Source organism: Paracoccus sp. J39 (genome assembly GCF_000518925.1).
GTDB lineage: Bacteria > Pseudomonadota > Alphaproteobacteria > Rhodobacterales > Rhodobacteraceae > Paracoccus.
Map to the genome: position 1 here is coordinate 113,740 of NZ_JAEN01000004.1, position 53,768 is coordinate 167,507.

At 69.2% G+C, this 53,768-nt stretch carries 58 protein-coding genes and 2 tRNA genes (1 of these 60 running past the window's edge); 31 read left to right on the forward strand and 29 right to left on the reverse strand.

What is annotated here, in order from left to right; genetic code table 11:
* The first annotated feature begins 6 nt into the window (after nt 1–6).
* On the forward strand, nt 7–1,551 hold the full coding sequence (locus tag L632_RS0105435) for a DegQ family serine endoprotease (RefSeq protein ID WP_028711381.1): 1,545 nt from the start codon (nt 7–9) through the stop codon (nt 1,549–1,551).
* A gap of 74 nt (nt 1,552–1,625) precedes the next feature.
* Here the strand turns inward: L632_RS0105435 and L632_RS0105440 are convergent, their stop codons facing one another.
* Nucleotides 1,626–2,357 (reverse strand): invasion associated locus B family protein, encoded by a 732-nt coding sequence (locus L632_RS0105440; RefSeq protein WP_232220953.1) that lies wholly within the window; start codon nt 2,355–2,357, stop codon nt 1,626–1,628.
* 495 nt (nt 2,358–2,852) lie between these two features.
* Between L632_RS0105440 and L632_RS0105445 the strand changes: the two genes are divergently transcribed.
* Nucleotides 2,853–4,436, forward strand: coding sequence for a helicase HerA-like domain-containing protein (locus L632_RS0105445; protein ID WP_028711379.1), 1,584 nt, complete (start codon nt 2,853–2,855; stop codon nt 4,434–4,436).
* Here the strand turns inward: L632_RS0105445 and L632_RS0105450 are convergent.
* The gene (locus L632_RS0105450) at nt 4,423–4,758 is read right to left on the reverse strand and encodes a DUF6477 family protein (RefSeq protein ID WP_028711378.1); all 336 of its coding nucleotides are present in this window, start codon (nt 4,756–4,758) and stop codon (nt 4,423–4,425) included. The two genes, L632_RS0105445 and L632_RS0105450, sit on opposite strands and share 14 nt — an antisense overlap.
* A 212-nt stretch (nt 4,759–4,970) precedes the next feature.
* Here L632_RS0105450 and L632_RS0105455 point away from each other — a divergent pair, with 212 nt between their 5' ends.
* Nucleotides 4,971–6,191, forward strand: coding sequence for a DUF6456 domain-containing protein (locus tag L632_RS0105455; protein WP_028716453.1), 1,221 nt, complete (start codon nt 4,971–4,973; stop codon nt 6,189–6,191).
* A 72-nt stretch (nt 6,192–6,263) separates the two neighbouring features.
* On the opposite strand, the gene L632_RS0105460 is transcribed toward L632_RS0105455, so the two are convergent.
* Nucleotides 6,264–6,812, reverse strand: coding sequence for a peroxiredoxin (locus L632_RS0105460; protein WP_028711376.1), 549 nt, complete (start codon nt 6,810–6,812; stop codon nt 6,264–6,266).
* A gap of 141 nt (nt 6,813–6,953) precedes the next feature.
* On the opposite strand from L632_RS0105460, the gene lipA reads away from it, so the two are divergent.
* Nucleotides 6,954–7,901 (forward strand): lipoyl synthase, encoded by a 948-nt coding sequence (lipA, locus tag L632_RS0105465; protein ID WP_028711375.1) that lies wholly within the window; start codon nt 6,954–6,956, stop codon nt 7,899–7,901.
* Nucleotides 7,902–7,947: 46 nt separating this feature from the next.
* Nucleotides 7,948–8,031: transfer RNA gene (locus L632_RS0105470), tRNA-Leu, on the forward strand.
* A 374-nt stretch (nt 8,032–8,405) separates the two neighbouring features.
* On the opposite strand, the gene L632_RS0105475 is transcribed toward L632_RS0105470, so the two are convergent.
* The 5 genes from L632_RS0105475 to L632_RS22125 all read right to left on the reverse strand — a co-directional run bounded on the left by L632_RS0105475 (nt 8,406) and on the right by L632_RS22125 (nt 12,671).
* A tRNA-Val gene (locus L632_RS0105475) sits at nt 8,406–8,480 on the reverse strand.
* Between the two features lie 56 nt (nt 8,481–8,536).
* Entirely contained in the window at nt 8,537–8,830 is a 294-nt protein-coding gene (locus L632_RS0105480; protein WP_028711358.1) for an HU family DNA-binding protein, read from the reverse strand.
* 70 nt (nt 8,831–8,900) lie between these two features.
* Entirely contained in the window at nt 8,901–11,318 is a 2,418-nt protein-coding gene (gene lon, locus L632_RS0105485; protein ID WP_028711357.1) for an endopeptidase La, read from the reverse strand.
* A gap of 206 nt (nt 11,319–11,524) precedes the next feature.
* On the reverse strand, nt 11,525–11,725 hold the full coding sequence (locus L632_RS0105490) for a CsbD family protein (RefSeq protein WP_028711356.1): 201 nt from the start codon (nt 11,723–11,725) through the stop codon (nt 11,525–11,527).
* A gap of 97 nt (nt 11,726–11,822) precedes the next feature.
* Entirely contained in the window at nt 11,823–12,671 is an 849-nt protein-coding gene (locus L632_RS22125; RefSeq protein ID WP_051476384.1) for a glycosyltransferase, read from the reverse strand.
* Between the two features lie 588 nt (nt 12,672–13,259).
* Here L632_RS22125 and L632_RS0105500 point away from each other — a divergent pair.
* Nucleotides 13,260–14,486 carry a hypothetical protein gene (locus tag L632_RS0105500; RefSeq protein ID WP_084648064.1) on the forward strand — a complete coding sequence of 409 codons (1,227 nt, stop codon included), beginning with the start codon at nt 13,260–13,262 and terminating at the stop codon, nt 14,484–14,486.
* 64 nt (nt 14,487–14,550) lie between these two features.
* Here L632_RS0105500 and ileS read toward each other — a convergent pair whose 3' ends face one another.
* On the reverse strand, nt 14,551–17,481 hold the full coding sequence (gene ileS / locus L632_RS0105505) for an isoleucine--tRNA ligase (protein WP_028716455.1): 2,931 nt from the start codon (nt 17,479–17,481) through the stop codon (nt 14,551–14,553).
* A 302-nt stretch (nt 17,482–17,783) separates the two neighbouring features.
* On the opposite strand from ileS, the gene L632_RS0105510 reads away from it, so the two are divergent.
* From L632_RS0105510 to L632_RS0105525, 4 genes are read left to right on the forward strand one after another with little or no spacing between them, the layout of a single operon-like run.
* Entirely contained in the window at nt 17,784–17,978 is a 195-nt protein-coding gene (locus L632_RS0105510; protein ID WP_156929400.1) for a hypothetical protein, read from the forward strand.
* On the forward strand, nt 17,957–18,142 hold the full coding sequence (locus L632_RS24250) for a hypothetical protein (RefSeq protein ID WP_036713643.1): 186 nt from the start codon (nt 17,957–17,959) through the stop codon (nt 18,140–18,142). Before L632_RS0105510 ends, L632_RS24250 begins: the two co-directional genes overlap by 22 nt.
* A gap of 40 nt (nt 18,143–18,182) precedes the next feature.
* A complete protein-coding gene (locus L632_RS0105520; RefSeq protein ID WP_028716456.1) occupies nt 18,183–18,584 on the forward strand; it encodes a group III truncated hemoglobin in 402 nt (133 codons plus the stop codon).
* A gap of 47 nt (nt 18,585–18,631) precedes the next feature.
* Entirely contained in the window at nt 18,632–18,955 is a 324-nt protein-coding gene (locus L632_RS0105525) for a VOC family protein (RefSeq protein ID WP_028716457.1), read from the forward strand.
* On the opposite strand, the gene L632_RS0105530 is transcribed toward L632_RS0105525, so the two are convergent.
* The 6 genes from L632_RS0105530 to L632_RS0105555 form a co-directional block, all read right to left on the reverse strand.
* A complete protein-coding gene (locus tag L632_RS0105530) occupies nt 18,952–19,584 on the reverse strand; it encodes a trimeric intracellular cation channel family protein (RefSeq protein ID WP_028711350.1) in 633 nt (210 codons plus the stop codon). The two genes, L632_RS0105525 and L632_RS0105530, sit on opposite strands and share 4 nt — an antisense overlap.
* Nucleotides 19,581–20,048: a ribonuclease HI gene (gene rnhA / locus L632_RS0105535; protein WP_028711349.1), complete on the reverse strand. Its 468-nt coding sequence runs from the start codon at nt 20,046–20,048 to the stop codon at nt 19,581–19,583. The genes L632_RS0105530 and rnhA overlap by 4 nt, the downstream gene beginning before the upstream one ends.
* Complete coding sequence (locus tag L632_RS0105540) at nt 20,045–20,650, reverse strand: glutathione S-transferase family protein (protein WP_028711348.1); 606 nt, start codon at nt 20,648–20,650, stop codon at nt 20,045–20,047. Before L632_RS0105540 ends, rnhA begins: the two co-directional genes overlap by 4 nt.
* Nucleotides 20,651–20,728: 78 nt before the next feature.
* Nucleotides 20,729–21,679, reverse strand: a complete 951-nt coding sequence (gene ispH / locus L632_RS0105545) for a 4-hydroxy-3-methylbut-2-enyl diphosphate reductase (RefSeq protein WP_028711347.1) — start codon at nt 21,677–21,679, stop codon at nt 20,729–20,731.
* Between the two features lie 39 nt (nt 21,680–21,718).
* Complete coding sequence (locus L632_RS0105550) at nt 21,719–22,282, reverse strand: adenine phosphoribosyltransferase (protein ID WP_051476385.1); 564 nt, start codon at nt 22,280–22,282, stop codon at nt 21,719–21,721.
* Nucleotides 22,282–22,878, reverse strand: coding sequence for a flavin reductase family protein (locus L632_RS0105555; protein WP_028711345.1), 597 nt, complete (start codon nt 22,876–22,878; stop codon nt 22,282–22,284). The genes L632_RS0105550 and L632_RS0105555 overlap by 1 nt, the downstream gene beginning before the upstream one ends.
* Nucleotides 22,879–23,088: 210 nt before the next feature.
* On the opposite strand from L632_RS0105555, the gene L632_RS22130 reads away from it, so the two are divergent.
* Nucleotides 23,089–23,661, forward strand: coding sequence for a GNAT family N-acetyltransferase (locus L632_RS22130; protein ID WP_051416113.1), 573 nt, complete (start codon nt 23,089–23,091; stop codon nt 23,659–23,661).
* On the opposite strand, the gene L632_RS0105565 is transcribed toward L632_RS22130, so the two are convergent.
* The gene (locus tag L632_RS0105565; RefSeq protein ID WP_028711344.1) at nt 23,649–24,164 is read right to left on the reverse strand and encodes an Ivy family c-type lysozyme inhibitor; all 516 of its coding nucleotides are present in this window, start codon (nt 24,162–24,164) and stop codon (nt 23,649–23,651) included. The two genes, L632_RS22130 and L632_RS0105565, sit on opposite strands and share 13 nt — an antisense overlap.
* 176 nt (nt 24,165–24,340) lie before the next feature.
* On the opposite strand from L632_RS0105565, the gene L632_RS0105570 reads away from it, so the two are divergent.
* Entirely contained in the window at nt 24,341–25,162 is an 822-nt protein-coding gene (locus L632_RS0105570; RefSeq protein ID WP_036697438.1) for an EcsC family protein, read from the forward strand.
* On the opposite strand, the gene L632_RS0105575 is transcribed toward L632_RS0105570, so the two are convergent.
* A complete protein-coding gene (locus L632_RS0105575; protein ID WP_028716459.1) occupies nt 25,159–26,694 on the reverse strand; it encodes an ATP-dependent RecD-like DNA helicase in 1,536 nt (511 codons plus the stop codon). The genes L632_RS0105570 and L632_RS0105575 overlap by 4 nt on opposite strands.
* Nucleotides 26,695–26,836: 142 nt before the next feature.
* Nucleotides 26,837–27,310: an Lrp/AsnC family transcriptional regulator gene (locus L632_RS0105580; RefSeq protein ID WP_051416112.1), complete on the reverse strand. Its 474-nt coding sequence runs from the start codon at nt 27,308–27,310 to the stop codon at nt 26,837–26,839.
* Nucleotides 27,311–27,380: 70 nt separating this feature from the next.
* On the opposite strand from L632_RS0105580, the gene L632_RS0105585 reads away from it, so the two are divergent.
* Nucleotides 27,381–27,971: a LysE family translocator gene (locus tag L632_RS0105585; RefSeq protein WP_028711340.1), complete on the forward strand. Its 591-nt coding sequence runs from the start codon at nt 27,381–27,383 to the stop codon at nt 27,969–27,971.
* Here L632_RS0105585 and L632_RS0105590 read toward each other — a convergent pair.
* Entirely contained in the window at nt 27,958–28,836 is an 879-nt protein-coding gene (locus L632_RS0105590) for an EamA family transporter (RefSeq protein WP_028711339.1), read from the reverse strand. The genes L632_RS0105585 and L632_RS0105590 overlap by 14 nt on opposite strands.
* Nucleotides 28,837–28,852: 16 nt before the next feature.
* Entirely contained in the window at nt 28,853–29,881 is a 1,029-nt protein-coding gene (gene hemE / locus L632_RS0105595; RefSeq protein WP_028711338.1) for a uroporphyrinogen decarboxylase, read from the reverse strand.
* A 76-nt stretch (nt 29,882–29,957) separates the two neighbouring features.
* Here hemE and hemC point away from each other — a divergent pair, with 76 nt between their 5' ends.
* A complete protein-coding gene (hemC, locus tag L632_RS0105600) occupies nt 29,958–30,899 on the forward strand; it encodes a hydroxymethylbilane synthase (protein ID WP_028716460.1) in 942 nt (313 codons plus the stop codon).
* Here the strand turns inward: hemC and cbiB are convergent.
* The gene (cbiB, locus tag L632_RS0105605) at nt 30,896–31,837 is read right to left on the reverse strand and encodes an adenosylcobinamide-phosphate synthase CbiB (protein WP_028711336.1); all 942 of its coding nucleotides are present in this window, start codon (nt 31,835–31,837) and stop codon (nt 30,896–30,898) included. The genes hemC and cbiB overlap by 4 nt on opposite strands.
* Nucleotides 31,834–32,400 (reverse strand): histidine phosphatase family protein, encoded by a 567-nt coding sequence (locus L632_RS0105610; RefSeq protein ID WP_028711335.1) that lies wholly within the window; start codon nt 32,398–32,400, stop codon nt 31,834–31,836. Before L632_RS0105610 ends, cbiB begins: the two co-directional genes overlap by 4 nt.
* Nucleotides 32,401–32,576: 176 nt before the next feature.
* Here L632_RS0105610 and L632_RS0105615 point away from each other — a divergent pair, with 176 nt between their 5' ends.
* From L632_RS0105615 to L632_RS0105625, 3 genes are read left to right on the forward strand one after another with little or no spacing between them, the layout of a single operon-like run.
* Nucleotides 32,577–33,737, forward strand: coding sequence for an isovaleryl-CoA dehydrogenase (locus L632_RS0105615; RefSeq protein ID WP_028716461.1), 1,161 nt, complete (start codon nt 32,577–32,579; stop codon nt 33,735–33,737).
* On the forward strand, nt 33,737–34,249 hold the full coding sequence (locus tag L632_RS0105620) for a lysozyme inhibitor LprI family protein (protein ID WP_028711333.1): 513 nt from the start codon (nt 33,737–33,739) through the stop codon (nt 34,247–34,249). Before L632_RS0105615 ends, L632_RS0105620 begins: the two co-directional genes overlap by 1 nt.
* A complete protein-coding gene (locus L632_RS0105625) occupies nt 34,246–34,731 on the forward strand; it encodes a lysozyme inhibitor LprI family protein (RefSeq protein WP_028711332.1) in 486 nt (161 codons plus the stop codon). Before L632_RS0105620 ends, L632_RS0105625 begins: the two co-directional genes overlap by 4 nt.
* Before the next feature lie 50 nt (nt 34,732–34,781).
* Here the strand turns inward: L632_RS0105625 and L632_RS0105630 are convergent, their stop codons facing one another.
* On the reverse strand, nt 34,782–35,393 hold the full coding sequence (locus L632_RS0105630) for an OmpW family protein (RefSeq protein ID WP_084637748.1): 612 nt from the start codon (nt 35,391–35,393) through the stop codon (nt 34,782–34,784).
* Nucleotides 35,394–35,538: 145 nt separating this feature from the next.
* Between L632_RS0105630 and L632_RS0105635 the strand changes: the two genes are divergently transcribed.
* The 7 genes from L632_RS0105635 to L632_RS22135 all read left to right on the forward strand — a co-directional run bounded on the left by L632_RS0105635 (nt 35,539) and on the right by L632_RS22135 (nt 43,415).
* Nucleotides 35,539–37,143, forward strand: coding sequence for a carboxyl transferase domain-containing protein (locus tag L632_RS0105635; RefSeq protein ID WP_028711330.1), 1,605 nt, complete (start codon nt 35,539–35,541; stop codon nt 37,141–37,143).
* A gap of 5 nt (nt 37,144–37,148) precedes the next feature.
* Complete coding sequence (locus tag L632_RS0105640; protein ID WP_028711329.1) at nt 37,149–37,658, forward strand: O-acetyl-ADP-ribose deacetylase; 510 nt, start codon at nt 37,149–37,151, stop codon at nt 37,656–37,658.
* A gap of 79 nt (nt 37,659–37,737) precedes the next feature.
* On the forward strand, nt 37,738–39,666 hold the full coding sequence (locus tag L632_RS0105645; RefSeq protein WP_028716462.1) for a biotin carboxylase N-terminal domain-containing protein: 1,929 nt from the start codon (nt 37,738–37,740) through the stop codon (nt 39,664–39,666).
* Nucleotides 39,663–40,316: a glutathione S-transferase family protein gene (locus tag L632_RS0105650; RefSeq protein WP_028711327.1), complete on the forward strand. Its 654-nt coding sequence runs from the start codon at nt 39,663–39,665 to the stop codon at nt 40,314–40,316. Before L632_RS0105645 ends, L632_RS0105650 begins: the two co-directional genes overlap by 4 nt.
* On the forward strand, nt 40,303–41,157 hold the full coding sequence (locus L632_RS0105655) for a hydroxymethylglutaryl-CoA lyase (protein WP_028711326.1): 855 nt from the start codon (nt 40,303–40,305) through the stop codon (nt 41,155–41,157). Before L632_RS0105650 ends, L632_RS0105655 begins: the two co-directional genes overlap by 14 nt.
* Nucleotides 41,154–41,939, forward strand: coding sequence for a crotonase/enoyl-CoA hydratase family protein (locus L632_RS0105660; protein WP_028711325.1), 786 nt, complete (start codon nt 41,154–41,156; stop codon nt 41,937–41,939). The genes L632_RS0105655 and L632_RS0105660 overlap by 4 nt, the downstream gene beginning before the upstream one ends.
* Before the next feature lie 279 nt (nt 41,940–42,218).
* A complete protein-coding gene (locus L632_RS22135; protein ID WP_028711324.1) occupies nt 42,219–43,415 on the forward strand; it encodes an MFS transporter in 1,197 nt (398 codons plus the stop codon).
* On the opposite strand, the gene L632_RS0105670 is transcribed toward L632_RS22135, so the two are convergent.
* On the reverse strand, nt 43,326–44,093 hold the full coding sequence (locus L632_RS0105670; protein ID WP_028716463.1) for a DUF599 domain-containing protein: 768 nt from the start codon (nt 44,091–44,093) through the stop codon (nt 43,326–43,328). The genes L632_RS22135 and L632_RS0105670 overlap by 90 nt on opposite strands.
* A gap of 92 nt (nt 44,094–44,185) precedes the next feature.
* Here L632_RS0105670 and L632_RS0105675 point away from each other — a divergent pair, with 92 nt between their 5' ends.
* Nucleotides 44,186–44,428 (forward strand): YdcH family protein, encoded by a 243-nt coding sequence (locus tag L632_RS0105675; RefSeq protein WP_028716464.1) that lies wholly within the window; start codon nt 44,186–44,188, stop codon nt 44,426–44,428.
* Between the two features lie 217 nt (nt 44,429–44,645).
* Entirely contained in the window at nt 44,646–45,092 is a 447-nt protein-coding gene (locus tag L632_RS0105680; RefSeq protein ID WP_028711321.1) for an Hsp20 family protein, read from the forward strand.
* 187 nt (nt 45,093–45,279) lie between these two features.
* On the opposite strand, the gene recR is transcribed toward L632_RS0105680, so the two are convergent.
* The 4 genes from recR to L632_RS0105700 are packed head-to-tail and all read right to left on the reverse strand — an operon-like array spanning nt 45,280 to nt 48,371.
* On the reverse strand, nt 45,280–45,882 hold the full coding sequence (gene recR, locus L632_RS0105685) for a recombination mediator RecR (RefSeq protein WP_028716465.1): 603 nt from the start codon (nt 45,880–45,882) through the stop codon (nt 45,280–45,282).
* 3 nt (nt 45,883–45,885) lie between these two features.
* A complete protein-coding gene (locus tag L632_RS0105690; protein WP_028716466.1) occupies nt 45,886–46,227 on the reverse strand; it encodes a YbaB/EbfC family nucleoid-associated protein in 342 nt (113 codons plus the stop codon).
* 3 nt (nt 46,228–46,230) lie between these two features.
* Nucleotides 46,231–48,015, reverse strand: coding sequence for a DNA polymerase III subunit gamma/tau (locus L632_RS0105695; RefSeq protein WP_028716467.1), 1,785 nt, complete (start codon nt 48,013–48,015; stop codon nt 46,231–46,233).
* 59 nt (nt 48,016–48,074) lie between these two features.
* On the reverse strand, nt 48,075–48,371 hold the full coding sequence (locus L632_RS0105700; RefSeq protein WP_028711317.1) for a DUF2218 domain-containing protein: 297 nt from the start codon (nt 48,369–48,371) through the stop codon (nt 48,075–48,077).
* A 108-nt stretch (nt 48,372–48,479) separates the two neighbouring features.
* Here L632_RS0105700 and L632_RS0105705 point away from each other — a divergent pair, with 108 nt between their 5' ends.
* The 5 genes from L632_RS0105705 (at nt 48,480) to L632_RS24255 (ending at nt 52,358) form a co-directional block, all read left to right on the forward strand.
* Nucleotides 48,480–49,442, forward strand: a complete 963-nt coding sequence (locus tag L632_RS0105705) for a serine hydrolase (protein WP_028711316.1) — start codon at nt 48,480–48,482, stop codon at nt 49,440–49,442.
* 124 nt (nt 49,443–49,566) lie between these two features.
* Nucleotides 49,567–51,387, forward strand: a complete 1,821-nt coding sequence (locus tag L632_RS0105710; RefSeq protein ID WP_028716468.1) for an ABC-F family ATP-binding cassette domain-containing protein — start codon at nt 49,567–49,569, stop codon at nt 51,385–51,387.
* Between the two features lie 203 nt (nt 51,388–51,590).
* The gene (locus L632_RS0105715) at nt 51,591–51,797 is read left to right on the forward strand and encodes a cold-shock protein (protein WP_028711314.1); all 207 of its coding nucleotides are present in this window, start codon (nt 51,591–51,593) and stop codon (nt 51,795–51,797) included.
* A gap of 67 nt (nt 51,798–51,864) precedes the next feature.
* Nucleotides 51,865–52,074 carry a hypothetical protein gene (locus L632_RS0105720; RefSeq protein WP_028711313.1) on the forward strand — a complete coding sequence of 70 codons (210 nt, stop codon included), beginning with the start codon at nt 51,865–51,867 and terminating at the stop codon, nt 52,072–52,074.
* 134 nt (nt 52,075–52,208) lie between these two features.
* Complete coding sequence (locus L632_RS24255) at nt 52,209–52,358, forward strand: hypothetical protein (RefSeq protein WP_156929399.1); 150 nt, start codon at nt 52,209–52,211, stop codon at nt 52,356–52,358.
* Between the two features lie 620 nt (nt 52,359–52,978).
* Here L632_RS24255 and groL read toward each other — a convergent pair.
* Nucleotides 52,979–53,768: the end of a chaperonin GroEL gene (groL, locus tag L632_RS0105730; protein WP_028711312.1), read on the reverse strand. The gene runs 848 nt beyond the window's last position; only the last 790 of its 1,638 coding nucleotides appear in the window; the start codon falls outside the window, past its right edge; it ends in the stop codon at nt 52,979–52,981.

Consider the following 53,768-nt stretch of genomic DNA (forward strand, 5'->3'; position numbering starts at 1 on the left):
ATCCAGATGAACAGACCTTCGTCCCGCCATCTTCTGACCGCTTCGGGTCTTGCGCTGCTGCTGGCGCTGTCGCCCGCCATCGCGCAAGAGCCGGGGGCGCCCGCGGCCCAGTCCGCGCAGGAGGCGGCGAACAACAACCAGCCGCTGACCGCGCCCGAAAGCCAGGCCCGCCAGCAGCGGGTCATGCCGGAAAGCTTTGCCGATCTGGTCGAGCAGGTCAGCCCGGCGGTCGTGAACATCACCACCACCTCGACGGTCTCGACGCCTCTGGCCCGCGGGCCGCAGCTGCCCGAGGGCAGCCCGTTCAGCGACCTGTTCCGCGAATTCGGCTTTCCCGGCTTCCCCCCCGGCGAGGACAACCCCTTCCAGCGCGGGCCGCAGCGCGAGCAGCGCTCGAACGCGCTGGGTTCGGGCTTCGTCGTCTCGCCCGAGGGGCTGATCGTGACCAACAATCACGTCATCGACGGCGCCGACGAGATCGAGGTCGAATTCTTCTCGGGCCAGCGGCTGCCGGCCAAGGTGATCGGCAAGGACGACAAGACCGATGTCGCCGTGCTCAAGGTGGAAAGCCCCGAGCCCTTGCCCTTCGTCAAGTTCGGCGACAGCGACCAGGCGCGGGTGGGCGACTGGGTGCTGGCGCTCGGCAACCCGCTGGGGCAGGGCTTCTCGGCCTCGACCGGGATCGTCTCGGCCCGCAACCGGGCGCTGTCGGGCACCTATGACGATTTCATCCAGACCGATGCGGCGATCAACCGGGGCAATTCCGGCGGGCCGCTCTTCAACATGGACGGCGAGGTGATCGGGGTGAACACCGCGATCCTGTCGCCGAATGGCGGCTCGATCGGCATCGGCTTCTCGATGGCCTCGAACGTGGTCAGCAAGGTGGTCGAGCAGCTCGAGGCCTTTGGCGAGACGCGGCGCGGCTGGCTGGGCGTCAAGATCCAGCCGGTGACCGACGACATCGCCGAATCGCTGGGCCTGGCCGATGCCCGGGGCGCCATGGTCACCGATGTGCCGGCCGGTCCTGCCGCCGATGCCGGGATGAGGGCCGGCGACGTGATCACCAGCTTCGCCGGCGGCGAGGTCAAGGACCCGCGCGACCTGGTGCGCCGGGTGGCCGACGCGCCGGTGGGCGAGGCGGTCGATGTCGTGGTGCAGCGCGACGGCAAGCCGGTCGAGCTGCAGGTGACGCTGGGCCGGCGCGAGCTGGCCGAGGGCACCGGCAGCGGCAAGGTGGACAGCGCCGAAGAGACCGCGAGCGACCTGATGGGCATGACACTGGCGCCGCTGACGCCGGAGATCGCAGGCGAGCTTGGGGTGTCGCGCGACATGCAGGGGCTGGTGGTGCAATCGGTCGATCCGGCCGGCGCCGCCTCGGACAAGGGCCTGGTTGCCGGCGACGTGATCACCGAGGCGGGCCAGCAGCCGGTGGCCACGCTGGCCGATCTGGAGGCGCGCATCAAGGAGGCGCGCGAGGCCGGGCGCAAGTCCATCCTGGTCATGGTGCGCCGCGCCGGCGAGCCGCGCTTCGTCGCCCTGCCGGTCGAATGAGCGCATGAAAAAGGGCCGGGAGTGACCCGGCCCGATGCGAAGGGGGCGCCGACGGTGCCCCTTGCCGTTTCGGCTTACTGCTGCTGGGGCGCTTCGGCAGGCGCCTCGGCCGGGGCCTCAGCCGGTGCGGCGGCGAGGTTCTTGTTCGCCTCGACCAGCGCGTTCATGCCGGCGGTAAAGCCCTTGAGCGACAGGTCCAGCTTGACCAGCTGCTCTTTCGGCGCGCCGAAGGGCAGGACCGAGACGGTGGCCTTGTTGCCCTTTTTCAGCGGGCCCAGCTCGGTATCCGCCAGGCCGATGCGCGAGATGCAGCCGACCGGCGCGCAGAGCATGAAAGGATAGCGCGATTCCTTGGCGGCATCGACCTGCAGGCCCAGCCCGGCCTGAAGGTCGGTTTCCAGCGGCGCGATGAAGGTGATGACGGCCTGAACGTTGCCGCTCATCGGGATCACCGAGGCCTCGGCCACCGGCGAATCGTTCTGGTCCTTGAGCAGCTGGTAAAGCTCGCAGGGATCGTTGCCCTCCTGCGTCTTCATGCAGCGCAGGGTCCAGTCGCCATGCGTCGATCTGGCATAGGGCTGACCGACCTGCGTCTCGCCCTCGGCGGCGGCTTCCGGCGCAGCTTCAGCTTCGGCGGCGGCCGGTGCCTCGGCTTCCGGGGTGGCAGGGGCGGGCGCTTCGGCCGCGGGGGCTTCGGCGGCTGGCTGGGCCGGGGTCTCGGTGCTCGCGTCTTGCGCCATCACGCTGGTGGTGCCCGCCAGGGTGAAGAGGGCGGCGATCAGTGCCGCGGACGTCCTGTTGACCATGTTCTCTTCCTTTGGTCCATGCATCGGCCCCGGTCCTAACATGCGCATGCCGGCTTGTCAGGGCGGATCGCATCGCACGCCGTCACCTTTGCGTTGGAAGATGCGCGGCGAGGCTTAGGGTCGCGCGGAACGGCGGGGGCGATGCCGGAGAAGCGAGGGACCCGGAGCGTAAGACAGCCGCCCCGGGTCCCCATGCTTACCTTCCCTGCCGGACTGGCCGGTCATCATTGCGCCGAAGGCTAGAGCCAGCGGGGGAAGCCGTCAACTGTCCTAAACGTCAATGATGACATCGGCGCGACAAGGCCGTGAACTGGGCAGATCGCAGGCATCCGCGGCGAAAAAATGCCGCGCCCGAAGGCGCGGCAGTCCAACAGGGAGGAAGCCGGCCATCCGCCGATGCGGGGTCCGGCAAGGAACAGACTGGCACAAAATCGTTACGGTTGTATTGTCCTTTCGTCCCAAGCCCGCGCTTTTTTGCCGATCCGAGGAGGAAAAATGACAGAAATCGTCGATCTTGACGCCGGAACGGTCTTCGTGGGCGGAGGCGGCGCGGATTACGCGGTGCCGCAGCAGCTGCTGCTGAAATACGCCAACCGCCACGGGCTGATCGCCGGAGCGACGGGGACCGGCAAGACGGTGACCTTGCAGACGCTGGCCGAATCGTTCTCGCGCGCCGGGGTGCCGGTCTTCATGGCCGATGTGAAGGGCGACCTGGCCGGCATCGCCAAGCCGGGCCTGGCCGAGGGCAAGCTGCACGAGAGCTTTCTCAGGCGCGCCGAGCAGATCGGCGTCGCCCTGGACTACCAGGCCTTTCCCGTCACCTTCTGGGACATCTGGGGCCAGCGCGGCCACCCGGTCCGCACCACCCCGGCCGAGATGGGGCCGCTGCTGCTGTCGCGGCTGATGGGGCTGAGCGATGCGCAGGAGGGGGTGATGAACATCGCCTTCCGCGTCGCCGACGAGGAGGGGCTGGCGCTGCTGGATCTCAAGGACCTGCAGGCCATGCTGGTCTGGGTCGGGCAGAACGCCAAGGACCTGTCGCTGAAATACGGCAATGTCTCGACCGCCTCGGTCGGCGCCATCCAGCGCGCGCTCATGGTGCTGGAGAACGAGGGCGGCGGCTTGCTGTTCGGCGAGCCGGCGCTGGAACTTGCGGACATGATGCGGCTGGACGCCTCGGGCAAGGGGATGATCAACATCCTCTCGGCCGAGAAACTGATGAACGCGCCGCGCCTTTACGCGACCTTCCTGCTTTGGCTGATGGCCGAGCTGTTCGAGCAGCTGCCCGAGGTCGGCGACCCGGACAAGCCGAAGATCGCCTTTTTCTTCGACGAAGCGCATCTGTTGTTCGACGACGCGCCGCCGGCGCTGGTGGACAAGATCGAGCAGGTGGCGCGGCTGATCCGGTCCAAGGGCGTCAGCCTGTGGTTCATCAGCCAGAACCCGGCCGACCTGCCGGAATCGGTGCTGGGCCAGTTGGGCAACCGGGTGCAGCACGCGCTGCGCGCCTTTACCGCCAAGGACCAGAAGGCGCTGCGGCTGGCGGCGCAGAACTATCGCGCGAATCCGGATTTCGACACGGCCGAGGCGATCCAGGCCGTCGGCACCGGCGAGGCGGTGACCTCGCTTCTGGAGGCCAAGGGCGTGCCGGGCATCGTGCAGCGCACGCTGATTCGCCCGCCGCTGTCGCAACTCGGTCCGATCCCGGATACCGAGCGCGCGGCGATCAACGCCGCCTCGCCCATGGCGTTGAAATACGGCACGCCGCTCGACCGGGAATCGGCGGCCGAGATCCTGGCCAAGCGCGCCGAGGCCGCGGCCGCGAGCGCCAGCACCGGGCCGGGGGCAGGGGCCGGAGGCTTGGACGACGACCTCTGGAAGATGGACCGCGAGCATGCCCGCGGCCGTCGCTACGATCCCGCCGCCCGGCTCCCGGCCGAGCCCAAGCCGCGCGCCCGCCGCTCGAACAGCGATTCGATTGCCACGACCTTCGGCAAGAGCCTGGCCCGGCAGCTGGGCACCAAGACCGGGCAGGCGCTGGTGCGCGGCGTTCTGGGCTCGCTGTTCAGGGGCAAGTAAGCGGCGCCGGGCAGGTCGCGGCCCCGGCGGCTTCGGCCGTCTCGGCCAGGATCGCGATCAGCAGCATGATGTGGCGATGCATGTCATAGCCGGCCTGGCCCTGGCGCCGGGCCGCGTCCAGGCGCTCTTCTTCGGCGCGCAGCCGGGCAAGGGCCGAGCCGGCGGCGGGCAGAGCCTCGCATTTCAGTACCCGGCGCAGGTCGCGCTTGCGGCTCCAGCCCTGAAGGCCCGCCCGCGCGGCCCGCACCAGCAGGCGCGGGCGGCGCAGATGCGGCTGGGCCGGGCGCGGCTGGAAGGCGATCACATTGCTCATCATCGTCATGGCGATTTTCCCCGTCGGCTGGTTCCGGGGGGATTATCTGCAACCTGAACGTGTGTTGCGCCGCAGGGCCGAGTTGCGCGCGCCGCGGCAAGGAATCTTTAGGAATTCTTAGCAAATACTGCCGCATCTCGACCTGATCCCGTTCCGGTGGACAGGGGCGGGAAACAACCCATGGGCGAGCATTTCCCCGCTCGTCTGCAGGAAGCGAAGGAATGACCATGACGATTTTGACGGGAGATTTCGCCCCGGACGCCTTGATTGCCGCCCTGCCCGCCGGCATCGACGCCACGGCCTGCAATCCGCCCGATCCCCAGCCCGATCCCCAGCCCGGCCCGCAGTCCGACCCGCAGCCCGAGGACAGCGACCTGAAGCTTTACCTGCGCCATGTCGAGGGCGGCGAGTCGATCCGCGCCCTGGCGCGCGAGACGGGCTGCCATGCCTCCACCATCCTGCGCCGCATCCGCCGCTTCGAAGCGCGCCGCGACGATCCGCTGGTCGATCGCGCGGTGGAACGCGCCGCGGGCAATCGCAAGAGCCACGCCCTGGTCGCGCCGGGGCAGACGGGCATGAAGCAGATCACCCGCATCCTGCGCCGGCTGGCCGAGCCGGGGGCGCAGCTGGTCGTGGCCGAGGGCATGGACAAGGCCATCGTCGTGCGCGACGACATCCGCACCGCCATCCTGGACCGCGAGCTGGCCGAGCATATGGCGATCCGCGCCTGGGTGCAGCTTGTCGGGCAGGGGCGGGTCAGCCGCTATGCCATCTCGGCGCAGGGACGCGAGGCGCTGCGGGCGATGCTGGCCGCCCGGCGCAGCAATGCCCTGCCGCGGGGCGAGGATTTCGTCATGGCCGATCCGGTCGGTCCCGGCCCGGGCGCCCCCCAGCCGGGGGGATGCGCCGAAGCCCCCGCCGGCTTCACCCATGCCGACCGCCACCGCACTTGGGAAGAGCGCGAGATCACCGATCCCGAGGACGGCCGCCGCCGCCGCGCCCGCGTCAACATCGCCGAAAGCCCGCTCTTGATGCTGGCCCGGCGGCGCGAGCCGGACGGCCGTCCCTTCCTCGCGCCCGAACTGGTCGCGGCCGGCGAACGCCTGCGCGAGGATTTCGAGCTGGCGCAGATGGGCCCGCGCATCACCCAGAACTGGGACCGGTTCCTGACCGCCGGCGTGGATGTCTCGCGCGTCTCGGCCGCCCATGGCGGCGGTTCGGAAGGGGCGCGCAACCGCGTCGCTGCCGCGCTGCGCGAGCTGGGCCCGGGCATGGGCGATATGTGCCTGCGGGTCTGCTGCTTTCTCGAAGGCATCGAGATGACCGAGCGACGGCTGGGCTGGTCGGCCCGTTCGGGCAAGATCGTGCTGCGCCTTGGCCTGATGCGGCTGGAACGCCACTACCGCGAGACCTATGGCTCGGGCGCGCCGCTGATCGGATAGCCGATCCGGTCAGGGCCATGAAAAAGGGCGCCGCGGCGGCGCCCTTTCGCGTTTGCGGCCTGCGGTTCCCGATCAGGCCGCGGCCTTGGCGGGATTGGCGCGCAGCCAGTCCAGAACCGCTTCCGGGGCGCTGGCGCCATAGGGGTCCTCGGGGCAGTCATCCATGCGGCCGGGCTCCTCGAACCAGGCCTCGACGCGGCCGTCGTTGACGATGGCGGCATAGCGCCAGCTGCGGGCGCCGAAGCCCAGATTGTCCTTGCGCACCAGCATGCCGACCTTTTCGGTGAACTCGCCCGAACCGTCCGGGATCACCCCGACATGCTGCAGATTCTGGGACTTCGCCCATTGGTTCATCACGAAACTGTCGTTCACCGACAGGCAGTAGATGGCGTCGATGCCCAGCTCGGTCATCTCGGCGGCGGCCTTCTCGAAGCCCGGCAGCTGATAGGTCGAGCAGGTGGGCGTGAAGGCGCCGGGCAGCGAGAACAGCACCGCGCGCTTGCCCCTGAAATAGTCGGCCGTGGTCATGTCCTGCCAGCGATAGGGGTTCGGCCCCGCGATCGATTCGTCGCGGACACGGGTCCGGAAGGTCACGTCGGGAAGCAGATCGCCTTGTTTCATCCTTGGTCCTTTCCTCATCCACTCCTCCCTCGTTTCGATGCTGCGTCGCGGCATCGAAGCGTCATACATGCACCCCGCATTGGCGTTGATCAAGACCGGGAAAACCCTTAAGTTCGGCTGACCCCAGCAAAGGATGCCGAAATGGCGGATATGCCCCCGGTTCTGCGCCACCCCGAAAAGGCCCACCGTCCCGACCAGCCCCAGCCGAAAAAGCCGGACTGGATTCGCGTCAAGGCGCCGACCAGCCAGGGATACAAGGACACCCGCGACATCCTGCGCACCAACCGCCTCTCGACCGTCTGCGAAGAGGCCGGCTGCCCCAATGTCGGCGAATGCTGGAGCCAGGGCCACGCCACCATGATGATCATGGGCGAGATCTGCACCCGCGGCTGTTCCTTCTGCAACGTGATGACCGGCAAGCCCAACGCGCTCGACGCGTTCGAGCCGGGCCGCGTCGCCCATGCCGTGCAGAAGCTGGGGCTGAAGCATGTCGTCATCACCTCGGTGGACCGCGACGACCTCGATGACGGCGGGGCCGAGCATTTCGCCCAGACCATCCGCGCGATCCGCCACCGCTCGCCCGCCTCGACCATCGAGGTGCTGACGCCCGACTTCCTCAAGTCGAAGCCCGGCGCGCTGGAGATCGTGGTCGAGGCGCGGCCCGACGTATTCAACCACAATCTCGAAACGGTGCCCGGCCTTTATCCCACGGTCCGCCCCGGCGCGCGCTATTTCCACAGCCTGCGGCTCTTGCAGCGGGTGAAAGAGCTGGATCCCGGCATGTTCACCAAGTCGGGCATCATGGTGGGCCTGGGCGAGGATCGCCAGGGCGTGCTGCAGGTCATGGACGACATGCGCGCCGCCGATGTGGATTTCATCACCATCGGGCAATATCTGCAGCCGACGTCCAAGCATCACCGCGTGGACCGCTTTGTCACCCCCGAGGAGTTCAAGGGCTACGAAAAAGCTGCCTATGGCAAGGGATTCCTGATGGTCTCGGCGACGCCGCTGACGCGTTCGTCCTATCATGCCGGCGACGATTTCGCCCGGCTGCGCGACGCCCGCTTGGCCAAGCTGGGCCGGGCCTGAAGGGGCTTGCAAAAGCCGGCATTGCGCCTTAGGCGAATGACGGAAGGCCCGAGTGGCGGAATGGTAGACGCAGCGGATTCAAAATCCGCCGCCGCAAGGCATGTCGGTTCGAGTCCGACCTCGGGTACCAGTTTTCGCAAGAAATCGATATTTCCGCAGATTCATCGCGGATCCGCCGGCGACGCAGCGCGCCGGCTTGCACCGCTTGAAACGCCCGGTTCGCCACGACAACCCGACAAATGGCAGTGGCGGAGGCCGGGGCAGAAAAGCAGGCCCAAGCAGGTCAACCAACCTTGGCTGGCTGGTCGAGGCGCGATGCCACGCAGCGGCCGGGGGCGCAGGATAGGCGCATGATCCTGCTAGGCTCGGCTGCGCGTGTTCCGGCACCGGCAACCTTGACACGGCGGACGGCCGACCACTGCAAGGGGCAGGGGGCTACAGGGTGGGAAGGATACGAAAAAGGCGCTTGGCGGTCCTCGGACCGGCCAGGCGCCTTTGGAATGATGGTGGGCGATAACGGATTTGAACCGCTGACATCTTCGATGTGAACGAAGCGCTCTACCGCTGAGCTAATCGCCCGATGCGCGCTAGATAGCCGCTGCCGGCACGGGCCGCAAGAGGCTTCGGGCGAAAAATCACGCCTCGCCCGAAGCGCGGCGGCGCAGGCGCAGCGTGATGACCTCGCCGCCCGAACTGTCGCATCGCCGGCTGATCCGGGCGCGGCCAAGCGGCGGCAGAGCCAGCGTCATGCCCGAGGCGATGGCCTCGCCCAGCTCGGCCAACGTCGCCTCGACGACCGTCTTGACCTCGCTGCTGCGCAGGCCGGTCCGGCGCGCCACCTGGGCCAGCAACTGCCGCTTTTGCAGGACCTTCGCCGCCTCCGGGTCGGCGAATCCTTCTCTTTCCGGTTTTCCCTCCGATCTTGCCATGAGCGAACTCCTTTCTGCTGGAGCCCCGGTCAAGAAAAAACCGCGCGGGAAGGCCCGCGCGGTTCCGGTTTCAGTGGGCGACCGCCGCGCCGCCACTGCCCTGTTCCCGGGTGGCGGCAAGGCGGTTGGCCTCGGCTGCCTCCTCGGCGGCCTCGTCCCATTCCACGGGCTCGGGCATCCGCACCAGCGCGTGCTGCAGCACCTCGCGCACATGGCTGACCGGGATGATCTTCAGCCCTTCCTTCACATTGGCCGGGATCTCGGCCAGGTCCTTCTCGTTATCGGCCGGGATCAGCACCGTCTTGATGCCGCCGCGCAGCGCCGCCAGCAGCTTTTCCTTAAGCCCACCGATGGCCAGGACGTTGCCGCGCAAGGTGACCTCGCCGGTCATGGCGACGTCCTTGCGGACAGGGATCTGCGTCAGCACCGAGACGATCGAGGTGACCATGGCGATACCCGCCGAGGGACCGTCCTTGGGCGTCGCGCCTTCCGGGACGTGGACATGGATGTCCACCGTCTCGAATTTCGGCGGCTTGACCCCCAGTTCGGGGCTGATCGAGCGGACGAAGGAAGATGCGGCGTCGATCGATTCCTTCATCACCTCGCCCAGTTTCCCGGTCGTCTTCATGCGGCCCTTGCCGGGCAGCTTCAGCGCCTCGATCTGCAGCAGGTCGCCGCCGACCTGCGTCCAGGCCAGGCCCGTCACCACGCCGATCTGGTCGTCCTTTTCGGCCAGGCCATAGCGATGGCGGCGCACGCCCAGGTATTCCTCGGCCTTCTCGGGCGTCACCTCGACCGACTTGACCTTGCCCTTCAGGATCTCGGTCACCGCCTTGCGGGCCAGCTTGGCGATCTCGCGTTCCAGCGACCGCACGCCCGCCTCGCGGGTGTAGTAGCGGATCACATGGGTCAGCGCCTCGTCGGTCACCGAGAATTCGCCCTTGCGCAACCCGTTCGCCTTGATCTGCTTGGGCAGCAGGTGCTGGCGCGCGATCTCGCGCTTTTCGTCCTCGGTATAGCCGGCCAGCGGGATGATCTCCATCCGGTCGAGCAGGGGGCCCGGCATGTTGTAGCTGTTGGCCGTGGTCACGAACATCACGTTGGACAGGTCGTATTCCACCTCAAGATAGTGGTCCACGAAAGTCGCGTTCTGTTCCGGGTCCAGCACCTCGAGCATGGCCGAGGCCGGGTCGCCGCGGAAATCCTGGCCCATCTTGTCGATCTCGTCGAGCAGGATGAGCGGATTCGTGGTCTTGGCCTTCTTCAGCGCCTGGATGATCTTGCCGGGCATCGAGCCGATATAGGTCCGGCGGTGGCCGCGGATCTCGGATTCGTCGCGCACCCCGCCAAGGCTGATGCGGATGAACTCGCGCCCCGTGGCGCGCGCCACCGAACGGCCCAGCGAGGTCTTGCCGACGCCCGGAGGGCCGACGAGGCACAGGATCGGCCCCTTCAGCTTGGTCGAGCGGTTCTGCACCGCCAGGTATTCGACGATCCGCTCCTTGACCTTTTCCAGACCGTAATGGTCCGCGTCCAGCACCCCCTCGGCCTTGCCGAGATCCTTGCGGATGCGCGACTTGACGCCCCAGGGCAGCGACAGCAGCCAGTCGAGATAGTTGCGGCTGACCGTGGCCTCGGCCGACATCGGCGACATCGACTTCAGCTTCTTCAGCTCGGCCTCGGCCTTTTCGCGGGCCTCCTTGCTGAACTTGGTCGCGGCGATCTTCTCTTCCAGCTCGGTGATCTCGTTCGAGCCGTCCTCGCCATCGCCCAGCTCCTTCTGAATGGCCTTCATCTGCTCATTCAGGTAATATTCGCGCTGGGTCTTCTCCATCTGCGTCTTGACGCGGGACTTGATCTTCTTCTCGACCTGCAGCACCGACATCTCGCCCTGCATCAGGCCATAGACCTTCTCCAGCCGCTCGGCGGTCACCAGGGTTTCCAGCAGTTCCTGCTTCTTGTCCAGCGCGATGCCCAGATGGCCGCTGACCAGATCGGCCAGGCGGGCGGAATCGCGGGCCTCGGCTACGGCCGAGACGACCTCCTCGGGGATGTTCTTGCGCACCTTAACGTAACGCTCGAATTCCTCGGCGACGGCGCGGGTCAGCGCGGTCAGCGTGTCCTGATCCCCGGGTTCCTCGGCCAGAATTTCGCAACCCGCCTCGAAATAGGCGTCGTTCGGCACGAAATGGGTGATGCGCACGCGCTCGCGGCCCTCGACCAGCACCTTCACGGTGCCGTCGGGCAACTTCAGCAACTGCAGCACATTGGCCAGCACGCCGGTGCGGAAGATCCCCTCGGCGGCGGGCTCGTCGACCGCGGCATCCTTCTGCGCCGCGAGAAGGATCGGGCGGTCCTGTTCCATCACGGCCTCGAGCGCCCGCACCGATTTCTCGCGCCCGACGAACAGCGGCACGATCATGTGCGGAAACACCACGATGTCCCGCAAGGGCAGGACCGGATGGGTGGTTTGGGCGAATTCGTTCATGGAATCAGTCCTTTCTCGCCAAGAGGCGCAACCCCTAAGGCAGGCAGTCTGCGCCCCCTGCTGGCTGACAAGATAGGAAGCCGCCGCAGGAGGTTCAATGGGCGATTGGTTCGCATTTTGTTCCTGAACTGCGACGGGCCCGGCATGGCAAAGGCCCCCGGCGCGGACCGGGGGCCTGGCGGTCTTCCGACCTGGGCGGGATCGGCTCAGACCCTGTCGCGGAAGAAGCTGTCGATTTGCTCGTCGGCCTGTTCCTTGGTCCAGCCGTATTTCTCCTGCAGCTTGCCGACCAGCCTGTCCTTCTTGCCGTCGACCTCGGTCAGCTCGTCATCGGTCAGGTCGCCCCATTTCTCTTTCACGCTGCCCTTGAGCTGGTTCCATTTGCCTTCGACGATATCCCAATTCATCGCGCGCTCCTTTCGCTGGATGGCGTTTGCGGTATGGGAATTGAACCCATGTTTCCGCGCAAGGTTCCCGAGCGGGCGCGCAAAAGCCGGGGCCGGATCAGTCCCGACCGGCCTGCAGCGCCATCAGCTCCGCCAGATCCGCCTGATCCAGAAAGGGAAAATGCCGCGCGAGCTGGGCGCGGAAATCCGCCTCGGCCATGGCCGTCACGCCGCTGCCCGGCGTGGGGGCGACGATGCGCGAATCGTGGCCCTGGAATTTCAGCTGCAGCGAACCGAAGGGCCCGTGATCGACCAGGGCCGGAAATCGCCGCATCAAGGCGTAATGACCGAAGGCGAAGATGCTGCGCGCGGGCTGGGACAGGCGCGCGGCGGCGCCCGCGGCGTGAAAGGGCCGGACGAATTCGCAATATTGCGGCGCCGCGCCGGCGTAATGCGCCACCAGCAGCGCCCGGGGCAGGGGAAAGGCGAAGGGGCCATAGTCCCGCATCGCCCGGGCGGCGCGGGCGAGATGCGCGATGTAATCGGCACAGAGGCAATCGTCGTCGTCCAGCCGGAACTGCACCGCCGGCCCGTCGCCCTGCGCCAGCCCGGTCAGCAGCGGCGCCAGGGCGCTGCCCACGTCCCCCGCCTCGGAAAAGACCAGCCGGACCTGCGGCACCGTCGCGCAGAGCGCCCGCAGGCGTTCCTGCCAGGGCCGGGGCATGGCGGCCGAGCTCAGCACGACGAAGCGGAAATCCGGCTCGGTCTGCGCCCGCAGCGAGGCCAGCGTCAGCCGCTCGAAGCTCTGGAAGCGAAAGCGCAGCCGGGCATCGTCATAAAGCAGGTCGCGGCTGCGGCGCATGGCTTCGGCCTCTTCCTCCGAACCGGGCCGGGTGCGGAGATAGGCGCTCCAGTCCCCGCGGCCCAGAAAGGAAAAGCGGCAGATGCCGACGATCGGCGCGACCATGAAACCCCCAGCGGACGGCGGCATCCGGCGCCGCCTTCGGGTGATCCCCGATCGGTGCGCGAAATGCAATCGCTGCTTGCAGAGGCTGCGCGCCCGGCATTGATCAATCCAGCCGCGATGAAGGAGCGGCTTTCGCGCAATGCGTGCATTATCCGGATATGCATATGGAACAGGCGACAAAACAGGCAGTGGGAAAATGGTTTCCCCAAGGGCATCGGCGGAAAAGTGCCGCTGCCTGATCGAAACAATCGACAAGCTCAGGGGGGAATGCCAGATTTGATTTAACGAAGCGACCGGGTGAGGACCGTGCCCACGTCTCACCCGGTCTCGCCGTACCTGTAAAAGAGGAAATCGTTCAACGGCTAGGGGTACCCTGCATTGAAAGCCGTGAATCGAGAACCTGCCTTTTTGGTGAGGTCGGTTCAAATTCTTGCCCGGCCGCAGCAATTGCGGCGAGGATTTAATTAACCTCCGGTTGCATTTTTCTTATTCAAGTTGAAACAGCCTGTTTAAATTCACCTCTGGAACGAGGCCGGCCCTTGTTGCTATGAGCGGATGCCAAGGGGATTCGCTGTTCGGGGGCAGGCCATGGCGCAGAATGGGCCGGGGGACGACCAGGGCGGGGGCAGGGAAGCTGCCTCCGCCCGCGCCGCCCGGCGTGCGGCCGAACGCGCCGCCCGCCAGGCTGCCAACCGCGCCGAGCGCCAGGCCCGCCGCGCCGCCCGACAGGCCGAACGCGCCGGCCGCCGCGGCGCCGAAGCCGAAGAGGATCGGGCGGAGGCCGGCGGGCCGTCCGGGGGGCAGCACCACCCGCGCCCGGCCGCTGCAACCCGGCCCTTCAACATCCTGCTGGTCGGGCAGGGCATGCGCCTGGGCGGCCAGGCGGCGCTGTTCGCCGCCAGCCTGCGCCGCAATGCCCCCGGCTGGCGCGGCCGGCTGATCGTCGCCGAGCCGCAGCCCGGGGGCGCCTGGTGCGGGGCGCAGACCCGGATGCCCGAAACGGCGCGCGCAGCCCTGGCCGCATTCGGCGCCGAGATCCTGCCCTTCACCGCCACGCATTTCGGCGCCGGCTATCCCTATGGCAACAAGATCGAGGCGCTGGCCCTGCTGCCGCCCGGCGAGCCCTTCGTGTTTTTCGACAGCGACACGCTGGTCACCGGGCCGCTGGAGCGGCTGAGCCTGGATTTCGCGCGCCCCTCGGCCTCGATGCGGCGCAGCGCGACCTGGCCCGAGCCGCCGCCCTACGGGCCCGGCTATGGCGCCATCTGGAAATCGCTCTACGACCGCTTCGGGCTGGATTACGAAAGCTCGCTCGACCGCAGCCAGCCGGACGAGCATTGGGAGCGTTACCTCTATTTCAACGCCGGCTGGTTCTTCGGTGCCGATCCGCAGGAATTCGGCCGCCGCTTTCTCGACTGGGCGCTGGCGATCCGCGACGACCCGGGCGAGGCCCTGGCCTGCCAGAGCCTGGATCCCTGGCTGGATCAGGTCGCGCTGCCGCTGGTGATCCATTCTCTGGGCGGTGGCCGCCCGGGACCGGAACTGGCCGGGCTGGACGGCTGGGCGACCTGCCATTACCGCAACCTGTCGCTGCTCTATGCCCGCGAATCCGATGCGGTTGTGGCGCTGATCGAGGAACTGGCGGCCGATCCGCGCATCGCGCCGCTGCTGGCGGATGACGAGGCCGCCCGCCACCTGATCGCGGAGGGCGCCGGGCGCAGTCGGATCCGCCCGCTCTTTGCCGGCGAAGACCCGCCGCCCACCGAAAAGGCGATGCGCCAGCGGTTGCGCCGCGCCGGGCTGTGGTTCCGCTGAGGCAGCCTGCCGGCTGCCCCGCAGGGGGCCGCTCGGGCGCACCCTGCCAAGGGGCCGGGGCCGGCTAGCCTCGGGCCAGCACCGCATCGCAGCGGGCGCAGGTGCCCGGGTGGCCGTGGCTGCCGACATCGGGCAGGATCTTCCAGCAACGCTGGCATTTCTCGCCCTCGGCGGTCTCGAAGACCACGCCGATGCCCGGCACCTCGGACAGCCGGAATGCCTCGCCCGGGGCCGGATCGGGGGTCAGGCTCAGCCCGGAGGTGATGCAGATATCGGCGAAATCCACCGATTTCAGCGCCCTGAGCTCCTCGGCATCCTCGACATGCACCACCGGCGCGGCCTCGAGGCTGGCGCCGATCACCTTGTCGCTGCGCTTGATCTCCAGCGCGGCGGTGACGACGCGGCGGACGCGGCGGATGGTTTCCCATTTCCGGGCCAGCGCCTCGTCCAGCCATTCGGCCGGGGTGGCGGGGAAGTCCTGCAGATGCACCGAGCCTTCCTCGGAAGGGAAGCGCGCCAGCCAGACATCCTCCATGGTGAAGGGCAGGACCGGCGCCAGCCAGGTCACCAGCCGGTGGAACAGCAGGTCCAGCACCGTCCGCGCCGCCCGCCGCCGCAGCGCGTCGGGGGCATCGCAATAAAGCGCATCCTTGCGGATGTCGAAATAGAAGGCCGAAAGGTCCACCGTGGCGAACTGGAACACGGCCTGGAACACGCCCTGGAAATCGTAGCTGTCATAGCCGCGGCGCAGCTGCCCGTCGATCTGCGCCAGCCGGTGCAGCACCCATCGCTCCAGCTCGGGCATCTCCTCGACGCCGATGCGCTCGGCCTCGGTGAAACCGTCCAGGTTGCCCAGGACGAAGCGCAGCGTGTTGCGCAGCCGGCGATAGCTGTCGGCCGTGCCCTTGAGGATCTCCTTGCCGATGCGCAGGTCCGCCGTGTAGTCGGACTGCGCCACCCAGAGCCGCAGGATGTCGGCGCCGTATTCCTTGATCACATCGTCCGGCGCCACGGTATTGCCCAGCGACTTGGACATCTTCATGCCCTTTTCGTCCAGGGTGAAGCCATGGGTCAGCACGCCCCGATAGGGCGCCCGGCCCTTGGTGGCGCAGGCCTGCAGAAGCGAGCTGTGGAACCAGCCGCGATGCTGGTCGGTGCCCTCCAGATAGAGGTCGGCGATCCCGTCGGGGCTGCCGTCGGCGCGGTCGCGGATCACGAAGGCATGGGTCGAGCCGGAATCGAACCAGACGTCCAGCACGTCCATGACCTGCTCGTAAGCCTCGGGATCGGCCAGGCCCTCCAGCATCCGCGCCTTGAAGTCGGCGTGATACCAGACATCGGCACCGTCCTTCTCGAAGGCCGCGATGATGCGGTCGTTGACGCGCTGGTCGCGCAGCAGGAATTCCGGATCGGTGGGCCTGGCGCCTTTCTTCACGAAACAGGTCAGCGGCACGCCCCAGGCGCGCTGGCGCGACAGCACCCAGTCCGGCCGGTTCTCGACCATGGAATACAGCCGGTTGCGCCCGGTCTGCGGCGTCCAGCGCACCAGCTTGTCGATCGAGGTCAGCGCCCGCCGGCGGATGGTGTCGCCATATTCGCCCATGCCGTCGTCCAGCACCTTGTCGATGGCGGCGAACCATTGCGGGGTGTTGCGATAGATCAGCGGCGCCTTCGAGCGCCAGCTATGCGGATAGGAATGCTTGATCCTGCCCTTGGCCAGCAGCGCGCCCGCCCAGGCCAGCTGCTTGATGACGCTGACATTGGCCGGGCCTTCCTTGCCGTCCGGCGCGATGATCGCCTGGCCGCCGAACAGCGGCAGGTCGGCGCGATAGGCGCCGTCCGGCTCGACGTTGTAGGTCATCGGCAGCCCGTATTTCAGGCCAAGCTGATAGTCGTCGTCGCCATGGCTCGGCGCGGTATGCACGAAGCCGGTGCCGGCGTCGTCGGTGACGTGATCGCCGGGCAGCATCGGCACGTCGTAATCCCATTCGCCGGCGCCGCCCTCGACGCCGCGCAGCGGATGCGACAGCACCAGCCCCTCCAGATCGGCGGCCGTCACGTCGCGAAGCCGCTGCCAGTCCTCGATCCGGGCGGCCTGGCGCACGCTTTCGGCCAGCGCATCGGCCAGCACCAGCAGCTCGCCGCTCTTCGCCGTCGCGTTCTCGGCCACCGCGCCCACGCGATAAAGCCCGTAGGCGATGGCCGGATGATAGGCCACGGCGCGGTTCTGCGGGATGGTCCAGGGCGTGGTGGTCCAGATCACCACGCTGGCGGGTTTCTCCGTTGCCCAGATACCTTGCGAGGATTCCACCGGGAAGCGCACCCAGATGGTGTGGCTGGTATGGTCGTGATACTCGACCTCGGCCTCGGCCAGGGCGGTCTTCTCGACCGGCGACCACATGACCGGCTTCGAACCCTGATAGAGCGAGCCGTTCATCAGCAGCTTCATGAACTCGGCCGCGATCACCGCCTCGGCATGGTAGTCCATCGTCAGATAGGGATCGTCCCATTTGCCGGTGACGCCCAGCCGCTTGAACTCCTCGCGCTGGATGCCGATCCAGTGCTCGGCAAAGCGGCGGCATTCCTGGCGGAACTCGACCACGTCGACGGCATCCTTGTCCTTGCCGGCGCCGCGGTATTTCTCTTCGATCTTCCATTCGATCGGCAGGCCGTGGCAGTCCCAGCCCGGCACATAGCGCGCATCGCGGCCCATCATCTGCTGGCTGCGGGTGATGAAGTCCTTCAGCACCTTGTTCAGCGCGTGGCCGATATGCAGGTTGCCGTTCGCATAGGGCGGGCCGTCATGCAGGATGAAGGGCGTCCGCCCCCGGGCGCGCTCGCGCAGCCGGTCGTAGATGCCGATGCGCTCCCAGCGGGCCAGCCAGTCCGGCTCGCGCTGCGGCAGGCCGGCGCGCATCGGGAAATCGGTCTGGGGCAGGAAGACGGTGTCGCGGTAATCGGGCGCGGCTTGGGTTTCGGCGGTCGTGTCGCTCATCTGGCGGGAATCCTTCGGTGGCTGGGCAGGCATGCATGACCCGGCGGCGAGGACATCCTACGCCGCCGGGCGAATAATTCGAAAAATTCCGGCCCTGCTGAACATGCGCGGGTTATAGGAAACCGCCCCGACCCCTGCAAGCGCGGCTTGCACCCGCGCCGCGCCTCGGGGAGCTAGCGGCCATGAGCTACAGGATCGCCATCGCGGGGCGCCGGGATCGGCGCCACGCTGCTGGCCGGCGAGGGCCACGAGGTCGCCCTGTTCGAGCGTTCGCCGCGTCGAGTCCCTTGGGCTCGGGCCTGGTGATCCCGCCCGTGGGGCTGGCCGTCCCGGACCGCATCGGCGCGGGCGAGGAGGCGCGCCGCCTCTCCAGCCCCATCGCCCGGATGCACCGGCACGAGGTGCGGGGACGCCAGGTGCTGGATGTCTCCTATCCGGCGACCGCGCCGGGCCGCGGCATCCACCGGGCTGGCATGTGCGCATCTACCAGGCGATGAGCGCGGCCTTCACCCCGATGTATCAGTCGGGCAGCCGCAGCCTGCTCCGGCTGCGCGACTTGGTGCTTGCCCCGCTCTCGACCCTGCCGCTGCTGCGGCGCGGGCTGACGCATCTGGTCGCGGGCACCATGATCCCGCCGCTTTCCGGGACGCGCGATCCGTGACGGGCTTGCAGGACCGGCCCCAGGGGTCCATATCCGCGCCATGATCCCGCCCCGTTTCGACGTCACCTCCGAACAGATCGACCGCGTCGTCGCCACCTTCTACGCCGCGGTCCGCCGGCACGAGGTGCTGGGCCCGGTCTTCGCCGCCCATGTCGCCGACTGGCCCGAGCACGAGGCCAAGATCGCCCGCTTCTGGCGCAACGCCATCCTCTACGAGCGCGGCTATGACGGCAATCCGATGCAGGTGCACATGCGCGCCGGCGACGTGAAGGCCCAGCACTTCGCGCCCTGGCTCATGCTCTTCGACGAGACCCTGCGCCGGACGCTGCCGCCCGAGACGGCGCGGGCCTGGTCGGCGCTCGCGCATCGCATCGGCGCCGGGCTGCGCATGGGGGTCGAGGACCTGCGCGAGCGGCGCCCCGGCCCGCCGGTCTTGCGCTGAGCCGCGCGCGGGTGTAAACAAAACGGGAACATCCGAAGGGGATTCCCATGAAGATCGACTATCTCGAATTCTCCTCGCCCGACCTGCCGGCCACGAAAGCCTTCTTCACCCGCGCCTTCGGCTGGCGCTTCAACGATTACGGCCCCGACTATCAGGAGATGGCCGATGCCGGCCTGTCGGGCGGCATCGCCGCCGGCCCTCTGGCGCCGCCGCTGGTGATCCTCAAGGCCGACGACCTGGAAGCCGCGCTGGCCCGCGTGACCGAGGCGGGGGCGACGATCACCCGGCCGATCTTCGACTTCCCCGGCGGCCGCCGTTTCCAGTTCCGCGAGCCGGGCGGCACCGAAATGGCGGTCTGGTCCGAAGGCTAGCGTCGCGGCGGCCGCGCCTTGTAGGCCGGCAGCCGCCAGCCAAAGCTCATGCTGCCCGCGCGCAGCAGCAGCACCATGGCGGCGCAGCCGATCAGCGCCCAGCCGCGCCCGGTCCCCAGCGCCAGCAACAGCAGCGCCGCCACCGCCCCGCCAAAGGCGGCGGTGACGTAAAGCTCGCCCTGCTTCAGCACCAAGGGCACCTCATTGCCGACCACGTCGCGCATCAGCCCGCCGAAAGTGCCGGTCATCACCCCCATCAGCACGGTGACCACCGGGCTCACTCCCGCCTCCAGCGCCACGCCCACGCCCGCGGGCACCGCCACGGCCAGGGCAAAGGCATCCAGCCACAGGATGGCGCGATAGCGGCTTTCCAGCCGATGCGCGGTAAAGAACACCATGATCGCCGCGCCGGCGGTCAGCAGCAGCAGCTCGGGCCGCCCGACCCAGAAGACCGGCACCCGGCCCAGCACCAGGTCGCGCAACGTTCCGCCGCCGATCCCGGTCAGCGTGGCGAAGAAGATGAAGCCGACCACGTCCAACTGCCCGCGGCTGGCGACAAGCGCCCCGGTCAGCGCAAAGACCAGCACGCTGGCATAATCCAGCAGCGGGATCAGCGCCTCAAAGCTCACCCCGAGACCTTCGCCGGCTTGAAGGGCGCCATCCCCGCCCGCGCCAGCGCGTCGGCGCGTTCGTTCTCGGGATGGCCGGCATGGCCCTTGATCCATTCCCAGCGCACCTTGTGGCGGGCCTGCGCGGCGTCCAGCCGCTGCCACAGCTCGGCATTCTTCACCGGCTTGCGGTCGGCGGTGCGCCAGCCGTTCTTCTTCCAGCCGTGGATCCACTGCGTCACGCCGTTCTTCACATAGGCGCTGTCGGTGACGACGGTGATCTCGCTCGGCCGGGTCAGCGCCTCCAGGGCCGAGATCGCCGCCATCAGCTCCATGCGGTTGTTGGTGGTCTCGGCCTCGCCGCCGGACAGCTCGCGCTCCTTCAGCACCGTCTCGCCCTCCAGGGCGCGCATCAGCACCCCCCAGCCGCCGGGGCCGGGATTGCCGCTGCAGGCGCCGTCGGTCCAGGCGAAGAGCGCGCTCATGCCTCCAGCCCCTTGTAGCCGGGCAGGGCGGCGATGCGGTCGAGCCAGCGCCCGATGTCGGGGAAGCGCGCCATGTCGAAGCCGCCCAGGCTGCCCGCCGTATGGGTATAGCCGTAAAGGCAGATATCGGCGAGGCTGACGGTATCCCCCACCAGCCAGTCATGCCCGGCCAGCCGGTCCTCCATCACCTGCAGCAGCGCATGGCCGCGCTCAAGCAGCTCCGCCATGCGCTCGGGCGTCGCCTGCGCACGGCGATGCGGATAGGTCCGCAAGGCCGCCCGCACGGCGACGACCCCCTCGTGCTGGTTCTGCTCCCAGAACATCCAGCCCAGCATGGCGGCGCGCCCGAAGGCATCCTTCGGCACGAAGCGCGTGCCCTCGCCCAGCCAGCACAGGATCGCGTTCGATTCCGGCAACAGCCGGCCGTCATCCAGTTCCAGCACCGGCGCCTTGCCGAAGGGCAGCCGCCCCTCGGCCTTGGCGCGTTCCAGCGCCTCGGTCTGGTATTCCACGTCCAGGATCTCGCAATCGCGGCCCAGCAGCGCCAGCAGCAGCCGCACCTTGTAGCTGTTGCCCGAGGACGGCATAGACCACAGTTTCATCCCGCAACCCTTCTTTCTTGTCCAAATATCCTGGGGGAGCCCCGCAGGGGCGGGGGCAAAGCCCCCACGGGCGAGTGCTCAGGCCTCGCGCAGGACCCGCGGCACCTTGAACTCGACATTCTCCCGCGCCGTCTCGACCATCTCGACGGTCAGGTCGTAGCGTTCCCGGAAGGCCGCCACCACCTCGTCGACCAGCACCTCGGGGGCCGAGGCGCCGGCGGTCACCCCCACCGCCCGCACGCCCGCGATGGCGCGCCAGTCGATCTGGTCGGCGCGCATCACCAGCTGCGAATAGGCGCAGCCGGCGGCGCTGCCGACCTCGACCAGCCGGCGCGAGTTCGAGCTGTTCGGCGCCCCGATCACCAGCAGCGCGTCGATCCGCCCGGCGATGGCCTTGACCGAGGCCTGGCGGTTGGTCGTCGCATAGCAGATGTCCTCCTTGGCCGGGCCGACGATGTCCGGAAACCGCGCCTGCAGTGCGGCGACGATGGCGGCGGTGTCATCGACCGACAGCGTGGTCTGGGTGATGAAGGCCAGCCGCGAGGGATCGCGCGGCGCAATCCTGGCCACGTCCTCGACCGTCTCGACCAGCAGCACCTCGCCCTCGGGCAATTGTCCCATGGTGCCCAGCACCTCGGGATGGCCGGCATGGCCGATCATCACCATCTGCAAGCCCTCGGCATGGTGGCGCTCGGCCTCGACATGCACCTTGCTGACCAGCGGGCAGGTGGCATCGACAAAGACCATCTCGCGCCGCCGCGCCTCGGCCGGCACGGATTTCGGCACGCCATGGGCCGAGAAGATCACCGGCCGGTCGGAGGGCACATCGTCCAGTTCCTCGACAAAGACCGCGCCCTTGTCGCGCAAGCTGTCCACGACGAACTTGTTGTGCACGATCTCGTGGCGGACATAGACCGGCGCGCCCCATTTCTGCAGCGCCATCTCGACGATCTTGATGGCGCGGTCCACGCCGGCGCAGAAGCCGCGCGGCGCGGCCAGGTAAAGGGTCAGGGGCGGTTTCTTGTCCATGGGCCTCACCTAACCCCGGCAGGGGCCTGCCGCAAGGGATCAGGCGCCCTCGAAACTGGTCAGGGCATGGACCTCGTGGCCCAGCCCTTCCAGCAGCGTCCGCCCGCCCAGCTCGGGCAGCTCGATCACGAAGGCGCAGCCCACGACCTCGGCCCCCAGCCGCTCGCAAAGCGAGATGCCGGCCGCGGCGGTGCCGCCGGTGGCCAGCAGATCGTCGACGATCAGCACCCGCTCGCCGGGCTTCAGGGCGTCGTCATGGATCTCCATCACCGCCTCGCCATATTCCAGCGCATAGGCCTGGCTGATGACGGCGCCGGGCAGCTTGCCCTTCTTGCGGATCGGCACGAAGCCCACGGAAAGCTGATGCGCCACCGCGCCGCCCAGGATGAAGCCGCGCGCCTCCAGCCCGACGACCTTGTCGATATCCTCGCCGGCATAGGCGGCCAGAAGCTGGTCCACCGCCATGCGAAAGCCGCGCGCATCGGCGAAAAGCGTGGTCACGTCGCGAAACAGGATGCCCTCATGCGGGAAATCGACGATGGTGCGGATATAGTCGCGCACCGTGCGGCTGTCGCGGCGGCGCTTTTCCGGCCGGTTCTCCATCAGGGGCGCTCCATCTCGAAGGTCTCGGTGGTGATGGTGTAGTCCTTGTAGCCCATGCGCGACAGCCAGCCGGTGCCGTGCAGGTCGAAGCGGCCGTCCTTCAGGCAATCCTCGCGCAGGTGGATGCCGGTGACGACGCCCAGCACCATGTAATTCGCCTCGCCTGCCAGCCGCAGGATGCGCGTGGCGCGGCATTCCAGCGCCGCGGCGGCCCCGGCGACGCGCGGGCAGTCGATGCTTTCGCATTCCGCGGCCTCGATGCCGGCCGCCTCGAATTCGTTCACCCCGGCCGGGAAGGCGGCCGAGCTGGCATTGACCTGATCCTTCAGCGGCCCGTCGGCGATGTTGACGCAGAACACCCGCGACTGCGCGATCTGCGCCACGCTGTCCTTGGTGCCCTGCCGGTCCGGCTTGGCCGAGGTCGATGCGAACATGACCTGCGGCGGCACATAGGCGGTCAGGTTGAAGAAGGAATAGGGCGCCAGGTTGTCGCCCTGCCGGCCGCGGGTCGAGATCCAGCCGATGGGCCGCGGCGCCACGATGGCGTTCAAAGGGTTGTGCGGCAGCCCGTGGCCGTCCTGGGGTCGGTAGAACATGGCTGCCCTCGCTGTTCCCTGGGTGATGCGGGCCCCAGAAGTGACCCCATGCACGCGGCGCGTCAAGCCTCGCCGTTCTCGCCGGACCTGCCGCGGGGATTTTGCATCTTGTGATCCCGCAGGCGGTTTTCGTCGCGGCGGCTGCATGTTACGCGGTCCCTGCGCCGCGCCAAGACCCACCCGAATCCCGACCCCATCAGCGGAGGCAGGATGTACGAACTTTGCCCCGAGACCCCCGCCGACACGCCCGAGGTCGAGGCCCTGCTGGACCTGTGCTTCGCGCCGGGGCGCACGGCGCTGTCCTCCTACCGGCTGCGCGACGGGGTGGCGCCGGTCCGCGCGCTCTGCCTGATGCTGCGCGACGATTTCGGCGCGCTGATGGGGGCGATCCGCTACTGGCCGGTGCGCGTCGGCGGCCGGCCGGTGCTGCTGCTCGGCCCGGTGGCGGTGCATCCGACGACGCAGGGCGAGGGGCTGGGCGGGCTTCTGATGCGCGAAAGCCTGACGCGGGCAGCGGAAATGGGCTGGCAGCGGGTGATGCTGGTCGGCGATCTGCCCTATTATCAACGCTTTGGTTTCTGGAAGCTCGAGGGCGTCGAGATGCCGCCGCCCACCAATCCCGACCGGGTGCTGGGGATCGAACTGATCCCCGGCGCCTGGGAAGGCGTCACCGGGCAGGTCGAGCGCGAAACCGGCGAAGCCGCCGGTCTGCACGAGATGCGCCGCGACCCGCCCGAGGATCGCGGCGGCACCGGGGGCGTGCCGCCGGTTCACTCGGGATAGACGAAAGCCTCGGGGTGGTTGGCCAGGCTGCCGGTCAGCGCCGCGTAAAGGATGGTGCGGCCGTCGATGGTCTCGGGCCCGCCGGCCATGCCCAGCCAGGTCAGCAGCTCGGCCCCCTCGCCGTCGCGCACCGAAAGCACGCCATAGGCCGCGCCGCCATCGGGCGCGTAAAGCACCGCCATCTGGTTTTCCGCGCAATCATGCTGCTGGCAGGCGGTCATCGCCAGGTATTCCTTGCCGCCGAAGCCGACCTTCTGGCCGGGCGTCACCACCGCGCCCTCGCGCAGCCAGCCGGGCAGCTGATGCCCCTCGGCCATCTTCTCGACGGCTGCGGTCAGCGCCTCGTCCTTGCCCAGGTCGGCCAGCGTCAGCCCGCCCTCCTGCGCGGCCTCGGGCGCCGCCGGTTCCGCGGGCTGCCCGGCGGCATCCTGCGCCGTCGCGGCCTGTCCCAGGGCCAGCGCGGCGGTTACGGTCAGCATCGGGATCATGCGGCGGATGGTCATTTCCGGTCTTCCTTGTCCTTGTCCCACCGACGGAGGCCGCCAAGGCGGGAGGCGCGGCGGGTATGCATTCTGCGGTCGGAACCCGCCGGGCGGCTTGCGGGTTCCCTTGCCAATGCCCAGATGCTTGCGCAGACGAACTCCCGGCGCAAGCCATGACAATCCAAGGTGTCCACAGGATGACCGAGCAGACCCAGATCCCCGCCCGGCAGGCCGTGCTGCCCCCGATCGACGATCCGACCGTGCATGCCGAGATCGACCGCCTTGCCCGGCGCTACCTGCAGGCGGGCGGCGTGGCGATGGAGCTCATGGCCGCCGTCGGCGGCAAGGCCGAAGGGCTGATCGAGCGCCTGCCGGCGTCGGTGCGCGGGCGCATGGACCGCATCACCCTGGCGGCGCTGAACCGTGCCTTCGACGCCGCCTCGCGCTCGCGCGGGGTGATGCGGGATCGCGGCGACCTGTTCAACCGCATGCTCTCGACCACCTCGGGCGCGGTCGGGGGACTGGCCGGGATCGGCGGGGCCATGCTGGAACTGCCGGTCACGGTGACGCTGCTTCTGCGCGCGATCATGGACATCGCCGGCGAACACGGCTTCGATCCCGTCTCGGACGAGGCGCGGCGCGAGGCGCTGCATGTCTTCGCCTCGGCGGGGCCGCTTTCGGATGACGACGGCACCGATCTCGGCCTGCTGGCGGCGCGCATGACCATCACCGGCCAGACCGTGCAGGCGCTGATCGCGCGGGTGGCGCCGCGGCTCTCGGCCTCGCTGGCGCAGAAGCTGGCGGCGCAGGCGGTGCCGCTGCTGGGGGCCCTGGCCGGGGCTTCGATCAATTACAGCTTCACCCGCTATTACCAGGAACTGGCCCGGGTGCATTTCGGCCTGCTGCGGCTGTCGCAGGAAACCGGCATCCCGCGCGAGGCGCTGGCCGAGGCGCTGGAGCTGCGCATGATCCAGCTGCGCCCGAACACGGCGGCGCGGAAACTGTCCCGGCGCGGCTAGGCCTCGGTTTCGGCGGCCAGTTCCAGGACCCCCGCCGGGGCTTCCAGATGCGCGGTGTCCAAGGGGGCCGAGGGCCGGGCAAGGCGCGACTTCACCACCCAGTGCAGCCGCTCCTGCGCGCGGGTGATGGCGACATAGGCCAGCCGCTTCCACAGCGCCACCCCGGCCTCGCTGCGGCCCGACCAGGCGGCTGCGGCGATGTCGGGGGCAAAGACCTGCACGTCGGGCCACTGGCTGCCCTGCGCCTTGTGGATGGTCACCGCCGCGCCATGCAGGAAGGTCGCGCCCATGCGCGCGGCGAAGGGGATGAAGGGCTCCTCGACATCTGGCATCTCGATCTTGACGATGCTGGCGGCGGACAGCCGCGGCTCCTCGGCGCCGACGACATGCAGCCGCGAGAAGCCGGGCTTGCGCCCCGGCCCCAGATAGACCACCTGCGCGCCCTTGATCAGCCCGCGCGCCTCCAGGTCGATGCGCTTCTTGCGGTGCTTCAGCGGCAGTTCCAGCCCGTCGCAGATCAGGGGCTCGCCCGGCAGCAGCGCATCGCCCGGCGCGCCATAGGCGGAACGAAAGGCCTGGATCAGCTTGATGCGGGTGACGTTGCGCCAGACCAGCACCGGGCTTTGCGCCATCAGGTCGCTCTCGACCCGCTCGGCCCAGATCACCCGCGGGTCGCGGGCGGCGGCCTGGCGGATCATGCGCTCGAAGGCGTCGAATTCCAGCGCCGGATCGACCAGCGCATGGGCAAGGTCCAGGATCGGGCTGTCGCCCTCCTGCCGGTGGATGCGGCTCAGCATCAGCCGCTGCGGGGCGGCCAGCCGGTCGAAGACCATCTCGCCCGATTGCCCGACCGGGGCCAGCTGCGCGGGGTCGCCGAACAGGATCAGGACCGGGAAGATCTCGCGCAGGTCCTCGAACTGGCGCTCGTCCAGCATCGAGGCCTCGTCGACCAGCCCGATGTCCAGCCCGTCCTCGCGCCGCTTCCAGCCGCGGATGAAATCCGAACCGCGCAACCCCGCCGCGGCCAGCGCCCCGGGGATCGAGGCATGCTGGTCGTAAAAGGCCTTGGCCCGGTCCAGCGCCGCCTCGGTCAACCCTTCCATCAGCCCCTCGACGGAAGGCCGCTCGCCGGCGCCGGTCAGCCAGTCGGCGATGCGCTCGTATTCCGGATCATAGACCGGGGTATAGAGGATGCGGTGGATCGTCGTCGCCGGCACGCCGCGCATGCGCAGCACGAAGGCCGCCTTGTTGGTCGGGGCGAGGATGGCGACGGTGCGGCGGTCCTTGCGCTTCTTGCCCTCGTAATCGCCCGAGACGATGTCGACACCGGCCGCCTTCAGCGCCCTGGTCAGTTCCGCCAGCAAGAGGGTCTTGCCCGAACCGGCCTTGCCGATCACCGCCATGACCCGGCCCTTGCCGGGTTTCGGCGGCGCGATCTCCTCCGAGACCAGGTCGATGCCGGATTCTTCCAGCACGGCGGCAAGCGCGTCCCAGGCTTCGGCCTGATCGGGGGAAAGGGCGGGCAGGGTCATGCGCCCTTGTTATCCCGCGGCGCGAGGGGCGGAAAGGCCGTTCCGGCGGCCCCGCCGCGATTTGGGTATTTGAAGAACGAAGAAGAAGCCATCCCGGCCCGGTCTTCTCTGTTTCCCAAATACCCATGCGAGGCTGACGCGTTCAGGCCCGCTCGTCCTTGGGCGAGCCCATGACGACATGGGTGGTGATGGTGGCGATCTGCGGGAAGGCGCCCAGCACCTCGGTATGGAAGCGGCGATAGGCGTCCAGGTCGCGCACCTCGACCCGCAGCAGGTATTCGACCGAGCCGGTGATGTTGTGGCATTCCCGCACCTGCGGCGCGGCAAGGCAGGCGCGCTCGAAAGCCTGCTGCGCCTCGTTGGAATGGCGGGCGAGGCCGACGGTGACATAGGCGGTGAAGCCTGCCGCGCGGGCGGCGGGGGCGATGATGGCGCGATAGCCCTGGATGGCGCCGCGCCGTTCCAGATCCTGCACCCGGCGCAGGCAGGCCGAAGGCGACAGCCCGACCTCGGCGGCAAGCTGCTGATTCGGCATGCGGCCGTTCCGGGCAAGGATGCGCAAGATCCGCGCGGATACCGGGTCTATATCGAAGTCTGATTGTCCCTTTTCTGCCATCGCTCGCAAATCAGGCCGGAAATTGCATGAACATGACAATATCATTGCGGGATCTTCAGGGAAATCCGCAATGTCGCACCAGATCCTTTTGGCGCTTGTCGCCTTCGCCTTCGTCACCTCGGTCACGCCCGGGCCCAACAACCTGATGCTGATGGCGTCCGGGGCGAATTTCGGCATTCGCCGCAGCGTTCCGCATCTGCTGGGCGTGGCGCTGGGTTTCGGCGCCATGGTGGCGCTGCTGGGGCTGGGCGTCGACCGGCTGGTGGCCGGCGCGCCGCGTCTGGCCGAGGCGCTGAAGTGGGTCAGCATGGCCTATGTTCTGTGGCTGGCCTGGAAGATCGCCCATGCCTCGGCGCCCGGGAGCGAGGGTGTGGCGGCGCGGCCCATGGGCTTTCTGGCCGCCTGTGCCTTTCAATGGGTGAATCCCAAGGCCTGGATGATGGCGCTGGGCGCGCTTTCGGCCTATTCGGCCGGGGTGGGCGGCACGCTGGTGGTGGCGCTGGTCTTTACCCTGGTGAACCTGCCCTCGGTCGCGCTTTGGACGGCGATGGGGCAAGGGCTGCGCGGCGTCCTGTCCCAGCCGGCGCGGCTGCGGCTGTTCAACCGGGTCATGGCGCTGCTGCTGGTCGGCTCGATGCTGCCGGTCGTCACCGGGCACTGACCGCGATCAGCGCGGCGACGCCCAGCACGATCAGGGCCATGCCGGCCAGTTGCCGCGGGCGGATGCCCTCGCGGAAGACCCGGCCCGAGACGAGCTGCGCCATCACCACCTCGACCAGCGCCAGGGTGCGGACATTGGCCGCCGCGGTCAGCGCGAAGCCCAGGAACCAGAACAGCGAGGCCAGCGCCCCGAGCGCGCCGGCGCCCAGAGAGCTGCGCCAGTGCCGGGCTATGCCGGCCAGCGCCGGGCGGTCCAGCGCGCCCAGCCAGGCCAGCATGATCGCGCTTTGCAGGGCCAGGCTGAGGACCAGCACGGTCGCCGCGCGAACCGGTTCCGCGCCGAAGGGCAGGGCGAGGATCGCACCGCGAAAGCCGATGGCCGAGAGGCCGAACAGCGCCCCCGCCGCGATGCCCAGACCCGCCGCACGCCAGCCGCCGCGCCGCCAGTCGGCGCCCGACATCAGCACTACGCCCAGCGTCGCCGTGGCGATCGCCGCCATGCGGGCGGGGCCCAGCGCCTCGGCCAGGATCAGGGTGCCGATCAGCGCCAGCGTCACCGGTTCGGTCTTGATCAGTGCCGTGGTGACGCCGAAGCCGCGGCTTTCCATCGTCAGCAGCATCAGCGCGGTGGCGGCGATCTGCGAGGCGGCCCCCAGCGCCGCCCAGCCCAGCACCGTGGCGTCGGGCAGGGGCACCGGCACCAGCGCCGCCATCCCCGCCAGCACCAGCGCCGCGAAGGGCAGGCCGAAGAGGAAGCGCACGGCGGTCGCGCCCATGGTGCCCAGCTCGGCGGTCAGCCGCCGCTGCGCCGCATTGCGCCCGGTCTGGGCCGCGGCGGCGATCAGCGTGGCGAGGATCCAGCTCAAGCCCCGACCCCGCCCATCAGCCCCGGATCGCCTCCAGCATCCGCGTGACGTTTTCGGGATCGGCCTCGGGGGTGATGCCATGGCCGAGGTTGAAGATATGCGGGCCCTGCGAAAAGGCCCGCACGATCCGGCGCGTTTCGGAGACGAGTTCCTCGCCGCCGCTGACCAGCAGGCGCGGGTCGAGATTGCCCTGCACGCAGCCGTCCTTCTGCACCTCGGCCGCCGCCCAGTCGGCGCTGACCGAATTGTCCAGCGCCACGCAATCGGCGCCGGTGGCGCGGGCGAAGCCGGCATAGCGCGGCCCGGCCTCGCGCGGGAAGGCGATCACCGGGATGCCGGGGTGGCGGGCCTTCAGCGCGGCGATGATCCGGCGCGCGGGCTCGACGGCGAAATCGTCGAAGTCCCGGTCCTTGAGCGAGCCGGCCCAGCTGTCGAACAGCTTCACCACCTCGGCCCCCGCCTCGATCTGGGCCGAGAGATAGTCGATTGTCGCCTCGGTGATGCGGTCGATCAGCGCGGCGAAGGCGGCGCGGTCCTCGGCCTTGAAGCCGTGGGCCGGGGCCTGGTCGGGGGTGCCGCGGCCGGCCACCATGTAGGTGGCGACGGTCCAGGGCGCGCCGGCAAAGCCGATCAGCGTGGTTTCCCGCGGCAGCTCGCGCGCCAGGATGCGGACGGTTTCATAGACCGGCGCCAGCGTCTCGTGGATCGCCTCGGCGGGTTTCAGCGCCGCGACCCCGGCGGCGCTGGTGACGGTGGAAAGCCGCGGCCCCTCGCCGGTGACGAACCACAGGTCGAGTCCCAGCGCCTGCGGCAGCAGCAGGATGTCGGCGAAGAGAATCGCCGCGTCGAAGCCGTAGCGGCGGATCGGCTGCAGCGTCACCTCGGCCGCCAGGTCCGGCGTGTAGCACAGCGACAAAAAGTCGCCGGCCTGGGCGCGGGTGGCGCGGTATTCCGGCAGGTAGCGGCCGGCCTGGCGCATCATCCAGACGGGCGGAACGGGCAAACGCTCGCCCTTCAGCGCGCGCAGGATGGTTTTTTCGGACATGGTTCACCTCTTGCGGCCCTTCATGGCGCGCACGGCCCCGTTGTCAAGGCCGAGGGGGGGCGCTAAGCCCTTTGCCATGACCCAGATGCCCGACCCCCAGAACCCCATCCGCATCGGCACCCGTGGCTCGGCCCTGGCGCTGGCCCAGGCGCACGAGACCCGCGACCGGCTGATGGCCGCGCATGGCCTTGCGGCCGACGCCTTCCAGATCGTGGTGATCAAGACCACCGGCGACCGGGTGCTGGACCGGCCGCTGAAAGAGATCGGCGGCAAGGGCCTGTTCACCCGCGAGATCGAGGATGCGCTGCTGGCGCAGGACATCGACATCGCCGTGCATTCGATGAAGGACATGCCGACGATCCAGCCCGAGGGCCTGCTGATCGATTGCTATCTGCCGCGCGAGGATGTGCGCGACGCCTTCGTCAGCGCGCAATTCGCGGCGATTTCCCAGCTGCCGCAAGGCGCTGTCGTCGGTTCCTCGAGCTTGCGGCGGCGGGCGCAGCTGGCGGCACGGCGGCCGGATCTGAAGCTCGTCGAGTTTCGGGGAAACGTCCAGACGCGGTTGAAAAAGCTGGAAGATGGAGTCGCGGTAGCGACCTTTCTGGCCATGGCCGGGCTGACGCGGCTGGGCATGCTGCATGTCGCGCGCGGCGCGGTCGATCCCGACGAGATGCTGCCCGCCGTGGCGCAGGGCTGCATCGGGGTCGAGCGGCGCGCCGATGACGCGCGCACCGCGGCGCTGTTGGCCGCAATCTCGGACCGGGACAGCGCGCTGCGGGTGACGGCCGAGCGCGCCTTCCTCGCCCGGCTCGACGGTTCCTGCCAGACGCCCATCGCCGGGCTGGCGGAACTGCAGGGCGACCGGCTGCGGCTGCGCGGCGAGATCCTGCGCCCCGACGGCAGCGAGGTGATCGCGGGTGAGCGTATCGGTCCGGCCTCGGACGGCGCTGCCATGGGCACCGACCTGGCCGAGGAGTTGCGCGGCCGGGCGCCGGCCGATTTCTTCGACTGGTCCTAGGCCAGCAGCAGCGCCGCAAGGCCCAGGCCCAGCAGCGCCATGGCGCGGCGATAAAGCCGCAGCCCGGCCATGAGGTCGCGCGCCTGCGGGTCGCGGGCATTTCCGTTCAGCCAGGGCTCGGGCGTCTCGACGCCGTGATAGCGGCGCGGGCCGGACAGGCGCACGTCCAGCGCCCCGGCCATGGCGGCCTCGGGCCAGCCGGCATTGGGCGAGCGGTGGCGGCGGGCGTCGCGCCGGATCACCCCTGCCGCGCGTCCCCCGGCAGGCGGCGCGGCCAGCAGGAACAGCAGCGCCGTCAGCCGCGAGGCCGGCAGGTTCACCAGGTCGTCCAGCCGCGCGGCGACGCGACCGAACAGCGCATGGCGCGGGTTCATGTGGCCGATCATCGAATCGAGCGTGTTGATGGCCTTGTAGGCCGCGATTCCCGGCAGGCCCGCGACCGCTGCCCAGAACAGAGGCGCGACCACGCCGTCGGATGTGTTCTCGGCCAGGCTTTCCAGCGCGGCGCGGGCGATGGGTGCCGGCCGGTCGTCCAGCTCGCGGCCGACGATCATCGCCACCGCCGCTTTCGCCGCCGGGACATCCCCCGCGGCCAAGGGCCGCGCCACCGCGGCGACATGGTCGTGCAGCGAGCGGATGGCGACCAGCGGCCAGGCCAGCACGCCCAGCAGGACGGGGCCCAAGGGCAGCGGCGCCAGCGCCCGGGTCAGCAGCAGCGCCGGGAGCAGCGCCGCGCCGACCGTCACCCCCACCGCCAGCGCGCCGCGGGCGATGCGATGCCCGCCCCGGTTCCAGCGGGCGTCCAGCGCCGAGATCAGCCGCCCGATCCAGACCACCGGATGCGAGACGCGGCGATAAAGCGCCTCGGGCCAGCCGATCAGCGCATCGACCAGCAGCGCCACCAGCGCAATGGTCAGCGTGTCCTGCGACAGGATCATGGCGCGACCTTGGGCGCGACCCGGTTGACGGCCTCGACCGCCCAGCCGGCGGGGCTGCGCGACAGGACGGTCAGCGACAGCGGCGCCACGGAAAAGGACAGCGCCGCCGGACCGACCGCCAGCGCCAGCGCCGCCCGCACCGTGCCGGCATGGGCGACGATGGCCACCGTGCCGCGCGCCCGGTCCAGGAGCGGCTGCACCCGCGCCGCCATGTCGAGGAAGCTTTCGCCGCCGGGTGGGCGCTGGCGTGCCAATTGCTCGGGCGGCAGCGGGCCGAGGTCGGGGATGATCGCGCCGGGCTCTTCCCAGCCGCCGAAATCCTGCTCCCACAAGGCGGGTTGCCATTCCGGGGCCAGCCCCAGGGCCGCGCAGGTCTGGCGGCAGCGCAGGGCGGGGCTGGACCAATGCGTCCCGGCCCCATCCAGCGCCGCGCGCGCCCAGTCGAGCGCCGCGCCGTCGCTGCAATCCGCCTCGACATCGCGGCGCCCTGCAAGCCCCGGCCGGGCCAGCGGGGCGTGGCGCAGAATCAGCAGCCGCGCGGCGGCATCGGGAAGCGGGCTCATCGGGCATCCTTGCGGCTAGGCGCGGCAGGAATGGCGCGCGGCCGCAGGCTTGTCAACGCGGCCCCCGCAGGCGCAGGATCGCCCTGAACCGCCGAGAACAGGCTTGACGCAGGCCCCGGCTTGGCGGCATAAACCAGTTAAATGAACACTCGTTCAATAAATGGAGGAGATGGCCGATGTTCACCGCGGGAATGCAGTTCGACCTGGGCGAGGACGTGAACGCCCTGCGCGACACCGTCCATCGCTGGGCGCAGGAGCGGGTGAAGCCCATCGCGGCCGAGGTCGATCGCAGCAACGCCTTTCCGAACGAGCTGTGGCGCGAGATGGGCGATCTGGGCCTTCTGGGCATCACCGTGCCCGAGGAATTCGGCGGCAGCGGCATGGGCTATCTGGCGCATGTGATCGCCACCGAGGAGATCGCCCGCGCCTCGGCCTCGGTCAGCCTGTCCTATGGCGCGCATTCCAACCTGTGCGTGAACCAGATCAAGCTGAACGGCACCGACGAGCAGCGGGCGAAATACCTGCCGGACCTGTGCAGCGGCAAGGCGGTCGGCGCGCTGGCCATGTCCGAGGAAGGCGCGGGCAGCGACGTGGTCGGCATGAAGCTGCGGGCCGAAAAGAAGAACGACCGCTATGTGCTGAACGGCAGCAAATACTGGATCACCAACGCGCCCGACGCCCATACGCTGGTGGTCTATGCCAAGACCGACCCCGAGGCCGGCAGCAAGGGCATCACCGCCTTCATCGTCGAGCGCGGCATGAAGGGCTTCTCGACCAGCCCGCATTTCGACAAGCTGGGCATGCGCGGCTCGAACACCGGCGAGCTGATCTTTCAGGATTGCGAGGTGCCCTTCGAGAACGTGCTGGGCGAGGAGGGCAAGGGCGTGCGGGTGCTGATGTCCGGCCTCGATTACGAGCGGCTGGTGCTGTCGGGCATCGGCACCGGCATCATGGCCGCCTGCCTCGACGAGGTCATGCCCTATGTCAAGGAACGCAAGCAGTTCGGCCAGCCGATCGGTTCGTTCCAGCTGATGCAGGGCAAGATCGCCGACATGTATGTCGCGCTGAACACGGCGCGGGCCTATGTCTACGAGGTGGCGAAAGCCTGCGACGCCGGCAAGGTCACGCGACAGGATGCGGCGGGCGCGGTGCTTTACGCCAGCGAACAGGCCATGGTGCAGGCGCATCAGGCCGTGCAGGCGCTGGGCGGTGCGGGCTTCCTCAACGATTCTGTGGTCAGCCGGCTGTTCCGCGACGCCAAGCTGATGGAGATCGGCGCCGGAACTTCGGAAATCCGCCGCATGTTGATCGGGCGTCAACTGATGGAGATCGCCTGATGCGCCTGCTTGTCCTTTTCCTTCTGCTGGCCGCCGGCCCGGTGCTGGCCCAGGATGGCCCGCGATACGATACCGATGGTTTCGCGAAATGCATCGCGGATGCGGAAGCCGATGCCAGCGCCGCGCCGGGGCTGCGAAGCTGCATTGGCGAGGCCTCGACGCAATGCATGGCGACGCCGGGCGGCGAGACCACCGTGGGCATGGTGGAATGCCTTGGCCATGAGGCGAAGGATTGGGACAAGCTGCTGAACGGCTATTACGAGCGGGCGCTGAAAGCCGCCAAGGCGGCGGATGCGGATCTGGCCGAGCTCGGCTCGGCCGCCGAGCCCGCGGCCCCGGCCCTGCAGCAGGCGCAGCGCCACTGGATCGCCTTCCGCGATTCCTCGTGCCGCTATGAGAGCCTGCGCTATCAGGGCGGGACGCTGGGCGGTCCGGCGGCGCAGGATTGCGTGCTGCGCCTGACGGCCGAACAGGCCCTGCGCCTGCGCGACATCGCGGAGGGGATGGAATGAAGCGCCTGGCCGGATGCGCCCTGGCCCTGCTGCTGGCGGCGCCATGCTTCGCCGGCGATGCCTCGGGCTTCGACCCCGCCGCCATCGACCGATGCCTTGGCGATGCCTCGACCCAGGGCGCGCGCGCCGATTGCGCCGGGACCGGCATGGAAGCCTGTCTCGACTATGCGCGCGGCAAATATACCGGCGACGACCCGGATTTCCCGATGGCCAACTGCCTCGACGCCTCGCATCAGGCCTGGGAGGCGAAGCTGACCGGGGTCTACGAGGCGGCGCTGAAGACGCAGGGGGAGAAGGGCGCCGATCCGCAGGAGAGCCTGCGCCAGGCCGAGCGCAGCTGGCTGCAGTTCCGCGAGGACCTGTGCAACCAGGCCCGGGACGCGGCGGCCGAGGGCAAGGGCGATCTGGCCCGCGCCCGCTGCATCCGGGACGAGACCGCCCGGCAGGTCGCGCTGCTCATGGCGCTGGGATCCGCCGAATGAGCCGGTCCCCGGAGCAGGGGCGCCCCGTCGCGGAACGCCCCGGCGGCGGCCTAGAACTTCATCACGTAGCTGATGCCGGCGACGACCGGATCGACCTCGACCTCGCCGATCTTGGCGCCGTTCAGCTCGACATCGGCATTGATGTCGATCCAGCGCAGGTCGGCGCGGATCGCCGCCCGGTCGTTGATCCAGTAATCGGCACCGGCATGGGCGGCCAGGCCCCAGCTGTTCTTGACCCGCAGGTCGGAACCGGCCAGCGGCCCCCTGGCGTCGCCGTCCCAGAAGCCGGTGAAGTTCACCCCCAGGCCGACGAAGGGCTTGAATTGCGGCGTCGCGTCGAAATGGTATTGCAGCGAGACGACCGGCGGCAGGTGCTTCACCGTGCCGATCTCGGTGCCGTTCGACCGGATCGAGTGCTTGAAGGGCAGGGCGCCCAGCACCTCGATGCCGATATTGTCGCGGATGAAATATTCGAAGGTGATGCTGGGACGGGTGCTGTCGCCGATGCTGGTCGGATAGGCGCCGCCGGCGAGGTCGCCGTTGTCGGATTTGGGATTCACATGCGCGATCCCGAAGCCAAGCGTCCATTCCCCTTGCGATTGCGCCAGCGCGGGCGAGGCCAGCGCGGCGAGCGCCGCGGCGAGGGCAAGCTTCTGTCTCATGGCGATCCTCTCTTCTTGTCGCATGCCCGCTCATGCCGCCCCGGGCGCGGATGCGGCGTTGATCTGGATCAAGAATTTCCCGCCCGGGCCGTGCCTGCGTCAAACTGGCGCAAGGCCCCGGCGCCCCGACCGAAAGGATGACGCGATGAAACTCGGCACCTCGGCCCTGCCGTCTTCGGAGGCCTTCCGCGCCAATCGCGCGGCGCATCTCGCCATGCTGGACACCGTGCGCGAGGCGGCGCTGGCCGCCGCGGCCGGGGGCGGCGCCCGGGCCGTCGAGCGTCATGTGGCGCGCGGCAAGATGCCGCCGCGCGAACGGGTGGCGAACCTGCTCGATCCCGGCTCGCCCTTCCTGGAGATCGGCGCCACGGCGGCGCATGGCATGTATGACGGCGCCGCGCCCTGCGCGGGCGTGATCGCCGGCATCGGCCGGGTGCATGGGCAAGAGGTGATGGTGGTGGCCAACGACGCCACGGTCAAGGGCGGCACCTATTACCCGATGACGGTGAAAAAGCACCTGCGCGCGCAGGAGATCGCCGAGGAATGCCAGCTGCCCTGCGTCTACCTGGTCGATTCCGGTGGCGCCAACCTGCCCAACCAGGACGAGGTCTTTCCCGACCGCGACCATTTCGGCCGCATCTTCTACAACCAGGCGCGGATGTCGGCCAAGGGCATCGCGCAGATCGCCGTGGTCATGGGCAGCTGCACGGCGGGCGGCGCCTATGTCCCGGCCATGTCCGACGTGACGATCATCGTCCGCAACCAGGGCACGATCTTCCTCGCCGGCCCGCCGCTGGTCCGGGCCGCGACGGGCGAGGTGGTCTCGGCCGAGGACCTGGGCGGTGGCGACGTGCACACCCGCCTGTCCGGCGTTGCCGACTACCTGGCCGAGGACGATGCCCATGCCCTCGCCCTGGCCCGGCGCAGCATCGGCAATCTGAACCGCCGGCTGCCCCAGACCGTGCAATGGCAATCGCCCGAGCCCCCGGCCCACGACCCCGAGGAGATCCTGGGCGTCGTCCCTGCCGACCTCAAGATCCCCTACGACATCCGCGAGGTGATCGCCCGCGTCGTGGACGGCTCGCGCTTCGACGAGTTCAAGCCCCGCTTCGGCGAGACGCTGGTGACCGGCTTCGCGCATCTGGAAGGCTGCCCCATCGGCATCGTCGCCAATAACGGCGTGATCTTCTCGGAAGCCGCGCAGAAGGGCGCGCATTTCATCGAGCTCTGCTCGATGCGGGGCATCCCGCTGGTCTTCCTGCAGAACGTCACCGGCTTCATGGTCGGCCGCAAATACGAGAACGAGGGCATCGCCCGGCACGGCGCCAAGATGGTGACGGCGGTGGCGACCACCTCGGTTCCCAAGATCACCATGCTGGTCGGCGGCAGCTTCGGCGCCGGCAATTACGGCATGGCCGGCCGCGCCTACGGGCCGCGCTTTCTCTGGACCTGGCCCAATTCCCGCATCTCGGTGATGGGCGGCGAGCAGGCGGCCGGCGTACTCGCCACCGTGCGCCGCGAGGGCATCGAACGCCAGGGCGGCACATGGAGCGCCGAGGAAGAGGCCGAGTTCAAGCGCCCCACCATCGAGATGTTCGAGCGCCAGTCGCACCCGCTCTATGCCTCGGCGCGGCTCTGGGACGACGGCATCATCGACCCGCGCAAGACCCGCGACATCCTCGCCCTCAGCCTGCGCGCCAGCCTCAACGCCCCGATCGAGCCGACCCGCTTCGGCATCTTCCGGATGTGACGGCCATGGACCGGCCCCGCCTCACCACCCTGCAGGGCGACATCACCCGGCTCGCCATGGACGCCATCGTCAACGCCGCCAATCGCAGCCTGCTGGGCGGCGGCGGGGTGGACGGCGCCATCCACCGCGCCGCCGGGCCCGAACTGCTCGACGAATGCCGCAGCATCGGCGGCTGCCCGACCGGCGAGGCCCGCATCACCCGCGGCTACGCCCTGCCGGCCCGCTACGTGATCCATGCCGTCGGCCCGGTCTGGCGGGGCGGCGGGGCGGAGGAGGACGCGCTGCTCGCCAGCGCCTATCGCCACAGCCTGCTCCTCGCCCAGGCCCATGACCTCGCCCGCATCGCCTTCCCGGCGATCTCGACCGGTATCTACGGCTTCCCGGCCGACCGCGCCGCCCGCATCGCCGTGGCCACCATACTCGGCCACGGCGCCGGCCTCGAAGTCACGCTGGTCGGCTTCGACGCCGCCAGCCACGCCACGCTCCGCCGGGCGGTGGACGAGGCCCGCCGATGATTTCTCCGTTTCCCAAATACTCCACGGGGGTCCGGGGGTGTGAAACCCCCGGCGCCGCCCGCGCCACGAGGAGCCGCCCATGTTCCAGAAGATCCTGATCGCCAACCGCGGCGAGATCGCCTGCCGGGTCATCGACACCGCCCGCAAGCTGGGCGTGCGGACCGTCGCGGTCTATTCCGAGGCCGACCGCGGCGCGCGCCACGTCGCCATGGCCGACGAGGCCGTTCCCATCGGCGGCCCGGCGCCCCGGGACAGCTACCTGCGCGGCGACGTCATCATCCAGGCCGCGCGCGAGACCGGCGCGCAGGCCATCCATCCCGGCTATGGCTTCCTCAGCGAGAACCCGGATTTCGTCGATGCGGTGAATGCGGCGGGTCTGGTCTTCATCGGCCCCTCGGCGCAGGCGATCCGCAAGATGGGCCTTAAGGACGCGGCCAAGGCGCTGATGGCCGAGGCCGGCGTGCCGGTCGTGCCGGGCTATCACGGCAAGAACCAGGAGGCCGAGCACCTCCAGGCCCAGGCCGACGCGATCGGCTATCCGGTGCTGATCAAGGCTGTGGCCGGCGGCGGCGGCAAGGGCATGCGGCTGGTCGAGCGCGCGCGGGATTTCCCCGCCGCGCTGCAATCCGCGCAGGGCGAGGCCGCCACCGCCTTCGGCAACCCGGCGGTTCTGATCGAGAAATACATCCGGCAGCCGCGCCATATCGAGGTGCAGGTCTTCGGCGACGGGACCCGCGCGTTGCACCTGTTCGAACGCGACTGTTCGCTGCAACGCCGCCACCAGAAGGTGATCGAGGAAGCCCCGGCCCCCGGCATGACGCCCGAGATGCGGGCCGCCATGGGCGCGGCCGCCACCCGCGCCGCCGAGGCCATCGGCTATGCCGGCGCCGGCACCGTCGAATTCATCGTCGACGGCAGCCAGGGCCTGCGCCCCGACGGCTTCTGGTTCATGGAGATGAACACCCGCCTGCAGGTCGAGCATCCGGTGACCGAACTGATCACCGGCGTCGATCTGGTCGAATGGCAGCTGCGCGTCGCCAGCGGCGAGCCCCTGCCGGCGCGGCAGGAGGATCTGACCATCACCGGCCATGCCTTCGAGGCCCGGCTCTATGCCGAGGACGTGCCCGCGGGTTTCCTGCCCGCCACCGGAACCCTTGCGCATCTGCGCTTTCCCGACCATGCCCGGATCGAGACCGGGGTGCGGCCCGGCGACACCATCTCGCCCTGGTATGATCCGATGATCGCCAAGATCGTCACCCATGGCGCGACGCGCGCCATCGCGCTGCGGGCGCTGGAATCGGCGCTGGTCGATACCGAGGTGGCGGGCTCGGTCACCAATGTCGATTTCCTCATCGCGCTGACCCGGCACGAGGGTTTCGGCAAGGGCGAGGTCGATACCGGCCTGATCGCCCGCGACCTTCAGGCGCTGGTCGCGGCCGCCGAGCCCGATCCGCGGGCGAAGGCGCTGGCGGTCCTCGGCCTTGCCGGGCTCGACGATCCCCGGATCCGCGGCGGCATCACCCTCTGGCAGCCGCTGCGCCGCACCATCGCCTGGGAGGGCGGCGAGGCGGTGCTGGAGGTGCTCGGCCCCGGCGCCGCCCGCGTGACGCTGGAGGGCAGCACGCATGAGATCGGCTATGAAGGGGGGCGCTGGTGGGTCGACGGCAGCCCGCGCCGCTCGCGCATCGTCAACCATGCGGCGGGAACCAGCGTCTTCGGCGGCCGCTCGCTGACGCTCGCCCCCCTCGACCCGCTGGCCCGCGGCGGCGAGGAGGCGGGCGGCGGCATGACCCTTTCGCCCATGCCCGGCCTCGTCAAGGCGATCTTCGTCGAGCCGGGGCAGCAGGTGGCGGCGGGCGAGCCTCTGGCGATCCTCGAGGCGATGAAGATGGAGCATACGCTGACCGCCGCCCGCGCGGGCAAGGTGGCCGAGGTGCTTGCGGCCGCCGGCGATCAGGTCGAGGCCGGCGCCGCCCTGATCCGGCTGGAGGAGGAAGAAGACGCATGATCCTGCATCACGTCCCCGGCTCGCGCTCGATGCGCGTGCTCTGGCTGATCGAGGAACTGGGGCTCGATTGCGAATTGCGGCTCTGGTCGCTGACCGATGGCGGCCTGCGCAGCCCCGAATTCCGCGCCCTTTCGCCGGCCGGCCGCATCCCGGCGCTGGAGGTGGACGGCCGCGCCATCTTCGAATCCGGCGCCATCCTGCAATACCTGACCGAGCGCGAGGGCAGGCTGGCCCCGAAACCCGGCGAGCCCGAGCGTGCCGATTTCCTGGAATGGGTGCATTTCGCCGAGACGCAGGCGAATATCCTGCAGGCCCTGAACATCCACCATATTTTCCTGCGGCCCGAAAGCGCGCGCTCGATCCCGCTGATGCGCCTCGACACGAAACGGCTGGCCGTGACCGCCCGGGCGCTGGACGATCATCTGGCGGGGCGCGAGACGCTGCTCTCCGGGTTTTCCGCCGCCGATTGCATGCTGGGCTTCAATATCGAGGCGCTGTTTCGCTTCCTGCCCGCCGCCGACCACCCGGCGCTGGCGGCCTATCGCGACCGCATGACGGCGCGCCCCGCCTATCGCCGCGCCGCCACCCGTGCCGGGGGCGACGCGATCTATGACCGCGATTTCTACGAGGTACCCGATGTCCCGGGTTGAGATCTTCGAAGTCGGCCCGCGCGACGGGCTGCAGAACGAAAAGCGCCCGATCCCGGCGGCGGAAAAGATCGCGCTGGTCGACCTGCTGTCGCAGGCCGGCTTCCGGCGCATCGAGGTCACCAGCTTCGTGCCGCCGAAATGGGTGCCGCAGATGGCTGATGCGGCCGAGGTCATGGCCGGCATCGCCCGCCGGCCCGGCATCCGCTACGCGGTGCTGACCCCGAACCTGCGCGGCTACGAGGCGGCGCGCGCGGCCGGCGCCGACGAGGTGGCGATCTTCGCCTCGGCCTCGGAAGGCTTCTCGCGCGCCAACCTGAACGCCAGCATCGCCGAAAGCCTGGAACGCTTCGCCCCGGTGGCCGAGGCGGCGCGGGCCGACGGCATTCCGCTGCGCGGTTATGTCTCTGTGGTGACGGATTGCCCCTTCGACGGGCCGGTGCCGCCCGCGAATGTCGCCCGCGTCGCGGCCGCCTTGCGCGACATGGGCTGCTACGAGGTCAGCCTGGGCGACACCATCGGCCAGGGCCGGCCCGAGACCATCGACGCCATGCTCTCCGCCGTGCTGCAGGAACTGCCGTCCGAACGCCTGGCCGGCCATTACCACGACACCGCCGGCCGGGCGCTGGAGAATATCGACGCGAGCCTGGCGCGCGGGCTGCGGGTCTTCGACGCCGCTGTGGGGGGGCTGGGCGGCTGCCCCTATGCGCCGGGCGCCGCCGGCAATGTCGCGACGGAAAAGGTCGCCGCGCATCTGGTCGCGCAGGGCCACGACACCGGGCTCGACCTCGCGGTGGTCGACGAGGCCGCCGCCATGGCGCGCGCGATGAGAGGAGGAGCATGATGGAGACGATCCGCATCGACACCGACGCCCGCGGCGTGGCGCATCTGTGGCTGGCGCGCGCGGACAAGCACAATGCGCTGTCGGCGCAGATGATCCGCGAATTGACCGAAGCCGCCCGGGCGCTCGGCGCCGATCCGGCGGTGCGCGTCGTGGTGCTGGCGGCCGAGGGCAAGAGCTTCTGCGCCGGCGGCGATCTGGGCTGGATGCAGGAGCAGATGCGCGCCGATGCCGAGACCCGCCGGGCCGGCGCCCGCGAGCTCGCCATGATGCTGAACGCGCTGAACACCCTGCCGAAACCGCTGATCGGCCGGGTGCAGGGCAACGCCTTCGGCGGCGGCATCGGCATGATCTCGGTCTGCGACCTGGCCGTGGCGGTGCCCGAGGCGCGCTTCGGCCTGACCGAGACGCGGCTCGGCCTGATCCCCGCCACCATCGGCCCCTATGTTCTGGCGCGGATGGGCGAGGACAAGGCGCGGCGCGTCTTCATGTCCGCCCGCCTCTTCGGCGCCGAGGAGGCGATGCGGCTGAACCTGCTGGCAAGCCTTGCCGCTGCCGAGGCGCTGGACGCGGCCGTCGAGGCCGAGGTGGTGCCCTATCTCTCCTGCGCTCCCGGTGCGGTGGCGGCGGCCAAGCGCCTGGCCCGCCGCCTCGGCCCCCCCGTCGGCGAGGCCGAGATCGAGGCCAGCATCCAGGCCCTGGTCGATGTCTGGGAAGGCGACGAGGCGCCCGAGGGCATCGCCGCCTTCTTCGACAGGCGCAAGCCGCGCTGGCAGTCCGGCTGAGGCGCCGGCCGGGGCAGCTTCACCGTTTTCCAAATACTCATTCCGGAAAGCGACCCGAGCCGGGGCGGCAATGTCGGGCCTGCAGATCGACGCCGCGCCGGCTGGCCCTGCCGCTTTCGAGTATTTGAAAACGGTGAAGACGGGCGCAGCGCGCTTTCCGCAGCCTTGCGCCTTTTGCATGTCTGGACTTCGCCGGACCCGGCTTGGCGGCATATGGTCGCATCTGTTAACGCTATCGGGCCTTTGCTTTCCCCACATGCCAGCCCGGAAGGTGCCGCCATGCCGCCGCAGCCGAATCTCAAGCTTGCCATTCTTGCCCTTGGTCTTGGCGCCTTCGCCATCGGAACATCGGAATTCGCCGCCATGGGGCTTCTGCCCTGGTATGCCGGCGATCTCGGCATCACCGAGCCGCAGGCGGGCCATGTGGTGTCCGCCTATGCGCTGGGCGTGGTGGTGGGCGCGCCGGTCACCTCGATCCTGGGCGCCCGGCTGCCGCGGCGGCGCTATCTGGCGGCGCTGATCGCGGTCTATGGCGCGATGAACCTGCTGGCGGCGGTGTTGCCGGGCTATGGTACGCTGGTCGGCACGCGCTTCCTGGCCGGGCTGCCGCATGGCGGCTTCCTGGGCGTGGCCATGCTGTTCGCCGCAGATGCCCTGCCCCGCGAGCAGCGTGCCAAGGGGGTGACTCAGGTGCTTCTGGGCCTGACCATCGCCAATATCGCCGGGGTGCCGCTGGCCGGCATCCTGGGGCAGGGCTTCGGCTGGCGCTGGGGCTTCGCGCTGCCGGGCGTGCTGGCGCTGCTGGCCGGCTGGCTGATCCTGCGGCTGGCGCCGCGGGTCGGCGCGCCGAAGGACGCGCGGCCGTTTGACGAGCTCAAGGCGCTGGGAAATCCGGCGGTGGTGCTGATCCTGCTGGTCGGGGCCATCGGCTTCGGCGGGCTGTTTGCGGTCTATTCCTATCTCTCGGCCGCGATCCTGGCGACGACGCAGCCGCCGGGCTGGGCGATTCCGGCCACGCTTTCGGCCTTCGGCATCGGCGGCACCCTGGGCAGCATCGTCGCGGCGCGGCTGACCATGCGCTATGGCAGCTGGGGCGCGGCGTTGCAGCTGATGCTGTTCATGGCGGCAGCGCAGGCTTTCGCGGCCTATGCGGTGGGCGACTGGGTGCTGATGCTGGCATCCTCGGTCGCGCTGGGGCTGGGCTCGGGTATGGTGGTGCCGCTGCAGACCCGGCTGATGGACGTGGCGGGCAGGGCGCAGAGCATGGCCGCCGCGATGAACCACGCCGCCTTCAACGCCGCCAATGCGCTGGGGCCCTGGCTGGCGGGCCTGGCGCTGTCGGCGGGCTGGGGCTGGCGTTCTTCGGGCGTGGTGGCGGTGGCGCTGTCAGCGGCGGGGCTGGTCGCCCTCGGCCTCGCCTGGCAGCAGGCCCGTCTCGCCGGGCACCAGCTGCAGGAGCGCCCGGCGCGAGTGTGAGGCGAATTCCCGCCGCCACGAGATGAAGAGCACATAGCTGGTGGCCAGGAACAGACCCAGCGGCCCCGCCAGCCAGCCGAGCGCCCCCAGCGCGAAATAGACGCAGCGCAGCCCCGAGTTGAAGCTTTTCGCCGCGGTGATGTTGATGTCGGCGGCCTGCATGGCCAGCGGCATGGCGCGCGGGTCCTCGGGCTCGTTCGGGACCGAGGCCATGATGATTGCGCAATAGCCGAACAGCCGGTGCGACCAGACGAAGCGCAACAGCGCGTTGGCCACGAAGAACAGCACCACGACGATCTTGATTTCCCATTTCAGCGCCGGGACATGGCCCAGGTCGAACTGGCGCGCCACTCCGGCAAGCTGGTCGGTATTGCCGATCAGCGCCAGCCCGCCGCCCACCGCGATCAGGCAGGCCGAGGCAAAGAAGGCGGTCCCCTCGCGCAGCGTCGTCAGGATATTGCTGTCGAAGATGCGCGGGTCGCGTGTGATGAATTGTCGCATCCACTCGCGGCGATAGGCCTTCATCAGCACCGAGACCGAGGGATGGCGGCGCGGCGGGCGCTCGGTGATCCAGCCGATGCCGAACCAGGCCAGGAAAAGCCAGAGCAATGCGGCGAGATCCGCCGGCGACAGGGGGCCCAGCACCAGGGGCGCGATCGGGGATGAGTTCGGATTCATGGCGCGGTTCTACCCCTGCGGTCTTGCTGTTGCCAGCCGGCGTTCCGGCGGCTATCCAATGGCCGGTTATCTTTGTCCCGGAGTATAATGATATGGCAGCACCCCACGCCATCCACGAGGAATTTCCGAACGATACGGCGCGCATTCACGAGCTGAAGGTCTCGGATACGCATTTCGCCCGCCTGCTGGCGGAATATGACGAGGTGAACGACCAGGTGGCGGGCGCCGAAAGCCGCCATACCCCGATGTCTGAAGAGGCGGAGACCGCCCTGCGCAAGCAGCGCGCCGCGCTGAAGGACGAGATCGCCCGCATGCTGGCCGGCGCCAGCGCCTGATGCCGGATCTGGCCGCGGGCCGTCAGGCGGCCGCGGCGCCATGAACGACGGGTGCGCGGCGGGTCCGCGCCCCCTTTCCGGCCCGCGGTTCCGGGCTTGAAAGCCGCAACGCGCATTCCTACCTGAAATCCTGCCGGACGGCCCTTGCGGCGCCGGCGGACCTGCCCGCCCGGATCGGGGGGCAAGCCTTTGTATCGCTTTGATGAAAGGATGCGAAATGCGCAACTTCGACCTGACTCCGCTTTATCGTGCTTCGGTCGGCTTCGACCGCATGGCCGATGTCATGGACCGTGCCCTCTCGGCCGATATCGCGAGCTATCCCCCCTACAATATCGAAAAGACCGGCGAGAACGCCTATCGCATCTCGATCGCCGTCGCCGGCTTCGCGGCCGACGACCTGAGCGTCGAGGTCAAGGACGGCGCCGTCATCGTCTCGGGCAAGAAGGCCGCCGAGGACGAAGGCCGCAGCTATCTGCATCGCGGCATCGCCACCCGTGCCTTCGAACGCCGCTTTACCCTGGCCGATCATGTCCGCGTCGAGGGCGCGAGCCATGAGGACGGCATGCTGAACATCGACCTGGTGCGCGAGATCCCCGAGGCGCTGAAGCCGCGCCGGATCGAGATCGCCAAGCCGGCGAAGGCGGTGGAAAAGCTGGACGCCTGAGCTTCGGTTTAAGGAGGCGGGGGCGCCGCCCCCGCACCCCCGGAGTATTTGAAAAACGGAGAAAGTCAGGGGGCGCCGGTTGCAGCGCCCCTTTTGTCATGCGCGCTGCCGGCCCCTTTTCAGGCGTCTTTCTCTGTTTCAAAAATACCTCGGGGTCCGGGGCGGAGCCCCGGCGCGGCGGGTGCCGCTAGAGCCTGCGGCGGGCGCGCAGCGCCGCGGTGATGGTGCCGTCGTCGAGATAGTCGAGCTCGCCGCCGATGGGCACGCCCTGCGCCAGGCCGGTGACGGCGACGCCGGTCTGGGCCAGCGCCTCGGCGATGTAATGCGCGGTGGTCTGGCCCTCGATGGTGGCTGAAAGGGCGAGGATGACCTCGGTGACGTTTTCCTCGGCGATGCGGGCGATCAGCTGCGGGATGCGCAGGTCCTCGGGGCCGATCTCGTCCAGAGCCGAAAGGCTGCCGCCCAGCACGTGATAGCGGCCGTGGAAGGCGCGGCCGCGTTCCAGGGCCCAGAGGTCGGCCACGTCGGTCACCACGCAGATCTCGCCGGTGGCGCGGGCCGGGTCCTCGCAGATCGGGCAGATGTCGGACTGGGTGATGTTGCCGCAGACCAGGCATTCGCGGGCGTTTTCCGCCACGCTGGCCATCAGCGCCGCCAGCTGCGCCATCTGTCCGGCGCGGCGGCGGATCAGTTGCAGCACGATGCGCCGCGCCGAGCGCGGCCCGAGCCCCGGCAGCCGCGCCATGGTGGCGATCAGCGTCTCGATCTCGTCGCCGGAGGCGGGCGGCATCGGTCAGAAGGGCATCTTCATGTCGGCCGGCAGGCCGAGTTCGCGGGTCAGGCGGGCCATTTCCTCGGCGGCCTTGTCCTGGGCGCGGCGCTGCGCGTCCTTGATCGCGGCCAGGATCAGGTCCTCGACCACCTCCTTGTCCTCGGCCTTGAAGATCGAGGGATCGATGTCGAGCGCCGTCAGTTCGCCCTTGGCCGTCGCGGTGGCCTTGACCAGCCCGGCCCCGGCCTCGCCGGTGACGGTCAGGCGCGCCAGCCCCGCCTGCATCTCGGCCATCTTGCCCTGCATCTGCTGGGCGGCTTCCATCATCTTGGACAGATCCATGTCGCCAAGGCCCTTGAACATCGCCTAATCCTCGTCCTCGAAAGGGTCCCATTCCTCGACCTCGGCCACCGGGCCTTCGGTCAGCTCATGCGGGGATGTATCCTCGCCCGCCGGTTTTTCAACCGCGGCCGGCATCGAGACAGGCCGGATCCGGGTGATCTTCGCGCCGGGGAAGGTGGCGAAGATCGCCTGCACCGTCGGGTTCTGCATGGCGCGGGCGCGGGCCGCGGCCTCGCGCGCGGCGCGCTGTTCGCTGACCGTCGGCTCGCCGGGTTCCGAGGTCACCGTCACCGCCCAGCGATGGCCGCCGGTCCAGCCGCGCAGCCGTTCCGCCAGCCGCTGCGCAAAGTCGCGCGGCGCGTCGTCGGTGGGCTGGAACTCGATCCGGCCCGGTGAATAGCGCACCAGGCGCAGGTGATCCTCGACATCCAGCAGCAGCTTCATGTCGCGCATGCGCCGGATCAGCTCCAGCACCGATTCGAAATCGGGAAAACCGGCCAGCGCGTCGGGCGAGACCGCCAGCGCCGCGGCGCTGCCGTCCTGGCGGACGGCGACCGGGGCGCGGGGGGCGGCGGCGCGGGGCGCATCTTGGCGCGCCTCGCCGCGCGTGGCGGGCGGCGCGGCGCTGCGGCTGAACGCGCCGGCCGCGGCGCTGGCCTGAACCTTGCGGATCAGCGCCTCGGGGTCGGGCAGGTCGGCGACATGGGTCAGACGGATGATCGCCATCTCGGCGGCCATCATCGCGTTCGGAGCCTGGCCCACCTCCTCGAGCGCCTTGAGCAGCATCTGCCACAGCCGGGTCAGCGCCCGCATCGGCACCTTTTCTGCAATCTGCTGGCCGCGGGCGCGTTCGTCGGGGCCGATGGTGGGGTCCTCCAGCGCCTCCGGGGTGATCTTCACGATCGAGACCCAATGCGTGATCTCGGCCAGGTCGCGCAGCACCGCCATCGGGTCGGCGCCATCGGCATATTGCGCCTGCAATTCGGCCAGCGCCTCGGCTGCCGCGCCGCGCAGGATCATGTCGAACAGGTCGAGCACCCGGCCACGGTCGGCCAGCCCCAGCATGGCGCGGACCTGCGCCGCCGTCGTCTCGCCCGCGCCGTGGCTGATGGCCTGGTCCAGAAGCGAGGTCGCGTCGCGGGCCGAGCCTTCGGCGGCGCGGGTGATCAGCGCCAGCGCGTCGTCGGTGATCTGCGCGCCTTCGGCCGAGGCGATACGGCGCAGCAGCGCGATCATCACCTCGGGCTCGATGCGGCGCAGGTCGAAGCGTTGGCAGCGCGACAGCACCGTCACCGGAACCTTGCGGATTTCCGTGGTGGCGAAGATGAATTTCACATGCGGCGGCGGTTCCTCCAGCGTCTTCAGAAGCGCGTTGAAGGCGCTGGTGGACAGCATGTGGACTTCGTCGATGATATAGATCTTGTAGCGCGCCGAGGCCGCGCGATAGTGAACCGATTCAATGATTTCCCGGATATCGTTCACACCGGTTCTAGATGCGGCGTCCATCTCCATCACGTCGACATGCCGGCCTTCGGAGATCGCCACGCAATGCTCGCAGACCCCGCAGGGCTCGGTCGTCGGGCCGCCCTGGCCGTCCGGGCCGGTGCAGTTCAGCCCCTTGGCGATGATGCGCGCGGTGGTGGTCTTGCCGGTGCCGCGGATGCCGGTCATCACGAAGGCTTGGGCGATGCGGTCCGCCGCGAAGGCGTTCTTCAGCGTGCGGACCATCGCGTCCTGGCCGACCAGATCGGCAAAGGTCTCGGGGCGGTATTTCCGCGCCAGCACTTGATAGGTCTGTTCTTCGCTCATGCACCGGCCTGTCGTGACCGGCGCAGATTAGCGGCCCGGCCCCTGGGCGGCAACCGCCCTCAGGCCGGTTGCCAGTCGAAGGCCAGCTCTTCGCGGAAGGCGAAGCGGGCGATATGGCTGTCGACGACGTGGCGCATATGCGCGGTGGTCTCCTCGGGGGCCTCCAGCCGGATCTCCAGCGCCTCGGGCGTGGCGGCCAGCGTCACGGTGCGGTCCTCGGGCATGGCGATGCGGCCGCGGCTCGGGTCGAACTCGACCTCGAACTTGTGCGCCCAGTGCTTGCAGAGCTGTTGCAGGTAGCGGCTGGCATTCGGCGTCGCCACGCGGCAGGCCGAAAGGATGACGGTCTGGGACATGGGCTTTCCTGTCTTGCGGGTCCGGCTGGCGGCGGCTGGCGGACATGAAAGGGGTCACGAATGGGTGAGCCTGCTCGGCCCGGACCCGGTGTCCCCCATATAACCCGGATGAAGCGACGTTCAATCCTGCTGGCCCTGCCTCTTCTGGCGATGCCGCGCCTGATGCGCGGCGCGCCCACCGCGGTGCTGGAGGCGGTGGACCTGCCGCAGCTGCGCGCCATCGCCGTCTGGCGCGACGGCGAGGAGGTGGCGGCGCGCGGCTTCGGCGGCTTCACCCCGGACAGGCCGACCAACATCAAGTCGGCCTCGAAATCCATCATCTCGGCCCTGGCCGGCATCGCCATCGCGCGCGGGCTGTTTTCCGGCACCGACCAGAGGGTGGCCGAACTGCTGCGCGCCGACCTGCCCGCCGATCCCGATCCGCGCCTCGCCCGGCTGACGCTGGGTCATCTTCTGTCGATGCAGGCGGGGCTGGAACGGCAGTCGGGGCCGAATTACGGGGCCTGGGTCAGCAGCCGCAACTGGGTGCGCGCGGCGCTGGCCGCGCCCTTCGTCGCCGATCCCGGGCAGGGGATGCTCTATTCCACCGCCTCGACGCATCTGGTCTCGGCCATGCTGGCGCGGGCCTCCGGGCGCTCGACCCTGGCGCTGGCGCGCGACTGGCTGGACATTCCCGGCTTTTCCATCACCGCCTGGGACCGCGACCCGCAGGGCATCCATCTGGGCGGCAACCAGATGGCGATGAGCACCCGCAGCCTGCTCTCCTTCGGCGCCGCCTATGCCGCGGGCGGGCAGGGGGTGATCCCGCCGGGCTGGATCGCGGAAAGCTGGCGGCCGCGCACCCGCTCGATCTTCAACGGCGAGGAATATGGCTATGGCTGGTTCATCAGCCGCATCGCCGGCCGGCCGGTGCGTTACGGCTGGGGCTATGGCGGGCAGATGATCTATGTCTTTCCGGGGACCGTGCCGGCCGCCATCGCCATGACCTCGGATCCCGACCAGCCCTCGGCGCGCTCGGGCTATCGCCGCGACCTGCACGCGCTGGCCGGCCAGCTGGTGGCGGCACTGTGATTCCTGCACGGCTTCTCTGTTTCAAAATACCCCGGGGGAGGCCCGCAGGGCCGGGGGCAGAGCCCCCTTCCGCCCACATCCGTCCCCCGTTGACCCGGCCAGCGGCCCGGCATATCTGCCCCTCATGGCACGCGCTCCGCTTCTGCAACTCACCGATATTTCCCTGACCTTCGGCGGCAATCCCGTCTTTGACGGGCTGGACCTGACCGTCCAGCAAGGCGACCGGCTGGCGCTGGTCGGCCGCAACGGCTCGGGCAAGTCGACGCTGATGAAGGTCATGGCCGGGCTGGTCGAGCCCGATGCCGGCCAGGTCATCACCCCCGCCGGCACCCGCGTCGGCTATATGGAGCAGGACCCGGACCTGTCGGCTTTCGCCACCCTGGGCGATTTCGCGCGCGCCGGCCTTGGCGATGCCGAGGGCTACCGCGTCGAGATGGCGGCCGAGGGGCTGAAATTCGACCCCGACCGCCCGGTCGCCACCGCCTCGGGCGGCGAGCGGCGGCGGGCGGCGCTGGCCCGGCTGCTGGCCGAGGCCCCGGAACTCATGCTGCTGGACGAGCCGACCAACCATCTCGACATCGAGGCGATCGGCTGGCTCGAGGAGCAGCTTGCGGCAACCAGGGCGGGTTTCGTGCTGATCTCGCACGACCGGGCCTTCCTGCGGGCGCTGACCCGGGCGACGCTGTGGATCGACCGCGGCGAGGTCCGCCGCCAGGACCGGGGCTTCGAACATTTCGAGGATTGGCGCGAAACCGTCTGGGCGGCCGAGGACGAGGCGCGCCACAAGCTCGACCGCAAGATCAAGGCCGAGGCCCGCTGGGCGGTCGAGGGCATCAGCGCCCGGCGCAAGCGCAACCAGGGCCGGGTCCGCGCCCTGGCCGCGCTGCGCGAGGAGCGCGCCGGCCAGATCCGCCGCCAGGGCACCGCGGCCATGGAACTGGACGCGGGGCCGCAATCCGGCAAGCGGGTGATCGACGCCAAGGGGATTTCCAAGTCCTTCGGCGAGCGGGTGATCCTGAAACCCTTCGACCTGCGGGTGCTGCGCGGCGACCGGGTGGCCTTCGTCGGCCCGAACGGCGTCGGCAAGACCACGCTGATCAAGATTCTGACCGGCGAGATCGCGCCCGATACCGGCACCGTCCAGCACGGCACCAATCTGGAAATCGCGGTCTTCGACCAGGCGCGCAGCGCCATAGACGAGACGGTGACGCTGTGGGACGCGCTGGCGGGCGATCCGACCATGCGGGTCTCGGGCCGGTCGGACCAGGTCATGGTGCGCGGCAATCCGCGCCATGTCGTCGCCTATCTCAAGGATTTCCTGTTCGACGAGGCACAGGCGCGGGCGCCGGTCGGCAGCCTCTCGGGCGGCGAGAAGGCGCGGCTCTTGCTGGCGCGGATCATGGCGAAACCCTCGAACCTGCTGGTTCTGGACGAGCCGACCAACGATCTGGACGTGGAAACGCTGGACCTCTTGCAGGACATCCTTGGCGATTACGACGGCACCGTGCTGCTGGTCAGCCACGACCGCGACTTCATCGACCGGGTGGCCACCACCACCGTGGCGATGGAGGGCGACGGCCGCGCCGTGATCTATCCCGGCGGCTGGTCGGACTATCGCGCGCAGCGGCCCGATACCGCGCCCGCGCCCGCGCCCGAGGCGGCGAAGCCGGCGGCGGCGGCCGCGGCAAGGTCCGCGCCGAAGCCCGCGGCCGAACGCGCCGGGCTGAGCTTTACCGAGAGGAAGCGGCTGGAGGCGCTGCCCGCGATCATCGAGCGGCTGGAGGCCGAGATCGGCAAGCTGACCGAATTCCTCGCCCAGCCCGACCTGTTCCAGACCGCCCCGGCGAAATTCGCCAAGGCCAGCGCAGGGCTGGCCGAGCGCCAGCAGGCGCTGGCCGCCGCGGAAGAGGAATGGCTGGAGCTGGCCGGCCGCGACGAGGGCTGAGCGGCTTCGCGCCGGCGGGTTTTCGGCGGCGCGGAGAACAAAGATAGTTTCGCCCCTTGCATTTCGGCCCGATGCGCGCCATGTAATGCTGGCTACGTTATTTCTTCCGCATCCTGTCTCCTTCCGGCTTCAGACTGTGTTACGATCTGACTAAGCCGGGTCGCCGCATGTCGCGGGCGACAAACCATGAAGGAGATATCACGATGGCCAACGGCACCGTGAAATGGTTCAACAGCACCAAAGGCTTCGGCTTCATCGCTCCGGCGAACGGCGGCAAGGATGTGTTCGTGCACATCTCGGCGCTCGAGCGGGCGAATATCCAGCATCTGGCCGACGGCCAGTCCGTGACCTTTGAAATCGAGACCGGCCGCGACGGCCGCCAGTCGGCGCGCGATCTGGCGCTGGCCTGATTTCGGCAAGCCGATTGCGACAAGGGGACCGGCCGATCCTGGCCGGGCCCATCCTGCGGAGGCTGGCATGGCACCCAAGGACAGACTGAAAGGGCTTTTCCGCGCGCCGGCGCCGCTGACCGCGATGGACCGGACGACCTCGGAAGCCCGGCAGATCATCAGCGAGCAGACCCGGCGCCGTGAGGAACTGACTGCCAGCCTGCGCGCCGCGCGGCTGGCCCGAGAGGCCTCGGACGCTGCCAAGGGCCCCGCTCCCACCGGCAAGCGCAAGAAGTAAGGCGCAGGCCAGGGCAGCCGTTTCGGCCCGCCCGCAATGTTTCCAGGATCGTGGTTCGTCCCCCCGACATCCTTCGCCCCTTGCGGGTCGCGGGTCGGGTGGGGCTGCCCAATAACACAAGAAAAGGCAAGACAATGGCAAGAACGCCCAACAGACGCGCGAACCGCAGGAAGATCACGCAAAGGCATCAGGACAAGCGCCGGCTGGCGATCATGTTCCTGAACAAGCAGAACGATGCCTCGGCGGTTGCCGAATGCGACCGCAAGGCAGCCGGGGCGCGATAGCCCCGAACCGCCGGGTTCCCGTCGCGCAACGGTCCGCGGGCCGAGAAGGGGCGAAGGGACTCGCCCGGCAGCGGATCACCCCGCGGCAGCCGAGCTGCCGGGGGCTTTGGCAGATCCGCAGCCACGAACTTTCCATCCGACCAGAACCTGGGAAAATCCTGCCGCCTTCATGGTGCCGGGCTGCCCCGGCGATAGGCCGCGGCCGGTTTTGGGCGTGATCGGGGCCAGCCCGCCGTTTTCCGTGACGCCGTGGTCCGGCAGGGAAAGGACGGATCAAGGTCAGGTCGATCCCGCCCATCTGTCGTTCCCGTCCAGGCTCCCGTCAGCCTGATGAACGGCCGGCGCAGGTCATGCCCACGACCGACAGCTACCAACAATTCGGCAGACAAGGCGGCCGGCATGAAGCAGCCGCCCCCTTCGATGCCGCGGACCGGCGGCGATATTGGTCGCCGAGGCTGACGATCCCCCCGACACCGACACCCGGTTCAGCGCGCTCGATGCGACCTGAAGGCGCTCTTTTTGCTGCGTTTTCGGGGGTGAGGCGATGGGATACCGGCTGCCGATATGAAGAAGGCCGCCCCTTTCGGGACGGCCCAATGCTTCGCCAAAGGCGGGGCTGCTTACATCATGCCGCCCATGCCGCCCATGTCGGGCATGCCGCCGGCCGGAGCCTTCGGCTCGGGCTTCTCGGCGATCATGGCTTCGGTGGTGATCAGCAGGCCGGCGACCGAGGCGGCGTCTTCCAGCGCGGTGCGCACGACTTTCGCCGGGTCGATCACGCCGAACTTGAACATGTCGCCATATTCTTCGGTCTGGGCGTTGAAGCCGAAGGCCTTGTCCGAGGATTCGCGCACCTTGCCGGCCACCACGGCGCCGTCCACGCCGGCGTTCTCGGCGATCTGGCGCATCGGGGCTTCCAGCGCGCGACGGATGATCGCAATGCCGGCCTCCTGGTCCGAGTTCGCGCCGGTCAGGCCTTCCAGGGCCTTGGCGCCCTGCACCAGGGCCACGCCGCCGCCGACCACGATGCCTTCCTGCACCGCCGCGCGGGTCGCGTTCAGCGCGTCGTCGACGCGGTCCTTGCGCTCCTTGACCTCGATCTCGGTCATGCCGCCGACGCGGATGACGGCGACGCCGCCGGCCAGTTTCGCGACACGCTCCTGCAGCTTCTCGCGGTCGTAGTCCGAGGTGGTCTCCTCGATCTGCTGGCGGATCTGCGACACGCGGGCCTCGATCTCGGCCTTCTCACCGGCACCGTCGACGATGGTGGTGTTGTCCTTGTTGATCGAGATCTTCTTGGCGCGGCCGAGCATGTCGATGGTGACGTTTTCCAGCTTCATGCCCAGGTCTTCCGAGATCACCTGGCCGCCGGTCAGGATCGCGATGTCCTGCAGCATGGCCTTGCGGCGG

Excerpts from the sequence above, each read along its gene's own strand:
- L632_RS0105435 (WP_028711381.1), top strand. The coding sequence starts at position 7 with ATGAACAGACCTTCGTCCCGCCATCTTCTGACCGCTTCGGGTCTTGCG.
- L632_RS0105440 (WP_232220953.1), bottom strand. The coding sequence starts at position 2,357 with ATGGTCAACAGGACGTCCGCGGCACTGATCGCCGCCCTCTTCACCCTG.
- L632_RS0105445 (WP_028711379.1), top strand. The coding sequence starts at position 2,853 with ATGACAGAAATCGTCGATCTTGACGCCGGAACGGTCTTCGTGGGCGGA.
- L632_RS0105450 (WP_028711378.1), bottom strand. The coding sequence starts at position 4,758 with ATGACGATGATGAGCAATGTGATCGCCTTCCAGCCGCGCCCGGCCCAG.
- L632_RS0105455 (WP_028716453.1), top strand. The coding sequence starts at position 4,971 with ATGACCATGACGATTTTGACGGGAGATTTCGCCCCGGACGCCTTGATT.
- L632_RS0105460 (WP_028711376.1), bottom strand. The coding sequence starts at position 6,812 with ATGAAACAAGGCGATCTGCTTCCCGACGTGACCTTCCGGACCCGTGTC.
- lipA (WP_028711375.1), top strand. The coding sequence starts at position 6,954 with ATGGCGGATATGCCCCCGGTTCTGCGCCACCCCGAAAAGGCCCACCGT.
- L632_RS0105480 (WP_028711358.1), bottom strand. The coding sequence starts at position 8,830 with ATGGCAAGATCGGAGGGAAAACCGGAAAGAGAAGGATTCGCCGACCCG.
- lon (WP_028711357.1), bottom strand. The coding sequence starts at position 11,318 with ATGAACGAATTCGCCCAAACCACCCATCCGGTCCTGCCCTTGCGGGAC.
- L632_RS0105490 (WP_028711356.1), bottom strand. The coding sequence starts at position 11,725 with ATGAATTGGGATATCGTCGAAGGCAAATGGAACCAGCTCAAGGGCAGC.
- L632_RS22125 (WP_051476384.1), bottom strand. The coding sequence starts at position 12,671 with ATGGTCGCGCCGATCGTCGGCATCTGCCGCTTTTCCTTTCTGGGCCGC.
- L632_RS0105500 (WP_084648064.1), top strand. The coding sequence starts at position 13,260 with ATGGCGCAGAATGGGCCGGGGGACGACCAGGGCGGGGGCAGGGAAGCT.
- ileS (WP_028716455.1), bottom strand. The coding sequence starts at position 17,481 with ATGAGCGACACGACCGCCGAAACCCAAGCCGCGCCCGATTACCGCGAC.
- L632_RS0105520 (WP_028716456.1), top strand. The coding sequence starts at position 18,183 with ATGATCCCGCCCCGTTTCGACGTCACCTCCGAACAGATCGACCGCGTC.
- L632_RS0105525 (WP_028716457.1), top strand. The coding sequence starts at position 18,632 with ATGAAGATCGACTATCTCGAATTCTCCTCGCCCGACCTGCCGGCCACG.
- rnhA (WP_028711349.1), bottom strand. The coding sequence starts at position 20,048 with ATGAGCGCGCTCTTCGCCTGGACCGACGGCGCCTGCAGCGGCAATCCC.
- L632_RS0105540 (WP_028711348.1), bottom strand. The coding sequence starts at position 20,650 with ATGAAACTGTGGTCTATGCCGTCCTCGGGCAACAGCTACAAGGTGCGG.
- ispH (WP_028711347.1), bottom strand. The coding sequence starts at position 21,679 with ATGGACAAGAAACCGCCCCTGACCCTTTACCTGGCCGCGCCGCGCGGC.
- L632_RS0105550 (WP_051476385.1), bottom strand. The coding sequence starts at position 22,282 with ATGGAGAACCGGCCGGAAAAGCGCCGCCGCGACAGCCGCACGGTGCGC.
- L632_RS0105555 (WP_028711345.1), bottom strand. The coding sequence starts at position 22,878 with ATGTTCTACCGACCCCAGGACGGCCACGGGCTGCCGCACAACCCTTTG.
- L632_RS22130 (WP_051416113.1), top strand. The coding sequence starts at position 23,089 with ATGTACGAACTTTGCCCCGAGACCCCCGCCGACACGCCCGAGGTCGAG.
- L632_RS0105565 (WP_028711344.1), bottom strand. The coding sequence starts at position 24,164 with ATGACCATCCGCCGCATGATCCCGATGCTGACCGTAACCGCCGCGCTG.
- L632_RS0105570 (WP_036697438.1), top strand. The coding sequence starts at position 24,341 with ATGACCGAGCAGACCCAGATCCCCGCCCGGCAGGCCGTGCTGCCCCCG.
- L632_RS0105575 (WP_028716459.1), bottom strand. The coding sequence starts at position 26,694 with ATGACCCTGCCCGCCCTTTCCCCCGATCAGGCCGAAGCCTGGGACGCG.
- L632_RS0105580 (WP_051416112.1), bottom strand. The coding sequence starts at position 27,310 with ATGGCAGAAAAGGGACAATCAGACTTCGATATAGACCCGGTATCCGCG.
- L632_RS0105585 (WP_028711340.1), top strand. The coding sequence starts at position 27,381 with ATGTCGCACCAGATCCTTTTGGCGCTTGTCGCCTTCGCCTTCGTCACC.
- hemE (WP_028711338.1), bottom strand. The coding sequence starts at position 29,881 with ATGTCCGAAAAAACCATCCTGCGCGCGCTGAAGGGCGAGCGTTTGCCC.
- hemC (WP_028716460.1), top strand. The coding sequence starts at position 29,958 with ATGACCCAGATGCCCGACCCCCAGAACCCCATCCGCATCGGCACCCGT.
- cbiB (WP_028711336.1), bottom strand. The coding sequence starts at position 31,837 with ATGATCCTGTCGCAGGACACGCTGACCATTGCGCTGGTGGCGCTGCTG.
- L632_RS0105610 (WP_028711335.1), bottom strand. The coding sequence starts at position 32,400 with ATGAGCCCGCTTCCCGATGCCGCCGCGCGGCTGCTGATTCTGCGCCAC.
- L632_RS0105615 (WP_028716461.1), top strand. The coding sequence starts at position 32,577 with ATGTTCACCGCGGGAATGCAGTTCGACCTGGGCGAGGACGTGAACGCC.
- L632_RS0105620 (WP_028711333.1), top strand. The coding sequence starts at position 33,737 with ATGCGCCTGCTTGTCCTTTTCCTTCTGCTGGCCGCCGGCCCGGTGCTG.
- L632_RS0105625 (WP_028711332.1), top strand. The coding sequence starts at position 34,246 with ATGAAGCGCCTGGCCGGATGCGCCCTGGCCCTGCTGCTGGCGGCGCCA.
- L632_RS0105630 (WP_084637748.1), bottom strand. The coding sequence starts at position 35,393 with ATGAGACAGAAGCTTGCCCTCGCCGCGGCGCTCGCCGCGCTGGCCTCG.
- L632_RS0105635 (WP_028711330.1), top strand. The coding sequence starts at position 35,539 with ATGAAACTCGGCACCTCGGCCCTGCCGTCTTCGGAGGCCTTCCGCGCC.
- L632_RS0105640 (WP_028711329.1), top strand. The coding sequence starts at position 37,149 with ATGGACCGGCCCCGCCTCACCACCCTGCAGGGCGACATCACCCGGCTC.
- L632_RS0105645 (WP_028716462.1), top strand. The coding sequence starts at position 37,738 with ATGTTCCAGAAGATCCTGATCGCCAACCGCGGCGAGATCGCCTGCCGG.
- L632_RS0105650 (WP_028711327.1), top strand. The coding sequence starts at position 39,663 with ATGATCCTGCATCACGTCCCCGGCTCGCGCTCGATGCGCGTGCTCTGG.
- L632_RS0105655 (WP_028711326.1), top strand. The coding sequence starts at position 40,303 with ATGTCCCGGGTTGAGATCTTCGAAGTCGGCCCGCGCGACGGGCTGCAG.
- L632_RS0105660 (WP_028711325.1), top strand. The coding sequence starts at position 41,154 with ATGATGGAGACGATCCGCATCGACACCGACGCCCGCGGCGTGGCGCAT.
- L632_RS22135 (WP_028711324.1), top strand. The coding sequence starts at position 42,219 with ATGCCGCCGCAGCCGAATCTCAAGCTTGCCATTCTTGCCCTTGGTCTT.
- L632_RS0105670 (WP_028716463.1), bottom strand. The coding sequence starts at position 44,093 with ATGAATCCGAACTCATCCCCGATCGCGCCCCTGGTGCTGGGCCCCCTG.
- L632_RS0105675 (WP_028716464.1), top strand. The coding sequence starts at position 44,186 with ATGGCAGCACCCCACGCCATCCACGAGGAATTTCCGAACGATACGGCG.
- L632_RS0105680 (WP_028711321.1), top strand. The coding sequence starts at position 44,646 with ATGCGCAACTTCGACCTGACTCCGCTTTATCGTGCTTCGGTCGGCTTC.
- recR (WP_028716465.1), bottom strand. The coding sequence starts at position 45,882 with ATGCCGCCCGCCTCCGGCGACGAGATCGAGACGCTGATCGCCACCATG.
- L632_RS0105690 (WP_028716466.1), bottom strand. The coding sequence starts at position 46,227 with ATGTTCAAGGGCCTTGGCGACATGGATCTGTCCAAGATGATGGAAGCC.
- L632_RS0105695 (WP_028716467.1), bottom strand. The coding sequence starts at position 48,015 with ATGAGCGAAGAACAGACCTATCAAGTGCTGGCGCGGAAATACCGCCCC.
- L632_RS0105700 (WP_028711317.1), bottom strand. The coding sequence starts at position 48,371 with ATGTCCCAGACCGTCATCCTTTCGGCCTGCCGCGTGGCGACGCCGAAT.
- L632_RS0105705 (WP_028711316.1), top strand. The coding sequence starts at position 48,480 with ATGAAGCGACGTTCAATCCTGCTGGCCCTGCCTCTTCTGGCGATGCCG.
- L632_RS0105710 (WP_028716468.1), top strand. The coding sequence starts at position 49,567 with ATGGCACGCGCTCCGCTTCTGCAACTCACCGATATTTCCCTGACCTTC.
- L632_RS0105715 (WP_028711314.1), top strand. The coding sequence starts at position 51,591 with ATGGCCAACGGCACCGTGAAATGGTTCAACAGCACCAAAGGCTTCGGC.
- L632_RS0105720 (WP_028711313.1), top strand. The coding sequence starts at position 51,865 with ATGGCACCCAAGGACAGACTGAAAGGGCTTTTCCGCGCGCCGGCGCCG.
- L632_RS24255 (WP_156929399.1), top strand. The coding sequence starts at position 52,209 with ATGGCAAGAACGCCCAACAGACGCGCGAACCGCAGGAAGATCACGCAA.